47 protein-coding genes, 4 pseudogenes and 2 riboswitches (1 of these 53 only partly in view) are annotated in these 57270 nt (G+C 72.2%); of the genes and pseudogenes, 23 read left to right on the top strand and 28 right to left on the bottom strand.

Annotated features, from left to right (window positions below):
- Both ggt and ACK8N7_RS37630 read left to right on the top strand, forming a co-directional pair.
- Positions 1-25, top strand: the 3' end of a protein-coding gene (gene ggt, locus ACK8N7_RS37635) for a gamma-glutamyltransferase (protein ID WP_500446084.1). 1793 nt of this gene lie to the left of the window's left edge; 25 of the gene's 1818 nt are visible here — the last part of the coding sequence; the start codon falls outside the window, past its left edge; the stop codon is at positions 23-25.
- A gap of 159 nt (positions 26-184) precedes the next feature.
- Positions 185-925: a glycoside hydrolase family 75 protein gene (locus ACK8N7_RS37630; RefSeq protein ID WP_500446083.1), complete on the top strand. Its 741-nt coding sequence runs from the start codon at positions 185-187 to the stop codon at positions 923-925.
- A 17-nt stretch (positions 926-942) separates the two neighbouring features.
- Here ACK8N7_RS37630 and map read toward each other — a convergent pair whose 3' ends face one another.
- Positions 943-1716 (bottom strand): type I methionyl aminopeptidase, encoded by a 774-nt coding sequence (gene map / locus ACK8N7_RS37625; RefSeq protein ID WP_202706522.1) that lies wholly within the window; start codon positions 1714-1716, stop codon positions 943-945.
- Between the two features lie 67 nt (positions 1717-1783).
- Here map and ACK8N7_RS37620 point away from each other — a divergent pair, with 67 nt between their 5' ends.
- The 9 genes from ACK8N7_RS37620 (at position 1784) to ACK8N7_RS37580 (ending at position 11183) form a co-directional block, all read left to right on the top strand.
- Entirely contained in the window at positions 1784-2053 is a 270-nt protein-coding gene (locus tag ACK8N7_RS37620) for a helix-turn-helix domain-containing protein (RefSeq protein WP_364776278.1), read from the top strand.
- Between the two features lie 71 nt (positions 2054-2124).
- On the top strand, positions 2125-2505 hold the full coding sequence (locus ACK8N7_RS37615) for a PPOX class F420-dependent oxidoreductase (RefSeq protein ID WP_500446080.1): 381 nt from the start codon (positions 2125-2127) through the stop codon (positions 2503-2505).
- A gap of 154 nt (positions 2506-2659) precedes the next feature.
- The gene (locus ACK8N7_RS37610) at positions 2660-4054 is read left to right on the top strand and encodes a hypothetical protein (RefSeq protein WP_500446078.1); all 1395 of its coding nucleotides are present in this window, start codon (positions 2660-2662) and stop codon (positions 4052-4054) included.
- A 240-nt stretch (positions 4055-4294) separates the two neighbouring features.
- The gene (locus tag ACK8N7_RS37605; protein WP_403217694.1) at positions 4295-5137 is read left to right on the top strand and encodes a nitrilase-related carbon-nitrogen hydrolase; all 843 of its coding nucleotides are present in this window, start codon (positions 4295-4297) and stop codon (positions 5135-5137) included.
- Entirely contained in the window at positions 5134-6417 is a 1284-nt protein-coding gene (locus tag ACK8N7_RS37600) for an aspartate aminotransferase family protein (RefSeq protein WP_403217693.1), read from the top strand. Before ACK8N7_RS37605 ends, ACK8N7_RS37600 begins: the two co-directional genes overlap by 4 nt.
- A gap of 102 nt (positions 6418-6519) precedes the next feature.
- Entirely contained in the window at positions 6520-7920 is a 1401-nt protein-coding gene (hydA, locus tag ACK8N7_RS37595; protein WP_403217692.1) for a dihydropyrimidinase, read from the top strand.
- An 86-nt stretch (positions 7921-8006) separates the two neighbouring features.
- Positions 8007-9020, top strand: coding sequence for a TIGR03842 family LLM class F420-dependent oxidoreductase (locus ACK8N7_RS37590; protein WP_403217691.1), 1014 nt, complete (start codon positions 8007-8009; stop codon positions 9018-9020).
- 66 nt (positions 9021-9086) lie between these two features.
- Positions 9087-9518, top strand: coding sequence for an Imm10 family immunity protein (locus ACK8N7_RS37585; RefSeq protein WP_403217690.1), 432 nt, complete (start codon positions 9087-9089; stop codon positions 9516-9518).
- Positions 9519-9638: 120 nt separating this feature from the next.
- Complete coding sequence (locus ACK8N7_RS37580) at positions 9639-11183, top strand: NCS1 family nucleobase:cation symporter-1 (protein ID WP_500446075.1); 1545 nt, start codon at positions 9639-9641, stop codon at positions 11181-11183.
- A gap of 69 nt (positions 11184-11252) precedes the next feature.
- Here ACK8N7_RS37580 and ACK8N7_RS37575 read toward each other — a convergent pair whose 3' ends face one another.
- Positions 11253-12557 (bottom strand): ThuA domain-containing protein, encoded by a 1305-nt coding sequence (locus tag ACK8N7_RS37575; RefSeq protein ID WP_500446073.1) that lies wholly within the window; start codon positions 12555-12557, stop codon positions 11253-11255.
- 269 nt (positions 12558-12826) lie between these two features.
- On the opposite strand from ACK8N7_RS37575, the gene ACK8N7_RS37570 reads away from it, so the two are divergent.
- Entirely contained in the window at positions 12827-15055 is a 2229-nt protein-coding gene (locus ACK8N7_RS37570) for a pectate lyase-like domain-containing protein (RefSeq protein WP_500446071.1), read from the top strand.
- Between the two features lie 37 nt (positions 15056-15092).
- Here the strand turns inward: ACK8N7_RS37570 and ACK8N7_RS37565 are convergent, their stop codons facing one another.
- Entirely contained in the window at positions 15093-15854 is a 762-nt protein-coding gene (locus ACK8N7_RS37565; protein WP_500446069.1) for a LolA-like protein, read from the bottom strand.
- A 224-nt stretch (positions 15855-16078) separates the two neighbouring features.
- Between ACK8N7_RS37565 and ACK8N7_RS37560 the strand changes: the two genes are divergently transcribed.
- The 5 genes from ACK8N7_RS37560 (at position 16079) to ACK8N7_RS37540 (ending at position 23042) form a co-directional block, all read left to right on the top strand.
- Positions 16079-16492 carry a hypothetical protein gene (locus ACK8N7_RS37560; protein WP_500446067.1) on the top strand — a complete coding sequence of 138 codons (414 nt, stop codon included), beginning with the start codon at positions 16079-16081 and terminating at the stop codon, positions 16490-16492.
- Positions 16493-16713: 221 nt separating this feature from the next.
- Complete coding sequence (locus ACK8N7_RS37555) at positions 16714-18189, top strand: amidase (protein ID WP_500446065.1); 1476 nt, start codon at positions 16714-16716, stop codon at positions 18187-18189.
- A 129-nt stretch (positions 18190-18318) separates the two neighbouring features.
- On the top strand, positions 18319-20541 hold the full coding sequence (locus tag ACK8N7_RS37550; protein WP_403217683.1) for an NADP-dependent isocitrate dehydrogenase: 2223 nt from the start codon (positions 18319-18321) through the stop codon (positions 20539-20541).
- Positions 20542-20734: 193 nt separating this feature from the next.
- Positions 20735-22327 (top strand): molybdopterin-dependent oxidoreductase, encoded by a 1593-nt coding sequence (locus ACK8N7_RS37545; RefSeq protein WP_500446063.1) that lies wholly within the window; start codon positions 20735-20737, stop codon positions 22325-22327.
- Positions 22328-22394: 67 nt separating this feature from the next.
- Positions 22395-23042, top strand: a complete 648-nt coding sequence (locus tag ACK8N7_RS37540; protein ID WP_403217681.1) for a fasciclin domain-containing protein — start codon at positions 22395-22397, stop codon at positions 23040-23042.
- 91 nt (positions 23043-23133) lie between these two features.
- On the opposite strand, the gene ACK8N7_RS37535 is transcribed toward ACK8N7_RS37540, so the two are convergent.
- The 6 genes and pseudogenes from ACK8N7_RS37535 to ACK8N7_RS37510 all read right to left on the bottom strand — a co-directional run.
- Entirely contained in the window at positions 23134-24777 is a 1644-nt protein-coding gene (locus ACK8N7_RS37535; protein ID WP_500446061.1) for an FAD-dependent monooxygenase, read from the bottom strand.
- A gap of 80 nt (positions 24778-24857) precedes the next feature.
- On the bottom strand, positions 24858-25733 hold the full coding sequence (locus tag ACK8N7_RS37530) for an oxygenase MpaB family protein (protein WP_403217679.1): 876 nt from the start codon (positions 25731-25733) through the stop codon (positions 24858-24860).
- Between the two features lie 32 nt (positions 25734-25765).
- A complete protein-coding gene (gene lplAB, locus ACK8N7_RS37525) occupies positions 25766-26830 on the bottom strand; it encodes a lipoate-protein ligase LplAB (RefSeq protein ID WP_500446059.1) in 1065 nt (354 codons plus the stop codon).
- A gap of 94 nt (positions 26831-26924) precedes the next feature.
- Positions 26925-27143, bottom strand: a pseudogene (locus tag ACK8N7_RS37520) (citrate/2-methylcitrate synthase); the annotation flags it as partial.
- Positions 27144-27185: 42 nt separating this feature from the next.
- Positions 27186-28024: pseudogene (prpB, locus tag ACK8N7_RS37515) on the bottom strand (methylisocitrate lyase); the annotation flags it as partial.
- Positions 28016-28483 (bottom strand): annotated as a pseudogene (locus ACK8N7_RS37510) (MmgE/PrpD family protein); the annotation flags it as partial. The pseudogenes ACK8N7_RS37510 and prpB, both read right to left, overlap by 9 nt.
- A 12-nt stretch (positions 28484-28495) precedes the next feature.
- A riboswitch (cobalamin riboswitch) is annotated at positions 28496-28674 on the bottom strand.
- Between the two features lie 141 nt (positions 28675-28815).
- Here ACK8N7_RS37510 and cobF point away from each other — a divergent pair.
- Positions 28816-29643, top strand: a complete 828-nt coding sequence (gene cobF, locus ACK8N7_RS37505; RefSeq protein WP_500446057.1) for a precorrin-6A synthase (deacetylating) — start codon at positions 28816-28818, stop codon at positions 29641-29643.
- A 94-nt stretch (positions 29644-29737) separates the two neighbouring features.
- Here the strand turns inward: cobF and ACK8N7_RS37500 are convergent, their stop codons facing one another.
- Positions 29738-29935 carry a hypothetical protein gene (locus ACK8N7_RS37500; RefSeq protein ID WP_403217676.1) on the bottom strand — a complete coding sequence of 66 codons (198 nt, stop codon included), beginning with the start codon at positions 29933-29935 and terminating at the stop codon, positions 29738-29740.
- Between the two features lie 449 nt (positions 29936-30384).
- Positions 30385-30599, top strand: a riboswitch (cobalamin riboswitch).
- A 160-nt stretch (positions 30600-30759) separates the two neighbouring features.
- Here ACK8N7_RS37500 and metE point away from each other — a divergent pair.
- The 3 genes from metE (at position 30760) to ACK8N7_RS37485 (ending at position 36271) form a co-directional block, all read left to right on the top strand.
- Positions 30760-33084: a 5-methyltetrahydropteroyltriglutamate--homocysteine S-methyltransferase gene (gene metE, locus ACK8N7_RS37495; RefSeq protein WP_403217675.1), complete on the top strand. Its 2325-nt coding sequence runs from the start codon at positions 30760-30762 to the stop codon at positions 33082-33084.
- 255 nt (positions 33085-33339) lie between these two features.
- Entirely contained in the window at positions 33340-34851 is a 1512-nt protein-coding gene (locus ACK8N7_RS37490; protein WP_500446054.1) for a pyridoxal phosphate-dependent decarboxylase family protein, read from the top strand.
- A 37-nt stretch (positions 34852-34888) separates the two neighbouring features.
- On the top strand, positions 34889-36271 hold the full coding sequence (locus tag ACK8N7_RS37485; protein WP_403217673.1) for a lysine N(6)-hydroxylase/L-ornithine N(5)-oxygenase family protein: 1383 nt from the start codon (positions 34889-34891) through the stop codon (positions 36269-36271).
- A 60-nt stretch (positions 36272-36331) separates the two neighbouring features.
- On the opposite strand, the gene ACK8N7_RS37480 is transcribed toward ACK8N7_RS37485, so the two are convergent.
- Both ACK8N7_RS37480 and ACK8N7_RS37475 read right to left on the bottom strand, forming a co-directional pair.
- Positions 36332-37294 carry an electron transfer flavoprotein subunit alpha/FixB family protein gene (locus tag ACK8N7_RS37480; RefSeq protein ID WP_500444829.1) on the bottom strand — a complete coding sequence of 321 codons (963 nt, stop codon included), beginning with the start codon at positions 37292-37294 and terminating at the stop codon, positions 36332-36334.
- 60 nt (positions 37295-37354) lie between these two features.
- On the bottom strand, positions 37355-38140 hold the full coding sequence (locus tag ACK8N7_RS37475) for an electron transfer flavoprotein subunit beta/FixA family protein (RefSeq protein WP_403220013.1): 786 nt from the start codon (positions 38138-38140) through the stop codon (positions 37355-37357).
- A 188-nt stretch (positions 38141-38328) separates the two neighbouring features.
- Between ACK8N7_RS37475 and ACK8N7_RS37470 the strand changes: the two genes are divergently transcribed.
- Both ACK8N7_RS37470 and ACK8N7_RS37465 read left to right on the top strand, forming a co-directional pair.
- Positions 38329-39045, top strand: a complete 717-nt coding sequence (locus tag ACK8N7_RS37470) for a TetR family transcriptional regulator (protein ID WP_403210971.1) — start codon at positions 38329-38331, stop codon at positions 39043-39045.
- A 194-nt stretch (positions 39046-39239) separates the two neighbouring features.
- The gene (locus ACK8N7_RS37465) at positions 39240-39608 is read left to right on the top strand and encodes a Zn-ribbon domain-containing OB-fold protein (RefSeq protein ID WP_403210973.1); all 369 of its coding nucleotides are present in this window, start codon (positions 39240-39242) and stop codon (positions 39606-39608) included.
- Positions 39609-39724: 116 nt separating this feature from the next.
- Here ACK8N7_RS37465 and ACK8N7_RS37460 read toward each other — a convergent pair whose 3' ends face one another.
- The 16 genes and pseudogenes from ACK8N7_RS37460 to ACK8N7_RS37385 form a co-directional block, all read right to left on the bottom strand.
- Positions 39725-40420 carry a type 1 glutamine amidotransferase domain-containing protein gene (locus ACK8N7_RS37460; RefSeq protein WP_403210095.1) on the bottom strand — a complete coding sequence of 232 codons (696 nt, stop codon included), beginning with the start codon at positions 40418-40420 and terminating at the stop codon, positions 39725-39727.
- A gap of 184 nt (positions 40421-40604) precedes the next feature.
- Positions 40605-41648 (bottom strand): amidohydrolase family protein, encoded by a 1044-nt coding sequence (locus ACK8N7_RS37455; RefSeq protein WP_403210097.1) that lies wholly within the window; start codon positions 41646-41648, stop codon positions 40605-40607.
- A gap of 54 nt (positions 41649-41702) precedes the next feature.
- Positions 41703-42212: a GbsR/MarR family transcriptional regulator gene (locus ACK8N7_RS37450; protein ID WP_403210099.1), complete on the bottom strand. Its 510-nt coding sequence runs from the start codon at positions 42210-42212 to the stop codon at positions 41703-41705.
- A complete protein-coding gene (locus ACK8N7_RS37445; protein WP_500446051.1) occupies positions 42205-43077 on the bottom strand; it encodes an alpha/beta fold hydrolase in 873 nt (290 codons plus the stop codon). The genes ACK8N7_RS37450 and ACK8N7_RS37445 overlap by 8 nt, the downstream gene beginning before the upstream one ends.
- Before the next feature lie 196 nt (positions 43078-43273).
- Positions 43274-44167: an enoyl-CoA hydratase/isomerase family protein gene (locus ACK8N7_RS37440; protein ID WP_403210103.1), complete on the bottom strand. Its 894-nt coding sequence runs from the start codon at positions 44165-44167 to the stop codon at positions 43274-43276.
- Positions 44164-45831 (bottom strand): ATP-dependent acyl-CoA ligase, encoded by a 1668-nt coding sequence (locus ACK8N7_RS37435; RefSeq protein ID WP_500446049.1) that lies wholly within the window; start codon positions 45829-45831, stop codon positions 44164-44166. Before ACK8N7_RS37435 ends, ACK8N7_RS37440 begins: the two co-directional genes overlap by 4 nt.
- Positions 45828-47540, bottom strand: a complete 1713-nt coding sequence (locus ACK8N7_RS37430) for a CocE/NonD family hydrolase (protein WP_403210107.1) — start codon at positions 47538-47540, stop codon at positions 45828-45830. The genes ACK8N7_RS37435 and ACK8N7_RS37430 overlap by 4 nt, the downstream gene beginning before the upstream one ends.
- Positions 47540-48355, bottom strand: coding sequence for an SDR family oxidoreductase (locus ACK8N7_RS37425; RefSeq protein WP_403210109.1), 816 nt, complete (start codon positions 48353-48355; stop codon positions 47540-47542). The genes ACK8N7_RS37430 and ACK8N7_RS37425 overlap by 1 nt, the downstream gene beginning before the upstream one ends.
- The gene (locus ACK8N7_RS37420; protein WP_500446046.1) at positions 48352-49968 is read right to left on the bottom strand and encodes an SDR family NAD(P)-dependent oxidoreductase; all 1617 of its coding nucleotides are present in this window, start codon (positions 49966-49968) and stop codon (positions 48352-48354) included. The genes ACK8N7_RS37425 and ACK8N7_RS37420 overlap by 4 nt, the downstream gene beginning before the upstream one ends.
- Positions 49965-51245, bottom strand: a complete 1281-nt coding sequence (locus ACK8N7_RS37415) for a beta-ketoacyl synthase (protein ID WP_500446044.1) — start codon at positions 51243-51245, stop codon at positions 49965-49967. Before ACK8N7_RS37415 ends, ACK8N7_RS37420 begins: the two co-directional genes overlap by 4 nt.
- Complete coding sequence (locus ACK8N7_RS37410; RefSeq protein WP_403210115.1) at positions 51235-52569, bottom strand: beta-ketoacyl-[acyl-carrier-protein] synthase family protein; 1335 nt, start codon at positions 52567-52569, stop codon at positions 51235-51237. The genes ACK8N7_RS37415 and ACK8N7_RS37410 overlap by 11 nt, the downstream gene beginning before the upstream one ends.
- Positions 52566-53390 carry an SDR family NAD(P)-dependent oxidoreductase gene (locus ACK8N7_RS37405; RefSeq protein WP_403210117.1) on the bottom strand — a complete coding sequence of 275 codons (825 nt, stop codon included), beginning with the start codon at positions 53388-53390 and terminating at the stop codon, positions 52566-52568. The genes ACK8N7_RS37410 and ACK8N7_RS37405 overlap by 4 nt, the downstream gene beginning before the upstream one ends.
- Complete coding sequence (locus ACK8N7_RS37400) at positions 53387-54295, bottom strand: SDR family NAD(P)-dependent oxidoreductase (protein ID WP_403210119.1); 909 nt, start codon at positions 54293-54295, stop codon at positions 53387-53389. Before ACK8N7_RS37400 ends, ACK8N7_RS37405 begins: the two co-directional genes overlap by 4 nt.
- Positions 54288-55256: a ketoacyl-ACP synthase III gene (locus ACK8N7_RS37395; protein WP_403210121.1), complete on the bottom strand. Its 969-nt coding sequence runs from the start codon at positions 55254-55256 to the stop codon at positions 54288-54290. The genes ACK8N7_RS37400 and ACK8N7_RS37395 overlap by 8 nt, the downstream gene beginning before the upstream one ends.
- A 65-nt stretch (positions 55257-55321) precedes the next feature.
- The gene (locus tag ACK8N7_RS37390; protein WP_031123330.1) at positions 55322-56368 is read right to left on the bottom strand and encodes a ketoacyl-ACP synthase III; all 1047 of its coding nucleotides are present in this window, start codon (positions 56366-56368) and stop codon (positions 55322-55324) included.
- Positions 56365-57270, bottom strand: a pseudogene (locus tag ACK8N7_RS37385) (CoA-transferase); the annotation flags it as partial. The pseudogene ACK8N7_RS37385 and the gene ACK8N7_RS37390, both read right to left, overlap by 4 nt.

Genomic DNA, 57270 nt, shown 5'->3' with positions numbered 1-57270 from the left:
GGTGCAGCCGGGCGGCAGGCGCTGACCCGGCCTCATGAACCAGGGGCGGCGGGACCGGTCGTACGCGCACACGTCGCGCGCGACCGGGTCCGCCGCCGGGGGAGGGGAGCGCCGGCGATCCCGCGCCGGCCAGGGAGGGGCCCGGACGGGTTCCTCCGGTCGACTGGAAGGGCCGTCCCCCACGATGCGCACCCGAACGTTCGCTCTGACCGCCGCCACCGCCGCCGCCTTCGGCGCCGCTCTCCTGGGGCCGGCGGCGCTGCCGGCCACCGCCGACGTTCCCGTACCGGAGACACCGCCGGACACCCGGGTGCATCCGGCGCCCGGTGGCCTGGCGGGCGCCCCGGTGACCGCCGAGGAGCTGCTCGCGGAGGTCCGCTCCTGCCGGCAGGTCTCCCGGGGGAAGTACCGCACGGACGCGAACCGCTGGAAGGCCACCGTCCCCGTCTGCTCCACCTCGGGCGCCGTCTTCTGGAAGGCGGACATGGACATCGACTGCGACGGCCGGAAGACCAAGGCCTGCAACACGAGGACCGACCCCTACTTCCAGCCGCAGACCGCCTTCCAGACCTCCCGGGGCAAGCCCCTTGACTCCGCCGCGCTGCCGTACGTGGTGGTGCCGGCGCCGGGGCGGATCTGGGACTACCGGAAGTCCGGGCTGACCGGCGGCAGCGTGGTCGCCGTGATCCACCGGGGCCAGGTGCGGTACGCCGTCATCGGTGACACCGGGCCCGCCGGGATCATCGGCGAGGGGTCGTACGCGCTGGCGGAGGAGCTGTCCATCGACCCCCACCCCACGACGGGCGGAACCGTGTCCGGCGTCACGTACATCGCGTTCAAGGACTCCCGCATCTCACCGCTGGAGAGCCGGACCGAGGCCGTGAGCCGGGGCGAGGCGCTGGCGAGGGAGTTCGTCGGACGCTGAGGGCTCTGAGAGAGCTGTCAGAGGGCGGTGAGGACGCGCGGGCCGTCGTCGGTGATGGCCACGGTGTGCTCGGCGTGCGCGGCCCGGCTGCCGTCGGTGGTCCGCAGCGTCCAGCCGTCCTGGTCGTGGCGGAACTCGTCGAGGCCGCCGCCGAGCAGCATGGGCTCGATCGCGAGGACCATTCCGTGGCGCAGCGGCATGCCGCGTCCCGGGCGTCCCTCGTTCGGCACGGAGGGGTCCTCGTGCATCGAACGGCCGATGCCGTGGCCGCCGTACCCGTCGAGGATGCCGTAGCCCGCCTTGCGGCAGACCGTGCCGATGGCATGGGCGATGTCCCCGATCCGGTTGCCGACGACCGCCGCGCCGATGCCCGCCTCCAGGGCGGCGGTGGCCGCGCCGATCAGCTCGGTGTCGGCGGGGCGGGCCGTGCCGACGGTGAAGCTGACCGCCGCGTCGCCCGCCCAGCCGCCGAGGAGGGCGCCCGCGTCCACGCTGACCAGGTCGCCGTCGCGCAGCGGTTCGGCGGAGGGGATGCCGTGGACGACCGCGTCGTTGACGGAGACGCAGATGACGGCCGGGAACGGGGTGGGCGCGAAGTGCGGCTTGTAGTTCAGGAACGGTGAGGAGGCCCCGGCCTCGCGCAGCACCTCGCGCGCTGCCTCGTCCAGCTCACGGGGGGTCACGCCGACCGCCGCGACCTCCTGGGCGCGGGCCAGGATCCGCGCGACGACGCGTCCGGACTCACGCATGGCTTCGATGGATGTGTCTGTCTTGATGTGCACCATGCCCATTACTATACCGGTCGAAGCGGTATAGTAATGACGGTATAAGAATGGTGGGCCGTAGTAGAGTGGCCCCATGGTCCGCACCCCTCTCACCCCCGAAGAGCGCCTCCGCGGCGAACGGCTCGGCCGACTGCTCCGCGAGGCGCGCGGGGACCGCAGCATGGTCGCCGTCGCGGCGAGCGCCGGAATCTCCGCCGAGACCCTCCGCAAGATCGAGACCGGCCGCGCCCCCACCCCCGCCTTCTTCACGGTCGCCGCGCTCGCCGGGGCGCTCGGCCTCTCCATGGACGAGCTGCTCGGCCGCTGCGCCCCCGAACCCGCCGCCGTACCCCTGATCGCTTGACGACCCCGGCGGCCGATCGCCCGGCGGCTCCCGGCGGCGCGTTCCGGCCGGCGGTGCGTAGGCTCACGCCTGTGACTCTCCAGGACTTCGCCCGCAGCGAATACGTCAGCCTGACCACCTACCGGAAGAACGGCACCCCCGTCGCCACGCCCGTCTGGGCCGCGGCCGAGGGCGATGTGCTGTACGTGTGGACCCGCTCCGACTCGTGGAAGGTCAAGCGGCTCCGCAACAACACCCAGGTCGCCGTCACCGTCTGCGACGTGCGCGGCCGGATCGCCGAGGGTGCCCCCACCGCCGAGGGCACCGCACGGCTCCTCGACGCGGACGAGACCCGCCGGGTGCGCAAGCTCCTGGCCCGCAAGTACACCTGGAAGTTCTGGCTCGTCGACCGGCCCGCCACCATCGCCCGCTTCGGCAAGCGCCCGCACACCGGGATCGCCGTCACCTTCTGAGCCCGGCCGCCGTCTCGCGTACGGGGGCGCACGGCGCCGGGGCCGTGCGCCCGACGCAGCGCGGACGAAAGCTCCGCGTAGCCGTCCCGTAACACACCTGCGGTCGAATGCCTCCGGACTGGAAGGCTCCAGTCGACAGTCGGCGAGGGCGACGATGACGGTGCATCAGCATGCGGTGGAAGTAGGTACGTTCGCGCAGTACCTACGGGATCTGACAGCACGACTCGACCCCGGACAAGGGTGGTTCGGGGTCTTCACCCGGCGCGACCCGGTGGGGATGCGGTCCTGCCTGGACGGGGTGGAGATACCGCCCTGGGACGTTGTGGAATCGCTCCTCGCCGACCTGGCCGCCCTCCACGGCGCGCACTTCGCCGAGCAGGTCTCGGTCCGGGCCGCCGCGCTGTACTCCGCCTCCGCCTCCGCCCACGACCGGCGGCCCGGCGGACGCCAGGAGCTGGTCCACCGGCTGGAGTTGATGATCCGCGAACAGGGCCGGGCGGCGGAGCGGCTGCGCACGACGGGGGCGGCGGGCGGGGACACGGCCGACCCGGAAGCGCTGGCCTGGGCCCACGACGACCATCAGCGCGCCTCGGCCCGCTGTACGGAGCTGCGCAAGCGGCTCGCGGCGGTGACGGTTCCGCACCCGAGGCAGGGGGCGGAACCGGACCGCGGCGCCGATCCGGGTGGCCCCGGGATCTGGCGCATCGAGGCTCCGGCGGGGAGGGCCTTGGGGGACCCACCGCGGGCCGCGGCGGCGCGGCCCGCACCGGATCCCGCGCCCCCCGGGCGATTCCGGTCCCGTGGACCGGATTCCGCGCCCCGGCGCAAGAAGCCGCGCGGCGCCCGGTTCGCCGGTCTTGAGGTGGACGAGGAGGAGGGGACCGGGTACGCCCCGTCGCCCGTTCCCGCCCTGCCCGCGCCCCCGCCCTCGGGCGGCTCCGCCCCGCGCGGCGCCCGCTTCGGCGGCGGGCCGGCGGAGGTGGAGGAGGAGGCCCCCGCCCCGGCCGCCCTGCCGGACCGGGAGGCGGGACCGGCCGTGGCCGCCGCCGTCGAGCGGCTGCTCCGGCTCCGTGCCGAGGGGCGCAGCGGCGAGGCCCATGTTGTGCTCTGCGAGGTGGCGGCCTGGCCCGCGCCCCGGCTGCCGGTGCTCGCGGTCGCCCTCTACCGGGCCGGTCTCGCCGCCGACTGGACGACCCTGCTCTGGGAGGCGTCCTCGCTGCCGCCCGCCGGGTTCGCCGCGGCGGCGGGCGCGCTGGCCGCGGCGGGCCGGGACGACGACTGCGGGCTGCTGCTCCGCCAGGGGGTGGCCAGGCCCGCCGCCGAGGTGGCCGAGGCGGTCCTCGCGCTGGACGACGCGGGCCGCGAGGGCGAGGCGCGGGCGCTGCTCGGCGCCTTCGTGCGCGTACGTACGCCGCAGGAGGCGGCCCGGATCGCGGACGGCGGGGACCGCATCCTCCCGCAGCTTCTGGCGGCGGCCCGGGAGGTGTCGGTGGAACGGGAGTGGGACCTGGTCCACGCACTGCGGGTGGCTGGCGTGCCGGGGGTCTGAGCGGGCCGTGGTCCCGGGGCGCACGGCCGCTCGGTGGTCCCGTACGGCCGCGTGTGCGTGGAGTGGTGCGTACCGTGACCGTTGTGGACCGCTCGGGTGCGAAACATGATCGACTCCGCCGGTTCACGGCGATGGTCTTGCCCCGCCGGACGGAGGGGCTTACGTTCTCCATCCATGCACCGATCTACGTGCGTAGAAAACACGTAGAGGCTCTCTGACGCCGCGTCGAAGGAGCAGCTCATGTCCCACGTCGTACGCGCCGCACTCGTCCAGGCGACCTGGACCGGCGACACCGAATCCATGATCGCCAAGCATGAGGCCCATGCCCGCGAGGCCGCCCGGCAGGGTGCGAAGATCATCGGGTTCCAGGAGGTGTTCAACGCCCCCTACTTCTGCCAGGTCCAGGAGCCCGAGCACTACCGCTGGGCCGAACCGGTCCCGGACGGGCCGACCGTCCGCCGGATGCAGGACCTCGCCCGCGAGACCGGCATGGTCGTCGTGGTCCCGGTCTTCGAGATCGAGCAGTCCGGCTTCTACTACAACACCGCCGCCGTGATCGACGCCGACGGCTCGTACCTCGGCAAGTACCGCAAGCACCACATCCCCCAGGTCAAGGGGTTCTGGGAGAAGTACTACTTCAAGCCCGGGAACGCCGGCTGGCCGGTCTTCGACACCGCCGTCGGCAAGGTCGGCGTCTACATCTGCTACGACCGGCACTTCCCCGAGGGGTGGCGCCAACTCGGACTCAACGGAGCCCAGTTGGTCTACAACCCGTCCGCCACCTCGCGTGGACTCTCGGGCCATCTCTGGCAGTTGGAACAGCCCGCGTCCGCCGTCGCCAACGAGTACTTCGTGGCCGCGATCAACCGGGTCGGCCAGGAGGAGTACGGCGACAACGACTTCTACGGCACCAGCTACTTCGTCGACCCGCGCGGCCAGTTCGTGGGGGAGGTCGCCAGCGACAAGGAGGAGGAACTCCTCGTCCGCGACCTGGACTTCGGCCTGATCGATGAGGTCCGCCAGCAGTGGGCCTTCTACCGGGACCGCAGGCCCGACGCCTACGACGGGCTGGTGGAGCCGTGAGCGGGCTGTACGAGCGCCACCTCACCGTCAGCCCCGAGTGGCTGGCGCTCTACTACCGCCACCCCATCGAACTCACCCACGGCGAGGGCCGGTACGTCTGGGACGCCGACGGCAACCGCTACCTCGACTTCTTCGGCGGCATCCTCACCACGATGACCGCCCACGCCCTGCCCGAGGTCACCAAGGCGATCGCCGAGCAGGCCGGCCGGATCATCCACTCCTCCACGCTCTACCTCAACCGCCCCATGGTGGAGCTGGCCGAGCGGATCGCCACCCTCTCCGGCATCCCCGACGCCCGGGTCTTCTTCACCACTTCGGGCACCGAGGCGAACGACACCGCGCTGCTGCTCGCCACCGCGTACCGCAGGTCCAACCAGATCCTCGCGATGCGCAACAGCTACCACGGCCGCTCCTTCTCGGCCGTCTCCATCACCGGCAACCACGCCTGGTCGCCCACGACCCTCTCTCCGCTGCAGACGCTGTACGTCCACGGGGGCGTCCGCACCCGGGGGCCGTACGCGGAGCTGAGCGACGCGCAGTTCATCCGGGCGTGCGTCGCCGATCTGGAGGACCTCCTCGGGCACACCCGGGAGGCCGCGGCACTCATCGCGGAACCCATCCAGGGCGTCGGCGGCTTCACCTCGCCGCCCGACGGGCTGTTCGCCGCGTTCCGCGAAGTCCTGGACCGCCACGGCATCCTGTGGATCTCCGACGAGGTGCAGACCGGCTGGGGACGTACCGGCGAACACTTCTGGGGCTGGCAGGCGCACGCCGAGCACGGGCCACCGGACATCCTCACCTTCGCCAAGGGCATCGGCAACGGCATGTCCATCGGCGGAGTCGTCGCCCGCGCGGAGGTGATGAACTGCCTGGACGCCAACTCCATCTCCACGTTCGGCGGTTCACCCGTCACCATGGCCGCCGGCCTCGCCAACCTCTCGTACCACCTGGAGCACGACCTCCAGGGCAACGCGCGACGCGTCGGCGGGCTCCTCATCGAACGGCTGCGGGGGATCGCCGCCGGATCCGCCGCCGTACGCGAAGTGCGCGGCCGGGGCCTGATGATCGGCATCGAACTGGTGAAGCCCGGCACGGACGAGGCGAACCCGGAGGCGGCCGCGGCCGTCCTGGAAGCGGCACGCGCGGGCGGACTGCTCATCGGCAAGGGCGGCGGCCACAACACCAGCGTGCTGCGGATCGCCCCGCCCCTCACCTTGACCGTCGCCGAGGCCGAGGAGGGTGCGTCGGTCCTCGCCGACGCACTGCGCGCCGCCGACTGACCGGGCCCGCAGGCGCTCCCCCGTACGTATACAACGCCGCGCGGGGCGACCCCACCCGACGCCCGACGGGCCGGTGGGGCGCCCCGCAGTGAGGAGGTATTCATGAGCCGCACCGTCATCCACGGTGGTCTGGTCATCACCGCGTCCGACGAGATCCACGCCGACGTCCTCGTCGAGGGCGGGCGCATCGCCGCACTCGCCGCCCACGGCACCGACGCCGCGGAGAGCTGGAGCGCCGGCCGGAGGATCGACGCCACCGGCAAGTACGTGATCCCGGGCGGCGTCGACGCGCACACCCACATGGAGATGCCGTTCGGCGGCACGTACGCCGCCGACACCTTCGAGACCGGCACCCGGGCCGCCGCCTGGGGCGGGACCACCACCATCGTGGACTTCGCGATCCAGAGCGTGGGCAGGTCCCTGCGCGAAGGCCTCGACTCCTGGTACGCCAAGGCCGACGGCAACTGCGCCATCGACTACGCCTTCCACATGATCCTCGCGGACGTGAACCCCTCCTCGCTCAAGGAGATGGACCGCCTCGTCGCCGAGGGCGTCACCTCCTTCAAGCTGTTCATGGCCTACCCGGGCGTCTTCTACTCCGACGACGGCCAGATCCTGCGGGCCATGCAGCAGGCCTCCGGCAACGGCGGGCTGATCATGATGCACGCCGAGAACGGCATCGCCATCGACGTCCTGGTCGAACAGGCGCTCGCCGAGGGACGCACCGACCCCCGCTACCACGGAGACGTCCGCAAGGTTGCCCTGGAGGCCGAGGCCACCCACCGCGCGATCCAGCTCGCCCGGGTCGCGGGATCGCCTCTCTACGTCGTCCACGTCTCCGCCGACGAGGCCGTCGCCGAGATCGCCGCCGCCCGCCACAAGGGCCTCCCGGTCTTCGGCGAGACCTGTCCGCAGTACCTGTTCCTCTCCACCGACAACCTCGCCGAGCCGGACTTCGAGGGCGCCAAATACGTCTGCTCCACCCCGCTGCGCCCCAAGGAGCACCAGGAGTCCCTGTGGCGGGGCCTGCGGAACAACGAGCTCCAGGTCGTCTCCACCGACCACTGCCCCTTCTGCTTCTCCGGCCAGAAGGAGATGGGCCGCGGCGACTTCTCCAAGATCCCCAACGGCATGCCGGGCGTCGAGCACCGCATGGACCTGCTGCACCAGGCCGTCGTGGACGGGCACATCACCCGCCGCCGCTGGATCGAGATCGCCTGCGCCTCCCCGGCCCGGATGTTCGGCCTCTACCCGAAGAAGGGCACCATCGCCCCGGGCGCCGACGCCGACATCGTTGTTTACGACCCGCACGCCGAGCAGATCCTCTCCGCCGAGACGCACCACATGAACGTCGACTACTCGGCGTACGAGGGCAAGCGGATCACCGGCCAGGTCGATACCGTCCTCTCCCGCGGTGAACTCGTCATCGAGGAAAGGAAGTTCACCGGCCGCGCCGGACACGGCATGTACACCCCGCGCGCCACCTCCCAGTACCTGGACTGACCACTTCCCCGTACCTGGACCGACCACCTGTCGGTACGCGGACCAGCCACCCCTCAGCATCAGCACCTGGACCAGGAGATCCCGCCATGGACTTCGGACTCGTCCTCCAGACCGACCCGCCCGCCTCCGCCGTCGTCGGCCTGATGCGCCGCGCCGAGCGCAACGGCTTCCGCTACGGCTGGACCTTCGACTCGGCGGTGCTCTGGCAGGAGCCGTTCGTCATCTACAGCCGCATCCTGGAGCACACGGAGAGGATGACCGTGGGCCCGATGGTCACCAACCCCGGCACCCGCACCTGGGAGGTGACCGCCTCCACCTTCGCCACCCTCAACGACATGTACGGCAACCGCACGGTGTGCGGGATCGGGCGCGGCGACTCCGCGATGCGGGTCGCGGGCCGCCGGCCCAACACGCTGGCCCGGCTGGGGGAGGCCATCGACGTCATCCGTGACCTCGCCGAGGGCCGGGAGGCAACCGTCGACGGCAACCCGATCCGCATCCCGTGGGTGAAGGACGGCAGGCTTCCCGTATGGATGGCGGCGTACGGACCGAAGGCGCTCGCTCTGGCCGGGCAGAAGGCTGACGGCTTCATCCTCCAACTTGCCGACCCGTTCCTCACGGAGTGGATGGTCAAGGCGGTCCGGCAGGCCGCCACGGACGCCGGCCGTGACCCCGACGCGCTCACGATCTGCGTCGCCGCCCCCGCGTACGTCACCGCCGACGACTCGCCCGAGGCCCTCGCGCACGCCCGGGACCAGTGCCGCTGGTTCGGCGGCATGGTCGGCAACCACGTTGCCGACCTGGTCGCCAAGTACGGGGAGCACTCGTCGATGGTCCCTGAGGAGCTGACCGCGTACATCAAGAACCGGCAGGGCTACGACTACTCCCACCACGGCCGCTCCGGAAACCCGGACACCGTCTTCGTCCCCGACGAGATCGTCGACCGCTTCTGTCTGCTGGGCCCGGCGGAGGCACACGTCGAAAAGCTCCGCCACCTGAAGGACCTCGGCGTCGACCAGTTCGCCGTCTACAACATGCACGACGCCAGGGAGGCCACGATCGATGCCTACGGCTCGGATATCATCCCGATGCTCAGCTGAGCGTCGCCGGAGATGAGTGTGTGTTCGCTTCGGGGTGGCCTTCAACTATAAATGGGGTAGTGGGCAATGAAGTTCCGGCGGGTGAAGCCGCAGGCGTCCGACTGGGTTATCAGGCACGTGGAGTCCGGGGAGAGTATCCCCGGACTGGTTTTCACGATCTTCGTTGCCGAGAGTGACGCGAGCGAAGACGTTCGATATTTTGACTTGCAGTGCGGATTGAGTGAACCGACTGCGCAGGACGTCGATCTGGAACTGGACAGTTACTGCATCGTGAACGATGCGGGAGGGGTTCAGTATGGAGGTCTCGACGAGGTCACCCTGCTTCCTGACGGATTGGTTCTGAGTTTTCAGGACGATGCTGTGGAGGAGCTGGAACTTTCCTCCAGGGTAGTCACATTGGGAATCGACCCGGCTATCGATTTCGATGAAGTTCGGGCAGGGCTGAGGAAAGTCCTCTCGTACGGGAATCCTCGTAAAGTGCCACAGATGAATCTGTAGGAAGCCGCCACCGACCGATTGACGCCCTGCCACCCACGGTTGCATCCCGCTCCGCCGCCCGCCCTGTTCCGCCCGCACCGCCCCGCACGGCACCGCTCCCGAGCGAAGGGCTCAGCCGCCATGACCGCCACCGTCCCACCCACCCCACCGCCCCCGCCCCCCGACGCGATACCCGGAGGGGTCGCCGCGTCCGGCCGTGTCGAACTCGCCCACGGGTACGTTCCCGACGACCCCCGCTTCGCCAACGACGACCTGCTGCCCGTCCCGGTGGAGCGGCGCACCTGGACGACGTACAACTTCGCGGCCCTGTGGATCGGGATGGCCCACAACATCCCGTCCTGGCTGCTCGCCTCCGGTCTGGTGGCGCTCGGCATGGACTGGAAACAGGCCGTGTTCACCATCGCGCTCGCCAATCTCATCGTGCTCGCCCCGATGCTGCTCACCGGGCACGCCGGACCCAAGTACGGCATCCCCTTCCCGGTCCTGGCCCGCGCCTCCTTCGGGCTGCGCGGTGCCAACCTTCCCGCCCTGATCCGGGCCGCCGTCGCCTGCGCCTGGTTCGGCATCCAGACCTGGATCGGCGGCGTCGGGATCTTCACCCTGCTCGGCAAGGTCTTCGGCGGCTGGGCGAACGCCGGGGAGATCGGCGGGCAGCCGTGGACGCTCTGGCTCTGCTTCACGCTCTTCTGGGCCCTCGAACTGGCCATCATCTACCGGGGGATGGACGCCCTGCGCCGGTTCGAGAACTGGGCGGCGCCCTTCGTCCTGGTCGGGGCCGTGGCGCTGCTCGTCTGGGTCGCGGTCAAGGCGGGCGGCTTCGGCCCGCTGCTGGACCAGCCGTCCGTGCTCGGCTGGGGCGCCGACTTCTGGCCGGTCTTCTTCCCGTCCCTGATGGGAATGATCGCCTTCTGGGCGACGCTCTCCCTCAACATCCCCGACTTCACCCGCTTCGGTGCGGGCCAACGCGCCCAGATCTGGGGCCAGTCGCTCGGGCTGCCGACCACGATGACGTTCTTCGCCCTGCTGTCGGTCTTCGTCACCTCCGGCTCGCAGGCGGTGTACGGGGTGGCCATCTGGGACCCGGTCCAGCTCGTCGCCCGTACCGACAACGTCTTCGGGCTCCTCTTCGGCCTGGTCACCGTGCTGATCGCCACGATCTCCGTGAACATCGCGGCGAACGTCGTCTCACCGGCGTACGACCTGGCGAACCTGGCGCCGAAGTTCATCAGCTTCAAGGGCGGGGCGCTGATCACGGGTGTGGTCGGAGTCGTCATCATGCCGTGGAAGCTGACCGAGACACCCGAGCTGTACATCTTCACCTGGCTGGGGCTAGTCGGCGGGCTGCTCGGTACGGTGGCGGGCATCCTGATCGCCGACTACTGGATCGTCCGCCGCACGGTCCTGGACCTCGCCGACCTCTACCGGCCCGGCGGCCGCTACTGGTACCGGGGCGGCTGGAACTGGCGGGCGGTGGCGGCCTTCGCGGTGGGCGGCGTCCTGGCGGTGGGAGGCTCCCACTCGGCTCCCGGCAAGGGGCCTTTCCCGGCCGACGGGCTGATCCCGTTCCTCAAGCCGCTCGCCGACTACGGCTGGGCGGTCGGGCTCGCCTCCTCGCTGCTGCTGTACGTGGCGCTGACCGGCCGGGAGCGTCGAGCGGGGGAGTGACGCGACGTCAGGCCGGGTCGTTGGACAGCCCCTTGGGTGCACCACCGGCCCGGCCTGCGGCTCGTCCCGCTAGCCGGCGAGGGCGAAGGACTGTGCCGTGGAGCCGTCGCACGTGCGCTGCACGAGCGCGGTGGACTGCTCACCGCCGCCCGCGGGCAGGCTCAGGCACTTCCCGCTGTGCCGGGCCGTGAAGTGGTAGCGCCCCGACGCCTCGCGGACCGGCTTCCACTGCTGGTTGGTGCCCCCGGAGTACGTCCAGAGCTGGAGCGGGGCGTTGTCCGCCGTCGAGACCCCCGTCACGTCCACCGCCTTCGCCGGATCGTTGCGGGCGGCGACGCGGGTGAAGCCGCCGTCCGTCGGCTGGAACTGGAACTGCTGGGCCGTGGTGCCGTTGCACGCGTACTGCTGGACAACCGTCCCGTTTGCCGTGGCGGCCGCCCGGGTGTCGGCGCAGCGGCCGTTGGCGGCGCTCGTCAGGCTGTACCAGGCGGTCGGCGAGATCGGGTCGTCGGGGCCGGGGGTGCCGGTCGAGCCGGTGCCGAGCCAGGTGAGGCCGTCGAGCAGGAAGGTGTTCTGGGTGGCGGAGGCGAAGGTGGACGACAGCGGGGTGTTCGTGGCGTAGTTCATCGCGTTGTGGCCGAAGTTGGCGTACAGCATGCGGTAGTTCTTGTTCGTCCACACGATGGGGTAATCACCGCTGTACCAGCTCTGGTTGGGGTCGGTGCCCAGCGGGAAGCTCACCGGGTCCACCGAGGCCAGCACTTCGATGTCCGGGTTGGTCCGCAGGTTGCGGCTCCAGCTGTACCACTCGCTCACCGACGAGGTGAACGTCCCCGGAAGGCGGCCCGTCGACGGGTGGGTGCGGTGGTCCGTGTGCAGGGTGGCGGTGGTGGGGCCCCAGGTGTTGGTGGCGAAGTTCCCACTGCCCAGGAACTGGTTGTAGTACCAGGGCCAGTTCTGGGCGCTGGTCGTGAACGCGGCCACATGGAAGCCCATCCAGGCCCCGCCGCCCCGCATGTACGCCTCGAAGCCCGCGCGTTGTGCGGCTGCCTGCGGGGCGTCGTCCAGGAAGAGGACCACCTGGTACTGGGTCAGGGCCGTGCTGTCGGCCAGCAGATTCCAGTTGGTCGTCGAGGTGTACGTGAAGCCGTGCTCGGCGCCCGCCCTCGGGAACCACTCGTTGGCTTCCTTCACGAAGCTGATGTGGGCCGCGTCCCAGGTGCCGTTGTAGAACGCGATGACCTTGAACGGCGCCGCCGCGGAAGGCGCTTGCGGTGCCGCTCCGGCCGGTGAGGCGAGCAGGGTGAGGAGCAGGGCCAGCAGCGCGAGCAGGGACAGGCCGGCACGCGGGCGGCCGTGGGGGGCCTTGGGCATGGGTGTGATCCTTTGTTCGTCCATGTGGCGAACGTTCTTCCATGTGATTAAGAAGTGAACGGAACAGGGTGTCAAGACCTTGGTCCGGACCAGTTGCCGCGCGCCGGTGACTTGCCGGAAAGGGTCTGGGTCAAGGGAGTTGGTGCCCTTGATCCACGGCGGGGCCGAATTCACCTTCCGTACGCGCAGTCTTGACGTGTCCACGGAACCGGCCTAACTTCACGGCCTGAAGTAAGCCCCACCCCCCGCCGCAGGAGACACATATGCGAATGCCCGGCCCCATCACGCCCCGCGGCCCGCGCCGCGGCGGACACAGACCCCGGCGCCTCGGAACCCCGCTGCTGGCCCTCGGCGGACTGGTGGCCTCCCTGCTCACCGCCGTCGCCGCGGCCCCCACCGCACAGGCGGCGGAACTGCCCAGCGGCTGGGTGACGGTGACGGCCGGTCATAGCTCCAAGTGCGTGGACGCGGCGGCCGCGGGCACCGCCGACGGCACAGCGGTGCAGCAGTACACGTGCAACGGCAGCACCGCCCAGCAGTGGCAGTTCCGCTCCGTCGGCGACGGGTACGTCCGGGTCGACAACCGCAACGACGCGGCGAAGAGCTGGGACGTGACGAATGTGTCCACCGCGGACGCCGCGCCCGTACAGCTCTGGTCGTACTCCGGCGGTGCCAACCAGCAGTGGCTGCCCGTCGAGGAGCCCGGTGGGGCCTTCCACTTCGTGAACCGCAACAGCGGCAAGTGCCTCGACATCCCGGCCGCTTCCACCGCCGACAGCGCCCGCGTCCAGCAGTACACCTGCAACGGATCGGCCGCGCAGTCCTTCCGGGTGGGCGCCACCGACGTACCGAACCCGCCCGGCACCCCCGACCTCGGCCCCAACGTCTCCGTCTTCGACCCCTCCACGCCGAGGGCGACCATCCAGAACAAGCTCAACCAGGTCTTCGCCCAGCAGGAGACCAACCAGTTCGGCTCCCAGCGCCAGGCCCTGCTCTTCAAGCCCGGCCGCTACGACGTCGACGCCAACGTCGGCTTCTACACCCAGGTCGCCGGGCTCGGCCTGTCGCCCGACGACGTCACCATCAACGGCGGCGTCCACGTGGAGGCCGACTGGTTCCAGGGCAACGCCACCCACAACTTCTGGCGCTCCGCCGAGAACCTCTCGGTCAACCCGCCCTCCGGCACCGACCGTTGGGCCGTTTCGCAGGCCGCCCCGTACCGCCGTATGCACGTCCGCGGCAACCTCCAGCTCGACGACGGAGGCTGGTCCAGCGGTGGCTTCATGGCCGACTCGAAGGTCGACGGGCAGGTCCGCTCCGGCACCCAGCAGCAGTGGCTCTCCCGCAACAGCCAGTGGAACAGCTGGACCGGATCCAACTGGAACATGGTCTTCGTCGGCGACGTCAACGCCCCCGCCAACAGCTTCCCCAACCCGCCCTACACCACGGTCGCCCAGACACCCGTGAGCCGTGAGAAGCCCTTCCTGTACGTGGACGGGGCCGGCGCCTACCAGGTCTTCGTACCGGCCCTGCGGACCAACACCCGGGGCACCAGCTGGGGTTCGGGAACACCCGCCGGGCAGTCGCTGCCCATCAGTCAGTTCTTCATCGTGAAGCCCGGCGCCACCGCGTCCCAGATCAACGCGGCGCTCGCGGAGGGTAAGAACCTGCTCTTCACCCCGGGGGTCTACCGCCTCAACCAGACCATCAACGTCACCCGCGCCGACACCGTCGTCCTGGGCCTGGGGCTCGCTACCGTCATCCCCGAGAACGGCATCACCGCGATCGATGTCGCCGACGTCGACGGCGTCAAGATCGCCGGGATCCTGATCGACGCGGGCACCGTCAACTCCCCGACCCTGATGCAGGTCGGGCAGGCCGGGGCCACCGCCCGGCACACCGCCAATCCGACCTCGCTGCACGACGTCTTCTTCCGCATCGGCGGCGCGGCCGTCGGCAAGGCCACCCAGAGCCTGGTCGTCAACAGCTCCGACGTCATCGGCGACCACCTGTGGCTCTGGCGCGGCGACCACGGCAGCGGCATCGGCTGGAACACCAACACCGCTGCCACGGGCCTGATCGTCAACGGCACCGACGTGACGATGTACGGGCTCTTCGTCGAGCACTACCAGCAGCACCAGGTCATCTGGAACGGCAACGGCGGGCGCACGTACTTCTTCCAGAACGAGATGCCCTACGACCCGCCCAACCAGGCGGCATGGATGAACGGTTCGACCCGCGGCTACGACGCCTACAAGGTCTCTCCGTCGGTCACCCGCCACGAGGCGTGGGGCCTGGGCAGCTACTGCTTCTTCAACGCCAACCCGTCCGTGGTCGCCGAGCGCGCCTTCGAGGCGCCGAACACACCGGGCGTGCGCTTCCACAACATGGTGACCGTCTCGCTCGGCGGAACGGGGACGATCAACCGCGTCATCAACAACTCGGGAGGACCGTCAAACTCCAGCACCAACGTGGCCAATCTGGTGGCCTACCCCTAGGTTCCCCCACCCTGCTGGGCCGCGCCCACACCGGTGCTCAGACCGGTTTGACGCTGCGGCCCAGCAGTGCCGTCACATCCACCGTCTCGTCCGCCGACGGAGTCCGCGCGGGCACCGGCCGGTCGAAGCCGGAGAAGTCCACGGTCCCCTCCTCGCCCGCCCCCTGCACGGCGATCCGCACGGGGTATGGCTCGCCCTCGGTGGCCACGTACACCGTCAGCCGCTCGTCGCCCTGCGTCCGGGTCACCGGAATGACGGGCGCGCCGTTCACCTCGGTCTCCCGGCCCTTCGTCAGCCTCCCCCGATCGGCGGCGTCGGCGTTGTCCGTGATCAGCTCGCGGAAGGTGTCGAGGTCGCAGACCTCGGTCACCGTCAGCAGCCGCGGGTCGTCGGCCTCCGCCTTCATGTAGCGGCCGTCGAGGATCGCGTCGAACGTGGAGCCGCCGACCGGGACATGGGTCTCCCAGAACGCCTTGTCCGGCTTCAGCCAGACATCGCCGGCGCGCTTCACGATCTCCACGGAGCCGTCCTCGCCCATGTCGACGCCGCCCGCGCAGTTGCCCTCCCGGTCGAGCGTCAGGTCGACGCTCATCGGGTCGCCGCTTCCGTCGAGGCTGCCGCGCGCGCTCAGGTGCAGGGAGGAGACCCCGAGCAGGGCGTCACGCGAGCGGTCCGCGATCTGCTCGGCGCCGAGCGAGGCGATGTCGTCGTCAGCCTGCGCGACCGCGCCACCCGTCACGGTGAGGGCGACAGCCGCCGTACCCGCCGCCGCCCGTGCGGCCCAACGGTGTCCGCTCACGTCGCCTCCTCGAAAAGGCCCCGGTCAGGGGCGTGCGAACCAGGGTGACCGGCACCTTCGAGCGTACGCCGGGAGAGGGGGCACCGCCCGGTGCGTGTACGGAGCGTGAGGGATGGGGGTGTTTTCTGATACGGAGCGTGGGCAGGGGTGCGGTGATCCCGCCCGGGATCACGTACGCGCACACCACGGAATGCGCGTACGCACGTACACCGCGAAGGAGAACCATGAACCTGTTCACGGGGACGAGGAGCACGGGCGGCACGGCCACGGCGAGGCGGTCCACGGCCGCGGGGAAGCGGTCCCGGTCCGTCCTGCGGGCGCTCGCCGTCGTGTCGACGGCCGTCGCGCTGGCTATCCCGGTCACCTCGGCGACCGCGAAGCCGGCCGCCGCCCCGACCGCCATTCCGCCCGGCCTCTCCTGCGACACCGGCAAGCACGCCATCGACGAGTACACGGGCTTCGCCCTCTGTCGCAACAACGGGAGCCAGACACAGACCTTCTGGGTCCACCTGGTCTGCGGCTGGGCCCCTGACATCGACGGCAACCACGTCACCCTGAGGCCCGGCGAGTCGGGCCAGTCCACCGCCCACTGCGGGAAGCTCGGTACCGGCATCGGTGAGATCCGCGTCCGCCCGTGACGCCGGGGCCGTAGGCCCGTAACGCCGTTACGGCCGGATCGCCGTATCGGCCGTCACGGCCGTGACGCCGAGGCGGCCCGGAACGCCTCGGCAGCCGGAACGGCCGGAGTGGCCCCACCGGTTGAGCGCGCCGCCTCCTCTCGTTACCCTCCAGTAAGTACGCGTGGGCTGCGGCCGGGACGACCGGCCGGCCCCGCGGCCACGAGGGAGGCGGCACGCCCATGTCCTCAGCGGAGCCCACCGAGCAGACCGGCCCGGCCCTGCGGCCGCACGCGGACCGGGACCGGGCGCCCGCCCCGGCGCCGATGCCCGGACTCGCGGAGAGCGCACGCCTGCTCGCCGACTCCACCACCACCTCCACCGCACTCGTCGCCGACGCCCTCGCCCGGATCGAGGCCGCGCAGCCCTCCCTCAACGCCTTCCGCCACCTGCGGGCCGAAGCCGCCCTCGCGGAAGCCGCCGAGGCCGACCGCAGGCTCGCGGCGGGGGAGCGGCTGCCGCTGCTCGGTGTGCCGGTCGCCGTCAAGGACGACACCGATGTGGCGGGCCTGCCCACCCACTTCGGCTGCGACGGCGAACGGCCCCCGGCCACCGCCGACAGCGAGGCGGTCCGCCGGCTGCGCGCCGCCGGAGCCGTCATCGTCGGCAAGACCAACTCCTGCGAACTGGGCCAGTGGCCGTTCACCGAGGGCCCCGCCTTCGGCGCCACCCGCAACCCCTGGAACACCGCGCACACCCCCGGCGGCTCCTCCGGCGGTTCGGCGGCGGCCGTCGCCGCGGGCCTGGTCCCCGCCGCCCTCGGCTCGGACGGCGCCGGGTCCGTCCGCATCCCCGCCGCCTGGACCCACCTCGTCGGCATCAAGCCCCAGCGCGGCCGCGTCTCGGTCCACCCGCACCACGACGCCTTCCAGGGCCTCACCGTCAACGGCCCCCTCGCCCGTACGGTCGCCGACGCCGCGCTCCTGCTGGACGCGGCCGCGGGTGCGCACCCCGAGGACTTCCACCGCCCGCCCGCCGTCCGCGCGTCCGACGCCGCCCGCCGGGACCCGGGCCGCCTCCGGATCGCCCTCGCCTGGCGGCCCCCGCTCACCCTCACCGGCGCCGGCCCCGACCCCGAGGTGCGCCGGGCCGTCGCCGCGCTCGCCGAGACCCTGGCCCGGCTCGGCCACCACGTCGAGGAGGCCCGCCCCAGGTACGGGCTGATCGGCCTGGCCTTCGTCCCCCGCGCGACCGCCGGCATCGCCGAATTCGCCGCCCGCCACCCCGAACCGGCCCTCCTCGACCCCCGCACCCGCAGCGCCCTGCGGACCGGGACGCGGCTCGGCGGCCGGGTGGTGCGGGCCGCCCGCGCCCGCGAGGTGCGCCAGCACCGCCGGATCGGGGCACTCTTCGACGCCTCCGGGTACGACGTGCTCCTCACCCCGACGACCGCCGCACCCCCGCCCCGTATCGGCACCTTCGACCAGCTCGGCGCCTGGCGCACCGACGTCACGATGGCGGCCGCCTGCCCCTACGCCTGGCCGTGGAACGTCCTCGGCTGGCCCGGCGTGAACGTCCCGGCCGGCTTCACCCGCTCCGGCCTCCCCGTCGGCGCCCAGCTGCTCGGCCCCTCCCGCAGCGAGGAGCGGCTGATCGCCCTGGCCGCCCAGCTGGAGGACGACCTCCGCTGGTACGGACACCGCCCGCCTCCCCCGTAACCCGGAGTGGTCGCAGGGTCACCGGACCCCGTACGGACCGTGAAGCCGTACGGGGGCCTTGTGGAGCCACGGGCGGCGACGAGATATCTTGATGTCAAGCAATGTTGCAGACGTGGAGCGGAGCACCCGGTGACTGACTCGACCATCATCTATACGCACACCGACGAGGCCCCTGCCCTGGCGACCTATTCGCTCCTGCCCGTCGTCGAGGCCTACGCCTCGACCGCAGGAGTCACGGTGGAGCGCCGTGACATCTCCCTCGCGGGGCGGATCATCGCCAGCTTCCCGGAGCACCTCAAGGCCGAGCAGCGTATCGATGACGCACTCGCCGAGCTCGGCGCGCTGGCCAGGACCCCCGGCGCGAACATCATCAAGCTGCCCAACGTCTCGGCGTCGATCCCGCAGCTCAAGGCCGCGATCGCCGAGCTCCAGGAGCAGGGCTACGCGCTTCCGGACTACCCGGACGACCCGCAGACCGATGAGGCCGAGGACATCCGCGCCCGGTACGACAAGATCAAGGGCAGCGCCGTGAACCCGGTGCTGCGCGAGGGCAACTCCGACCGCCGCGCCCCCGCCTCCGTCAAGAACTACGCCAAGGCCCACCCGCACCGCATGGGCGCCTGGACGGCCGAGTCGAAGACGAACGTCGCCACCATGGGCGTCGACGACTTCCGCTCCACCGAGAAGTCCGCGGTCATCGCCGAGGACGGCTCGCTCCGTATCGAGCTGCACGGCGACGACGGCACCACCACCGTGCTGCGCGAGTCCGTACCCGTCCTGAAGGGCGAGGTCGTGGACGCGGCCGTCATGCGCGTCGCCGCGCTGCGCGAGTTCTTCACCGCGCAGGTCGCCCGTGCCAAGGCCGAGGGCGTGCTGTTCTCCGTGCACCTCAAGGCCACCATGATGAAGGTCTCCGACCCGATCATCTTCGGCCACGCGGTCCGCGCCTTCTTCCCGAACACCTTCGCCAAGTACGGCGACCAGCTCGTCGCCGCCGGTCTCACCCCGAACGACGGCCTGGGCGGCATCCTCAAGGGCCTGAACTCGCTGCCCGAGGCGGGCGCCGAGATCCAGGCGTCCTTCGAGGCCGAGCTCGCCGAGGGCCCGGCCCTCGCGATGGTCGACTCCGACAAGGGCATCACCAACCTGCACGTCCCCAGCGACGTCATCGTCGACGCCTCCATGCCGGCCATGATCCGCACCTCCGGCCACATGTGGGGCCCGGACGGCAACGAGGCCGACACCATCGCCGTCCTCCCGGACAGCAGCTACGCCGGTGTCTACCAGGTCGTCATCGACGACTGCCGCGCCAACGGCGCCTTCGACCCGTCGACCATGGGCTCGGTGCCCAACGTCGGTCTGATGGCGCAGAAGGCCGAGGAGTACGGCAGCCACGACAAGACCTTCGAGATCCCCGCCACCGGCACCGTGCGCGTCGTCGACACGGACGGCACCGTCGTGCTGGAGCAGGCCGTCGGCGCCGGTGACATCTTCCGGATGTGCCAGACCAAGGACGCGCCGATCCAGGACTGGGTCAAGCTCGCCGTCACCCGCGCCCGCGCCACCGGCAACCCGGCCGTGTTCTGGCTGGACGAGGGCCGCGCCCACGACGCCAACCTGATCGCCAAGGTCACCACGTACCTCGCCGACCACGACACGGACGGCCTGGACATCTCCATCCGGACCCCGGAGGAGGCCACCGCCTTCTCCCTGGAGCGCATCCGCCGCGGCGAGGACACCATCTCCGTCACCGGCAACGTGCTGCGTGACTACCTCACCGACCTCTTCCCGATCCTGGAGCTCGGCACCAGCGCGAAGATGCTCTCCGTCGTCCCGCTGATGAACGGCGGCGGCCTCTTCGAGACCGGCGCGGGCGGCTCGGCCCCCAAGCACGTCCAGCAGCTCGTCAAGGAGAACTACCTGCGCTGGGACAGCCTGGGCGAGTTCCTGGCTCTCGCGGTCAGCTTCGAGCACCTGGCCACCACCACGGACAACGCGCGGGCCCAGGTCCTCGCCGACACCCTGGACCGGGCGACCGGCACGTTCCTCAACGAGGACAAGTCCCCGAGCCGCCGCCTCGGTGGCATCGACAACCGCGGCAGCCACTTCTACCTGGCCCTCTACTGGGCCCAGGAGCTGGCGCAGCAGACCGACGACGCCAAGCTCGCCGAGGCGTTCGCGGCGCTCGCCAAGACGCTGGCCGAGCAGGAGGAGACCATCGTCGCCGAGCTGATCGCGGTGCAGGGCTCCCCGGCCGAGATCGGCGGCTACTACCAGCCCGACCCGGCCAAGGCCGAGGCGATCATGCGCCCGTCCGCCACGTTCAACAAGGCGATCGCGAGCCTCGCCTGACCTGATGTCGGGCGAACCCGTCCGCCCACCGTTCCGCCCCGACCGGCCCTGTGCCCGCCGGGGCGGTTCGCGTCTCCGGGTGTCCCGCGCGCCTCTCCGGCCCCTGTAACCCACGTACGCCTCCGGTGCACAGCGAACCCATCAGTTTCACGTGATCGGGCGAACGACCAATCCGCCTGGCCCACGGCTCCGAATGACGACCGTGAGGATCACCCGGACAGCCCTGACCCGCGGAACGCTCGCAGCCCTGAGCGGGCTGCTGGCGGGATTCGCCGCACTGACCGTCGCCGAACTCGTGTCGGCGGCCGTCAGGCCCGAAGCGAGTCCCGTGACAGCGGTCGGCGGGGCGGCCATCGACCGGACGCCTGCCGCGGTCAAGGACTTCGCGATCCGGAACTTCGGCGAGAACGACAAACTCGTCCTGCAGCTCGGCATCGTCGTGACGCTCGCCCTCTTCGCCCTCGCCGTCGGCGTACTGGCGCTGCGTTACCGGCGTACCGGTTCCGCCGCCGTCCTGGCCTTCGGTGTGGTCGGCGCCGCCTCCGCCGTCAGCCGCCCGGACTCCACCGGCGTGGCCGACGGACTTCCGTCGCTGGTGGGAGCGGTGGCCGGGGCGATCCTGCTGTACGTCCTCATCGGCAGGCTCGCCCGGCCGCGCCGCATCCCGGGGGAGGAGCAGGAGGAGAACGAGGGCGGCTGGGACCGCCGGGGCTTCCTGATCGCCGCCACCGCCGCGGCCGCCGCCTCCACCGTCGCGGGAGCGGTCGGCCGGACACTCAACGGCCGCAGCGCTCAGGACGCCGTCGCCTCCCGTGAGGGCGCCCGGCTGCCCGCCCCGGCCTCGCCCGCCGAGCCGATCCCGGCCGGAGCGCAGCTGCGGGTGCCCGGCCTCCCCCCGTTCACCACCCCCAACAACAAGTTCTACCGGGTGGACACGGCCCTGGTGGTCCCCAAGGTCGACGCGAACACCTGGCGGCTGCGCATCCACGGCAAGGGCGTACGGCGAGACCTGGAGCTCACCTACCAGGACCTGCTGGACCGGCCCCTGATCGAGCGCGAGATCACCCTGTGCTGCGTCTCCAACGAGGTCGGCGGCCCCTACATCGGCCACGCCAGGTGGATCGGCGTACGCCTGTCCGACCTGCTCAAGGAGGCGGGCGTCAAGCCGCCGTCCCGGGGCGGCAAGGCCGACCAGATCATCGCCCGCTCGGTGGACGGCATGACGCTCGGCACCCCCGTCGAGGACGTCATGGACGGCCGCGACGCGATGCTCGCCGTGGGCATGAACGGCGAACCGCTGCCCTTCGTCCACGGGTTCCCCGTCCGTATGCTCGTCCCCGGCCTGTACGGGTACGTCTCGGCCTGCAAGTGGATCGAGGACATCGAGCTCACCACCTTCGACGACTACGACGCGTACTGGGTGAAGCGCAAGTGGGCCCGCAAGGCCCCGATCAAGACCCAGTCCCGGATCGACACCCCCAAGCCCTTCGGCCGCCCCGAGGCCGGCACGGTCATGGTCGCCGGAGTGGCCTGGGCCCAGCACCGGGGCATCGAGAAGGTCGAGATCCGCGTCGACGACGGCCCGTGGCGCCCGGCCCAACTGGCCGAGCAGGACACCGTCGACACCTGGCGCCAGTGGTCCTACCCCTGGAAGGCCACCCCCGGCGGCCACACCCTCACCGTCCGCGCCACCGACGGCACGGGCGAGGTCCAGACCGAGAAGCGGACCAAGACCGTCCCGGACGGTGCCAGTGGCTGGCACTCCGTCGTGGTCTCCGTCGACTGACCCCAACAGACCTCCCTTCAGCAGTACTTCATCCCGTTTCCCCTTAAGAATGATTCAGGAGAATTCCATGAACGCCCTTCGCCACCGCCGTGCAGCCGTCGCCGTCGTCGCCGCCGTCCTGCTGCCCCTGTCGCTGACCGCCTGCGCCGAGGACAGCTCGGACAAGGCGTCCGACAGCTCGTCCGCCGCGGGGTCGACCCCCGAGGAGTCGAAGCCGGCCGCCGGTGACGACACGTCGACCGACAAGCCGTTCGGCCCGGCCTGTGCCGGCGTCCCGACGGAGGGCGCGGGCAGCTTCGACGGCATGGCGAAGGACCCGGTCGCCACCGCCGCCTCCAACAACCCCGCGCTCTCCACGCTCGTCACCGCCGTGCAGAAGGCCGGCCTCGTCGACACCCTCAACAACGCCGAGAACATCACGGTGTTCGCGCCCACCAACGACGCCTTCGCCAAGATCCCGAAGGCCGACCTGGACGCGGTTCTCAACGACAAGGCCATGCTCACCAAGATCCTCACCTACCACGTCGTGGGCGAGAAGCTCACCCCGCAGCAGCTGGAGAGCGGCACGTTCGACACGCTGCAGAAGAGCACTCTGACCACGGCCGGCTCCGGCGAGTCGTACAAGGTCAACGACAGCGCCAACGTGGTCTGCGGCAACGTTCCGACCGCCAACGCCACCGTCTACATCATCGACACGGTGCTGATGCCGAAGTAGTCGGGCGGCAGTCTCCTGCCGTGACAGACCGCCCCGCTGCGGGAGGGCCCCTATCAACCCCCAGGGCCCTCCCGCGGCGGGGCTTTCGCCGTCACGGGCCGAAGACCCTCCCCAGCGCCTCCTTCAACTCCCCGACCGTCGGCGGGCGTAGGCAGGCGCTGAGGTAGCCGTCCGGGCGCACCACGAACGCGGCACCCTCCTCGATGCCGTACCGCCGTGCGAACTCGCCCTGGCTGTCGTGGTGATGGGGGACCCCGGGGGTCACCTCGCAGGGGGCGTCGGCGGGCAGGATCCGGCACGTCTCCATGCGCCCCTGGGACAACTCCTGTGCAGCAGCCGCGAGATCGGCGGGTGTGTCACCGGCCGGGTGGTTCCCGTACACCAGCAGGACGTGGGCGCGCCCGCGCAGCAGGTCGAAGAGACGCACCGGGTAGGCGGCGATGTCCCCGGTGAGGCCGCCGCAGTCCGGGGCCCGGTCGCCGGGCCGGAGCGTCGCCCCGTCCGGCCGGGGCAGCGGCGTCACGAGCGGGCTCTCCCGGTAGCCGATCAGCAGCTGGGCCTCGCGGAGCATCAGCGTCTCAGGGTCCGTCGGGTCGGCCTGGACGCCCTCGGCGGCATGGCGGACGGTCCGGCCCACCACCTCCTCGCCCACCGGGTGCCGCTCCGCGTCGTAACTCGCCACCAGGCCCGGGTGGGCGGCGCCCCCGACGGCCAGGGCGAGCTTCCACGCCAGATTGCAGGCGTCCTGGACACCCGTGTTCATGCCCTGGGCGCCGGTCGGCGGATGGATGTGCGCCGCGTCCCCGGCGACGAACACCCGGCCCTCCCCGTACCGGTCCACCAGCCGGTGGCTGATCCGGAACACCGAGGACCAGCGCAGCGTGGACGCGGTGACCGGCTCCGGCGCCAGCCGGTCCAGGACCTTCTGGATGTCGGCGAGCGCGGGAGCCGTGCCGCCCTCCAACCCGTGGGCCACCCCGTCGCCGTCCGCCGTTCCGGAGGCCTGCCGGGCGGCGGACAGCTCGGGCGGCACCAGCATCGACATCCGGTAGCGGCCGTTCCCCGGCAGCGGGATGCAGACCAGCAGGTCGTCGATGGCACCGTCCTCGCCGCGGTGCATGGACCGCACCCCGTACCCGGGCGGCAGTCCCCAGCCCACCTCCACATCGGCGAGCATGTACTCCTCCGGGAACGCGCCGCCCTCGAAGGTGAGCCCGAGCCCCTTGCGGACCACGCTGTGGGCCCCGTCGCACCCCACCAGGAACCGGGACCGGACCTCCTCCTCGGCCCCGGAAGCGGTGGTGAGCCTGCTGGTCACCCCGGCGGGGTCCTGGGCGAACGCCACCAGCTCGGTCGAGCGCTCGATCCCGGTACCGAACCGCCCGAGGAACTCCTCCAGGACGCGTTCGGTCTCGTACTGCGGCAGCGCGGCGAAGCCGTACGGCACCTCGGGCGGGAGGACGAGCTCGATCCGGCCCTGCTCGGCCCCGTTCACGTACGTCAGCTGCCCGCGCATCGCGACCGCCGCGTCCAGCACCTCCCGCACCAGGCCCATCCGGTCGAAGAGCTCCAGGGTGCGCGGCTGGATCCCCACCGCCTTGGCGTACGGCAGCCGGGCCGGGAGGCGGTCCACGATCCGGCAGGAGACCCCCGACCGCCGCAGCTCGGCGGCGAGCGTCAGCCCGACCGGGCCGGCGCCCGCGACGAGTACATCGGTCACTTCGTTGCGTGCCACCGGGGCCTCCCGCCGTGGCCCCCCTGCTTACGGTCCCCTCCATCGTCCTGCCATCGGCGGTCTCCGGCACCCGGGGACCCTCACGCCCCAGCGGGCGCGGGCGGTGGGGTCATCGCCCACCGGATGGTCCTGGTCAGGGCCTTCCCGGCGGGCCGTACGCAGACCTCCTCGACCCCCGGCACCCGGGGAAGCCGCAGCGGCTCCCGGGCCCACGGCGGCAGGGCGGCCACCGCGTTGGCGGCGAGTACGGCGTACGGGGGACGGGCCGGCCAGGGCAGCGGCGGGTGCAGCAGAATGAAGCGGGCCGCGTCCAGGGCCTCCTGGGTGGCGCGCAGCTCCGGGCGGTAGGCGGCGATGCGCGTCGCCAGCTCCGCGCGGTCGTGCGGCGGGTCGGGGATGCCGAGGGCACGGGCCACCGTCGCCATGTCGTGGATGTATCCGTCGCACCCGGCGCCGTCCAGCGGCCGCGCCCCGTACCGCTGGTGGGCGCGGAGGAAGCTGTCCACCTCGGCGATGTGCACCCAGCACAGCAGGTGCGGGTCGGCCGCGTGGTACGGCTCACCGGACGGCGCGATTCCGCGCACCCCCTCGTGCACGGCCCGTACGCGGTCGACCGCCTCCTGGGCGTGCTCGGTCGTACCGAACGTGGTCACCGCCAGGAACGTGCTGGTCCGCTGGAGCCGCCCCCACGGATCGCCCTTGAACCCCGAGTGGCCGGCGACGGCGGCCATCGCGAGGGGGTGCAGCGACTGGAGGAGCAGGGCGCGCAGCCCGCCGATGAACATGGACGCGTCCCCGTGCACCCGGCGCACCGGCCGGTCCGGGCCGAACCAGCGGGGGCCGGGGGTGCCGTGGATCCGGGCCCGGTTCTCCGGCCCGGAGGGACCCGCGACCCGGGAGAACAGGGACCGGCCCAGCCGTTCCCGTGCACCGGATCCTGGCTGCTCTCTGTCCATGCCTCCCAGTATGCGGGCCCGTGGAGAAGTCCCTACGGCACCCGGGCCGTCCACTCCGGCGTGGCGAACTTCGTCCGTACGAGCTCCTCGGCGCGCGCCAGCTCGGCGTCGGTGACGCTGCCCGCGGTGAGGCCGTGGCGCTTGCGGAACGACTCGATCATGCGCTCGATCACGGCCTGGCGCGGCAGACCGGTCTGCCGGCGCAACGGGTCGACACGCTTCTTCGCCGACCGGGTGCCCTTGTCGGACATCTTCTCCTTGCCGATCCGCAGCACCTCCAGCATCTTGTCGGCATCGATGTCGTACGCCATGGTCACGTGGTGCAGCACGGCCCCGGGACCGCCGTCCGGCCCCACCACCCGCTTCTGCGCCGCCCCCGCGATCTTGCCGACCTCGGTGGCGATGTCGTTGAGCGGCTGGTACCAGGCCTTGATGCCCATGTCCGCGAGGGCTTCGAGGACCCAGTCGTCCAGATAGGCGTAACTGTCGGCGAAGGAGAGGCCCGAGACGAGGGACTGCGGGACGGCCAGCGAGTAGGTGATGGTGGAGCTCGGCTCGGCGAACATCGCGCCGCCGCCGGAGATCCGGCGTACGACGCTCACCCCGTGCCGCTCCACGCCCGCCGGATCGACCTCGTTGCGCAGCGACTGGAAGCTGCCGATGATCACTGCGGGGGAGTCCCACTCCCAGACCCGCAGCGTCGGCGGACGCAGCCCCGCCGCCACCTCGGCGGTGATGACCTCGTCCAGCGCCATGTGCAGCGCGGGCGACTGCGGGGCCTCGTGGATCAGCTGCCAGTCGTAGTCGCTCCACTCCGTGGCCTGCGCCAGCGCCCGGCGTACGGCGATGGCGACACCCTCCGCACTCAGCCCGAGCATCACCGTGGAGTCGGGCAGCGCCGCCTCGATCCGGGCCGCGAGTCCCGCCGTGTCCGTGTTGGCCGGAGCACCCTCCAGGGCCGCGTCGATCGCCAGGATCGCCTCGTCGGGTTCGAGGAAGAAGTCCCCGGCGACGCGGACGTTCCGCAGCGCCCCGCCCTCGACGTCCAGGTCCACCACGACCAGCTTGCCGCCGGGAACCTTGTACTCACCGTGCACAGCGCCGCCTCCAGCTCCAGTTCCGCGGTCCGGCTCGGTGATGAGCCGGACACAACCGGCTATAACGCACGCGGGGGCGTCGATCATCCCCCGTTCATGTACCGGTGTGCGCCGGGACGGTCCGCTGCTCGGGCCCGTTGTAGACGCCGAGCGGGCGGATCAGCGCGTTGTGTTCGAGCTGTTCGCTGATGTGGGCGCTCCACCCGGTGACCCGGCTCATCACGAAGACCGGGGTGAAGGCCGCGATGTCGAACCCCATCAGGTGGTACGCGAGCCCGGCGGGGTAGTCCAGGGTGGGGTGGTGGCCCGGCCGGGGCGGGTGCCGGCGGCCGGGCGGCACAGGTTCGCGGGCGGCTCAGGCCCCGGGCGGCAGCGTGAAGTCGAAGACCGCTGAGTCGAAGGCGCCGTACTCCTCGTAACCGAGCACCTCGTACAGTCGCGAACGCGTCTGCATCCGGGGCAGCAGGGCCTGTTGGGTGCCTTCGGCGGCCAGGGTCCGCAGCCCGTCCTCGACCGCGCCCATCGCGAGGCGGAAGAGGGTGACGGGGTAGAGCGCGATGTTGTAGCCGAGGCTCTCCAGCGTCGCCGTGTCCAGCAGCGGTCCCTTGCCGAACTCCGTCATGTTCGCCAGCAGCGGTACGTCGACGGCGGCCCGGAACGCCTCGAACTCACCCTCGTCCGCGAGCGCTTCGGGGAAGACGGCGTCCGCGCCCGCGTCCACGTACGCCTTCGCGCGGTCGATCGCCGCTTCGAGGCCCTCGGGGCCCCGGCGTCGGTGCGGGCCATCAGCAGGAAGTCCGGATCGCGGCGGGCGTCGGCGGCGGCCCGCACCTTGCGGACCATCTCCGCGCGCCCCACGAGCGTCTTGCCGTCCAGGTGGCCGCACCGCTTGGGGTTGACCTGGTCCTCCAGGTGCAGCCCGGCGAGCCCCGCGTCCTCCATCAACTGGACCGTGCGCGCCGCGTTCATCGGCTCGCCGAAGCCCGTGTCCGCGTCGGTCAGGGCGGGCAGATCCGTGACCCGGGCGATCTGCTGGGCCCGCGCTGCGATCTCGGTCGACGAGGTCAACCCGATTTCGGGTAGCGCCAGTTCGGCGGCGAGTACCGCCCCCGACAGATACAACGCCTCGAACCCGGCCTCCTGGATCAGCCGCGCCGAGTACGGGTTGATCGCGCCCGGCATCCGCAACAGCCGGTCCTGGTCCCCGGCCGCGACGATGCCCTCCGCCAGCGTCCGGAACTTCGCCACGTACCCCGAACGGTCGAAGGGCCGGGCCCCCGCCGGATGCGCGTCGGCCACCGCCAGCTCGTCCTCGATCACCGTGCCGTCCACCAGGGTCACCACCGCCCGGCCGCCGAAGGCCCGCCGCTCCGGGTCCGGGTCGTGGTAGCGCCGGGTCCACTCCGGGTCCTCCACCGTGGAGATCCGCTGCCACAGCTCGACCGTCCCGGGCCGCTGCGCCCGCTCGGGGGCGTACGACCACTCGTGGTGCCAGACACCGTCCTCCAGCGCCACCGCGAAGATGCACGGCACCGAGTGGTCGAGCGTCTCGCGGCTCGCCGCCGGATCGTACTTCTGCGGGTCCCCGGAACCGGAGCCGATCACCTGGTGGGTGTGGTGGCTGGTGTGCAGCACGATCGAGCGGATCTGCTCCATCCTCGTGGAAACACGGAACATCCCGCGGCCGGTATCCTGACTCCCGGATCAGCGCGCGCCCTCATGCCTTCCCGACGGCTTCTGCACCGTCAGTGGCGTGTCCTGCGAGGACGGACTCCCCGGTCACAGTGGCGGGACCGCGCCGGATTCGCACCGGCTTCCCTGACACCACGGGCCTTGAGGGCGACCGGCTGCACACCGCTCACCCCGCTGCTCACGAACATATGGTTGGACGTCCTGGTAAGTCCACCCCGCCTCGCCCCCCGGCACGATCGCCCGCCTCGCCCCCGGCATGTCCGCCCGCCCCGCTCCTGGCATGATCGGCCGACATGAGCGACGCACCACGGCACATCCTCGTCATCGGCATGGGAGCCGGCGACCCCGACCATCTGACGCTCGCCGCGGTGAAGGCGATGCGCCGGGCCCAGGTCTTCTTCGTGCTCGGCAAGGGCCGGGAGAAGGAGTCCCTGACCCGGCTGCGGCGGGACATCCTGGAGGAGCACCTCACCGGCCCCTACCGGGTCGTCGAGGCCGAGGACCCCTGGCGGGACCGGACCCAGGACGACCGCGGTCGCTACACCTCGGCGGTGCACGACTGGCGCCACCGCCGCGCCGACACCTGCGAACGCCTGATCACCGAGGAGCTGGCACCGGGGGAGTGCGGGGCCTTCCTTGTGTGGGGCGACCCGTCCCTGTACGACAGCACCCTGGCGATCCTGGAGGACATCCGTGCCCGGGGCACGGTGGAATTCGGCCATGAGGTGATCCCCGGGATCAGCAGCGTCTCCGCGCTCGCCGCCCGCCACCGCATCACCCTGAACCAGGTCGGCCGCCCCATCCACATCACCCCCGGCAGGCGGCTCGCCGAGGGGTTCCCGGACGACGACGGCGACATCGTGGTGATGCTCGACGGCCACGAGAGCTTCACCCATCTGACCGGCAGGGACCTGTGGATCTACTGGGGCGCCTACATCGGCACCCCCGACGAACTCCTGGTCTCCGGCCCCCTGGACGAGGTCGCCGAGCGGATCAGCCAGGTGCGCGCCGAGGCCCGCGAACGGCACGGCTGGATCATGGACACCTATCTGCTGCGCCACCGGCCGGACGGCCCGGAGGGCGCGGACGCCGCGCACCGCGCAGGCGGTACGGCCGGCTGAGGCCCCGGCCCGCGAGCAGGGGCTCCGGACAGGGGCGGCGGATCGCGTCGTGGCGCGGGCGGCCGCCGCACCTCGTCGCCGGGCCGGCCGGAGGTCAGCTCCGGGACTCGTGCGCCCGGATCACTCCGAGCCCGTGGCCGAGGCTCGGGCACTCGGCGGTCAGGTCGTCCCCCCGCACCAGATAGTCGTGCACGCGCCCGTCGGCGGGCCGCTCGACGGCCCGGTACAGGGTGCCGTTCACCGTGATAGTCCAGTCGTCGCCGTCCTGGGCCCACCCGACTGTCTTCTTCATATTCGCGCTTCCCTCACTCGTCGCCACCGCGGGTCGGCGGCCGTGTATTGGCAAGAAGAACGGCCTGTGACGCTCTGTGGTTCCGGCTCGCCTACGCCATTCGGTTACATCTGGGTCACCATGCCCGCACGACCTGACCGGAAGTCAGCGAACCGGCGACGAAAGGCGGAACAGGGCGGGGAGGGCCGACACGTGCTGCCTGCCCGGGGCCGGATCTTGCCAGGCTGCCGATCCGGTCCCGGGCAGTGAGTGCGGGAGCGCCCGCTCCGCGCCCCCGCACCCACCATTCGGCGCCGCCCGCCGGGCCGGATTGGTGCGCGGACCGATCCGACGCCCTCAGTCACCCGTTCGGAGGACGTTCCACGGCAGTACGGAACTTGCCCGGAGGCCGTGTCTCACATCGCCGTCCGAAGTGTGAACAACGGTGTGCGCCGGGCGGTCGTCCCCTTAGGCTGACCGGTGCAGCTGGTTCGCCCTGTCCGCCAGGCAGGGTGTCGTAAGAGGGAACCCGGTGGGAATCCGGGACTGCCCCGCAGCGGTGAGTGGGAACGACCGCCGTCATACGCACTGGGCCCGGCCGGGTCTGGGAAGCGACGGCCAGTAGGTGTCTGCCCCGGCAGGCGTGCCCGCGAGTCCGAAGACCTGCCCGTTGCCCGCACGCGACCGTTCGCGTGCGGAGTTCCCGGTGACCTCGTGGGCGGGTCGGCGTACCTTCGGGTGGACGGACACGGTCGATGTGTCGCGTATCCGCCCGATTCGTCATCCCTTCGCGTCCGCGTCCCGTCCCGGGATCAGCTGGAGACATGCTCGCGAAGGAGAGTCACGTGACAGCGAAGCCCGCAGCCGCGGCAGCACGGGCCACCGTGTACGGCTACCCCCGCCAGGGTCAGAACCGTGAACTGAAGAAGGCCATCGAGGGCTACTGGAAGGGCCGCGTCGACGCGGACACCCTCCGGCAGACCGCCGCCGAACTGCGCAGCGGAACCTGGCAGCAGCTCGCCGAGGCCGGAGTCCACGAAGTGCCGACCGGTGATTTCTCGTACTACGACCACGTCCTGGACACCAGTGTGATGGTCGGCGCTGTCCCCGAGCGGCACCGCGAGGCCGTCCGCACCGACGCCCTCGACGGCTACTTCGCCATGGCCCGCGGTACGCAGGACGTGGCGCCGCTCGAAATGACGAAGTGGTTCGACACCAACTACCACTACCTGGTGCCCGAGTTGGGCCCGGACACGGTGTTCACCGCCGACTCCGCCAAGCAGGTCGCCGAACTCAAGGAAGCCCTCGCGCTGGGCCACACCCCGCGTCCGGTCCTCGTCGGCCCCGTCACCTACCTCCTGCTCGCCAAGGCGGCCCCCGGTGTGGCCGCCGACTTCGAGCCGCTGACCCTGCTGGAACGGCTCCTCCCGGTGTACGCCGAGGTCCTCGCCGACCTCCGGGCCGCGGGCGCCGAATGGGTACAGCTGGACGAGCCCGCCCTCGTCCAGGACCGGACCCCGGCCGAGCTGAACGCCGCCGCCCGCGCCTACCGCGAGCTCGGCGGCCTCACCGACCGGTCCAAGCTGCTGGTCGCCTCCTACTTCGGGCGGCTCGGCGAGGCGCTGCCGGTGCTGGCCAAGTCCCCGGTCGAGGGACTCGCGCTGGACTTCACCGAGTCGGGCGCCGGGAACCTCGCCGACCTCGCGGCGGCGGGCGGACTGCCCGGCAAGCGGCTGGTCGCGGGCGTCGTCAACGGCCGCAACATCTGGATCAACGACTACGAGAAGTCCCTCGCCACCCTCGGCACCCTCCTCGGCCTCGCCGACGACGTCGACGTCTCCGCCTCCAGCTCCCTCCTGCACGTCCCGCTGGACGCCGGAGCCGAGCACGACATCGACCCGCAGATCGCCCGCTGGCTCGCCTTCGCCAAGCAGAAGACCCAGGAGATCGTCGTCCTGGCGCGCGGCTTGTCCGGCGGCACCGACGCCATCACCGCCGAACTCGCCGCCAACCGGGCCGACCTGGCCTCCCGCGCCGACGCCGTCATCACCCGCGACCCGGCAGTCCGGGCCCGTACGGCGGCCATCACCGACGCCGACGGCCGCCGCTCCCAGCCGTACACCGAGCGCTCCGCCGCCCAGCGCGCCCACCTCGGTCTGCCGCTGCTGCCGACCACCACGATCGGCTCGTTCCCGCAGACCACCGAACTGCGCACCGCCCGTGCGGACCTGCGGGCCGGCCGCATCGACGAGGCCGGGTACGAGGAGCGCATCAAGGACGAGATCCGCGAGGTGCTCTCCTTCCAGGAGAAGGCCGGGATCGACGTCCTGGTGCACGGCGAGCCCGAACGCAACGACATGGTGCAGTACTTCGCGGAGCAGCTCACCGGCTACCTCGCCACCCAGCACGGCTGGGTGCAGTCCTACGGCACCCGCTACGTCCGGCCGCCGGTCCTGGCCGGGGACATCTCGCGCCCCGAGCCGATGACGGTGCGCTGGACGACGTACGCGCAGTCGCTGACCGAGCGCCCCGTCAAGGGCATGCTCACCGGCCCGGTCACCATGCTCGCCTGGTCCTTCGTCCGCGACGACCAGCCGCTCGGCGAGACCGCCCGCCAGGTGGCCCTGGCCCTGCGCGACGAGGTCACCGACCTCGAGGCGAACGGCACTTCGGTGATCCAGGTCGACGAGCCCGCGCTCCGCGAAACATTGCCGCTGCGGGCCGCCGAGCACGCCGCGTACCTGGAGTGGGCGACGGAGTCCTTCCGGCTCGCCACCGCCGGGGTGCGGCCGGACACCCAGATCCACACCCACATGTGCTACGCGGAGTTCGGCGACATCGTCCAGGCCATCGACGACCTCGACGCCGACGTCATCAGCCTGGAGGCCGCCCGCTCGCACATGCAGGTCGCCCGCGAACTGGCCGCCCACGGCTACCCCCGTGAGGCCGGACCCGGCGTCTACGACATCCACTCCCCGCGCATCCCGAGCGTCGAGGAGGCGGCGGCCCTGCTGCGCAAGGGGCTTGAGGCCATCCCGGCGGCACGACTGTGGGTGAACCCCGACTGCGGCCTGAAGACCCGGGGGTGGCCCGAGACCCGGACCTCCCTGGAGAACCTGGTCGCCGCCGCGCGGGAGATCCGCGCGGAGCTGCCAACCGAAGCGGCGTGATCCGGCCCGGTGCGGGAGCGGCGACCGCCGCTCCCGCACCGGGACATCCGTTCTGCGGGCCGGTTCTCCCGACCCGGTTCTGGGGCAGGCCGGTTCGGAGGCCCGGCCGGCCGGAGTGCGTTCTTCCCCAGCGGTGGAGTTAGGTTAGCCTAACCAGCGAATCCCGGTTGTGGATCATGCACTTCGATCGAAGGGCTTCGCCATGGAGCGTGCTCAGGGCCTGCTGTCCGCCGAAATCCCCCTGGGGCGTGCGGTGTGAGCGCCGGTACGGGAGCCTCTCTCGCGGGCGGTGTGCACGGCCCGGGCCACCTGCGCGCCCTGACCGCGGTCGTCCTGGACACCCTGGAGTCCGCCGCCCGGACCCGGGGCGGACCGATCCCCGCCGGAGGACCGGACGCCGTGGCCCGGCGGACCGGCGCCCTGTGCGCCCCGGTACTCCCCGAGGAGGGCATCGGCGCCGAGGCCGCGCTCGGGGACCTGGTGCGCGCGGTCGCCGAGGGGGCCGCCGACCCGGCCGACCCCGCGTGCGTCGCCCACCTGCACTGCCCGCCGCTCGCCGTGGCGGTCGCGGCGGAGCTGGCTGCGGCGGCCCTCAACCCCTCCATGGACTCCTGGGACCAGGCGCCCGCCGCCGGGGTGATCGAGGAGCTGACCACAGCCGCACTGGCCCGGCTCGTCCACCCGGAGGCCCCCGCGCCCGACGCCCTCATCACCAGCGGCGGCACCGAGTCCAACCTGGTCGCCCTGCTCCTCGCCCGGGAACGAGCGGCCGCGGGAGCGGACCGGCCCCTGCGGGTGGTGACCGGCGCCAACGCCCACCACAGCGTCCACCGGGCCGCCTGGACGCTCGGCCTCCCCGCCCCGGCCGTCGTCGCCTGCCACGGCGGCCGGATCGACCCCGCCGCCCTCGACCGGACCCTGGCCGGACTCGGCGGCGGACCGACCCTGGTCGTCGCCACCGCAGGGACCACCGACGAGGGGCGCATCGACCCGCTCCCCGAGATCGCCCGGATCGCGGACCGGTACGGCGCCGAGCTCCACGTCGACGCCGCGTACGGCGGGCCGCTGCTGTTCAGTGAGCGCCTGGCGCCCCGGCTCGCGGGGCTCGACCGCGCCGTCTCCGTAACCTTCGACCTGCACAAGCTCGGCTGGCAGCCGGTCGCCGCCGGGGTGCTGGCCGTCGCGGACACCGCCCTGCTCGCCCCGCTGTTCCTGCGCACCGACTACCTCAACGCCGACGACGACACCGAGGCCGGGCTCCCCGACCTGCTCGGCCGCTCGATCCGTACGACCCGGCGCCCCGACGCACTGAAGATCGCGGTCACCTTCCGGGCGCTGGGACGCCGTGGACTGAGCGAACTGGTCGAGCACTGCGTACGTACGGCGGAGGAGTTCGGCCGGGCCGTCGACGCCCGGCCCGCACTGCGCCGCCGGTGCGGCGGGATCGGGATCAGTACCGTGCTGTTCCGGCCGGTGGTGGCCGACGCGCTGGAACCGGCTGCCGGGGACGCCGTCGTCGCCGAGATCCGCCGCACGCTGCTCATGGACGGCCGGACCGTCCTCGGCCGAGCGGTGGCCGAGGACGGCGACGGGAGGCGCCGGCTCTGGCTCAAGGCCACTCTGCTGCACCCGAACGCGGCGACGGCCGAACTGGCCCCGCTGCTGGACCTGGTGACGGAGGCGGCGGAGCGGGCGGCCGCCGAAGGCGGCGATGGAGGCGGCCGGGGCGATACCGACGCCCCGGCGGCGGAAAGGCTGTCGCCATGACGTTGCCGACGCGCACGAACCCCGTGGGAGGAACCCGATGAAGCCCGGACCGCGAACCCCGCCCCTCGATCTGCTGGGGGTGGGCGCAGGGCCCTTCAACCTCTCGCTCGCCGCACTCGCCGACGGCGTGCCCGGCCTGCGCAGCGCCTTCCACGAACAGCGCACCGCCTTCCACTGGCACCCCGGGCTGCTCATCGAGGGAGCGACCCTCCAAGTTCCCTTCCTGGCCGACCTGGTGAGCCTGGTCGAGCCCACAAGCCCCTGGTGCTACCTCAACTACCTCAAGACCCGCCGCAGGCTCTTCCCGTTCTACTTCGCCGAGCGCTTCCACATCCACCGCTCCGAATTCGACAACTACCTGCGCTGGGTGAGCACCGAACTGCCCTCCACCCACTTCGGCCACCGCGTCGACGCCATCGCCTGGGACGCGGGGGAGGGCGCGTTCGCCGTCGACTCCACCCGGCTCGGCCCGGACGGCGAGACCCTCGGGAGCGGGCTCACCCACGCCCGTAACCTCGCCCTCGGCGTCGGCACCGCGCCCTACGTCCCCGAACCGCTGCGGGACCTGGCGGCGGACCCCGTACCCCTCGTCCTGCACTCCGCCGACTACCTCGCCCAGCGGGACCGGCTGCTCGCCGCCCGGCACGTCACCGTCGTCGGCTCGGGGCAGTCGGGCGCCGAAGTCCTCCTGGATCTGCTGCGGTTGCGGCCCGAGGGTGCCGAAGGGCTCACCTGGCTCGCCCGTACCCCGGCCTTCGCGCCCATGGAGTACAGCAAGATCGGCCTGGAACAGTTCACGCCGGACTACACGCGCTACTTCCACGGCCTCCCGCAGGCCACCCGGGACCGGCTGCTGCCCAGCCAGTGGCAGCTCTACAAGGGGGTCAGCGGGGACACCCTCGGGGACATCCACGACGAGCTGTACCGGCGCAGCCTCGGCGGTGACTGGCCCGATGTCACCCTCACCCCCGGCATCGAGGTCACCCGTGCCGCCACCACGGACGGCGGCCGCATCGAACTGACCGTCGAGCACGGCCAGCAGGAGTCCCGGGGCAGGCTCACCACCGACGCGGTCGTCCTCGCCACCGGGTACCGGGAGCGCCCCGTCGACACGCTGCTCGCCTCCCTGGACCCGTACATCGTCCGCGACGACGCCGGGCGCCCGCAGGTCGACGAGGCCCAACGGCTCGTCCTCGCACCGGGGATCGGCGGCTCGGTCTTCGTACAGAACGCGGAACGGCACACCCATGGGGTCGGCGCCCCCGACCTGGGCCTGGCCGCCTGGCGCTCCGCCGTCATCATCAACGCGCTGACGGGCAAGGAGACCTATCCCTTGCCGGACCGTACGGCCTTCACCACCTTCGGCATCCCGCAGGACCGGGGCGGGGTGCCGGGCCGCATAGCCGAAGAGCGGCGGTAGTACGGCTCTGGGCCGCGCGGTGTGGTCACCGTGCGGCCCAGGACGGGTGTTGCTGGGGGTTCAGCCCTTGCGGGTGTTGATGTCTTCGGTGAGCTGGGGGACGACGGTGAAGAGGTCGCCGACGACGCCGTAGTCGACGAGGTCGAAGATCGGGGCCTCGGCGTCCTTGTTGATCGCGACGATCGTCTTCGAGGTCTGCATACCGGCCCGGTGCTGGATCGCACCCGAGATACCCGAGGCGATGTACAGCTGCGGCGAGACGGACTTACCGGTCTGGCCGACCTGGGAGGTGTGGGGGTACCAGCCCGCGTCCACCGCCGCACGCGAGGCGCCCACCGCGGCACCCAGACTGTCCGCGAGGGCCTCGATCAGCGGGAAGTTCTCCGCACCGTTGACGCCACGGCCACCGGAGACGACGATCGCGGCCTCGGTCAGCTCCGGACGCCCCGTCGACTCACGCGGCGTCCGCCCGGTCACCTTCGTGCCCGTCGCGGTCGCGCTGAACGACACCGACAGCGCCTCGACCGCACCGGCGGCCGCTACGGGCTCCACGGGGGCCGAGTTCGGCTTCACCGTGATGACCGGGACACCCTTGGAGACCCGGGACTTGGTCGTGTACGAGGCGGCGAACGCGGCCTGCGTCGCGACCGGACCCTGCTCACCGGCCTCCAGATCGGTGGCATCGGTGATGATGCCCGAACCGACCCGCAGCGCGAGACGCGCGGCGATCTCCTTGCCCTCGGCCGAGGACACCACCAGCACCGCCACCGGCGACACCACCTCGAACGCGGCCTGCAGCGCATCGACCTTCGGAACCACCAGATACCCCGCGAACTCCGGGGCATCGGCGGTCAGGACCTTCACCGCACCGTGCTCACCCAGCACCCCCGCGGTCGCCTCCGCACCCGCGCCCAGCGCGAGCGCGACAGGGTCACCGATCCGGCGGGCCAGCGTCAGCAGCTCCAGCGTGGGCTTGCGGACCGCACCGTCCACGTGATCGACAAGAACAAGAACTTCAGCCATGACAACGCACTCCAGACGAGAAAGGACGAGAGAGAAGGATGGGGAGGGAAGAGGAGCGGGCTAGATGAACTTCTGGCCCGCGAGGAACTCGGCGAGCTGCTTGCCGCCCTCGCCCTCGTCCTTCACGATCGTGCCCGCCGTACGCGCCGGACGCTCCGTCGCCGAGTCGACCGCCGTCCACGCACCCGCCAGACCCACCTCGTCCGCGTCCAGACCCAGATCGTCCAGGTCCAGGGACTCCACCGGCTTCTTCTTCGCCGCCATGATCCCCTTGAACGACGGGTAACGCGCCTCACCCGACTGGTCGGTCACCGACACCACCGCCGGAAGGGAGGCCTCCAGCTGCTCGGACGCCGTGTCACCGTCACGACGACCGCTCACCACACCGTCGTTCACCGCGACCTCCGACAGCAGCGTCACCTGCGGCACACCCAGACGCTCCGCGAGGAGGGCCGGCAGGACGCCCATGACACCGTCGGTGGAGGCCATCCCGCAGATCACCAGGTCATAACCGGTCTTCTCGACCGCCTTCGCCAGCACCAGCGACGTACCGATCACATCCGTACCGTGCAGATCGTCGTCCTCGACGTGAACAGCCTTGTCCGCACCCATCGACAACGCCTTGCGCAACGCGTCCTTGGCATCCTCCGGACCCACCGTCACCACGGTGATCTCCGCATCGTCCGCCCCGTCCGCGATCTGCAACGCCTGCTCGACCGCGTACTCGTCCAGCTCCGACAGCAGACCGTCGACATCCTCACGGTCCAACGTCAGGTCATCGGCGAAATGCCGGTCACCGGTCGCGTCGGGCACGTACTTCACACAGACAACGATCCTCAAGCTCACGCCGGCTCTCCTGCCTACCTGGGTGTGGTCCCCAGCCGATCGGGCCCGGTCCCACCTGGGAGTAGTTTCGTTAGGGTGACCTTATGGTACTCAGTACCCTCTGTAAAGGTACCCGGTGCCAAAAGTGCCCTTCCGGTGCTACGTTTCGCCGCATGAGCGAGGCACGCGGACCCGAGAAGAAGGCACCCATGCGGGAGGTGCTCGCGCAGGCGGCCTTCCAGCTCTTCCTTGAGCGGGGCTTCGAGCGGACGACGGTCGACGACATCGTGGCGCGGGCCGGGGTGGGGCGGCGTTCCTTCTTCCGGTACTTCCCCTCGAAGGAGGACGTGGTCTTCCCGGACCATGAGCGCTGTCTCGCCGAGATGACGGAGTTCCTGGCCGCCGTGGACGACAGTGATCCGGTGGGCGCGGTGTGCGACGCGGCCCGGATCGTGCTGCGGATGTACGCGGCCGACCCCGAGTTCTCCGTACAGCGCTACCGGCTCACCCGTGAGGTGCCCGGACTGCGGACGTACGAACTGTCGGTGGTGCGCCGCTACGAGCAGACGCTCGCCGGTCATCTCCGGGGCCGGTTCGGCGCGGATGGTGACGGGGAGTTGCGGGCCGAGGTGATCGCCGCCTCCGTGGTCGCCGCCCACAACAACGGGCTGCGGCTGTGGCTGCGTTCGGGGGGTGCGGGGGATCCCGAGGCGGCTGTGGACCATGCGCTCGATCTGGTGCGGGGCGTGTGGGAGCGGCCCGCCGGGCCCTCGCCCGCGCTGGAGAAACCGGCCCCCCCGGCGGTCGGGCCGTCCGGCATCACCACCGGGTCCGGCGACAGCGAAGTCATCGTCATGGTCGCGTCCAGAGGGACGCCGATGTGGCGGGTCGTGCAGCAGATCGAGGCAGCCGTCGGCGAGAGCTGAGCGGTGCCGTGGGTAAGTGCTGAGTTGCGTCGCGCGTGGGTGCCGAGCGGGTGCCCACGGCAAGAACCCGGTAATAATCGGCACTCAGTGCCTTTACTCTCCGGCACTCAGTGCCATATGGTGCGGACGCGCCGTCAGCCAGGTGCGGCGCGTCCGAGTCGAGCGCAGGGGGTCGATCCGTGTCTCAGGCAGGAATGGGCACCGTCCAGAAGACGCACGAGGAGTGCGGCCTCTCCTACAACCGCTGCCGCTGGTGCGGCACCGCCTCCTTCCGGCGGCTGCTGTGCCCGGTGTGCGCGTCGAGCGAACTGGAGCCGGAACGCACCACCGGCCACGGGGTGGTCGTACGGACCGCCGTGGTTCACCGCTACACCGACGCGGCGCGCAACGAGTCCCTGGTCCGCTTCCCCGAGGGGTTCGTCTTCCGCTGCCAGGTCGTCGGCGCCGCACCGCAGATGGTGACCGTCGGCGCCCGTGTGAAGCCCCTCTCGGGGGAGGAACCCGAGTCGGGTGCGGTGGTTCTGGAACTCTGCGAGCCGCCCGCACGCAACGACTGGGCCTGACGCACCGGGAACGCCCGCGCCCCGGCCACGTACGGCCTACGAGCGCGGGCGGTCCGGTGCCGGTCGGGCGGCGGCCGTGGGGCAGGCGGCCGGGCGGTCCGGGGCCGGCCGGGCCGTCAGCCGATCCGCTTGAGCAGCTCCTCGGCCAGCGGGGCGGAGGACGCCGGGTTCTGACCGGTCACCAGGTTCCGGTCGACGATCACGAACGGCGCCCAGGGCTCGCCCTCCTGGAAGTCCGCGCCGAGCTCCACGAGCCGGTCCTGGAGCAGCCACTTGGCCTTCTCCGCGAAGCCCGCCTGGGTCTCCTCGGCGTTGGTGAAACCGGTCAGCCGGTATCCGGCGAACGCGTTGGCGCCGTCGGGTCCGGTGGCGGCGAGCAGCGCCGCCGGGGCGTGGCAGACGACGCCGAGCGGCTTGCCCGACGCCAGGGCCTCGGTGAGCAGCCGCCCGGAGACGGGGTCCACCGCGAGGTCCTCCATCGGGCCGTGTCCGCCGGGGTAGAAGACGGCGTCGTACGCGTCCAGATCCACGTTCTCCAGCGCGACCGGCCGCCGCAGCTCCTCGAACGCCTCCAGCCCGGCCGCCACCTTGTCCGCGCCCTCCTGGCCGCCGTTGACATCGGGTGCCAGGCTGCCGCGGTCCACGGTGGGGACGACGCCGCCCGGGGTGGCGACGACCACCTCGTGACCGGCTCCGGTGAACGCCTGGTACGGGGCCACGGCCTCCTCGGCCCAGAAGCCCGTGGGGTGGGCGGTGCCGTCCGCCAGGGTCCAGTGGTCCGCGCCGGTCACCACGAAAAGGATCTTTGCCATGTCGTACATCTCCGTCGGTCGGGGTGGGCTGACCTGGCCGACCGTATGCCCGGTCCGGCCAGGATCCGCGTCCGGCCGACGTGTGCCGGAAAGTGGGTTCCGACGGGTCGGCGGTGATCGGCCGGACGGCGGATCGTCTGCCCGCCGCAGCCCGTCCGAATCATCCGGAGGCTTCCGGGGCGGCTCAGCCCGCGCGCGTTCCCGCCGCGCGGGCGACCAGCGCCTCCGCGTTGCCCGAGAGCCAGGCGGTGACCACTTCGGCGGGCAGCGCCAGTGCGGCCAGCTCGTCGGCCAGCGGGCCGGTCGGGCCCGGATTGACCCAGGTCGAGGTGCCGAACAGGACCCGGTCGCGGGCCATGCCCCGGGCGTGGTGGAGCAACGGCTCCCAGCCCGAGCCGGGCTTCGGCATGTGCCGGGGCCGGTGCGAGGAGAACTCCAGGAAGACCCCCGGGTGCCGGGCGGCGGTGAGCAGCATCTCCTGCACATCGGGCCAGCCCGCGTGCCCGGCGACCAGCAGCAGCTCGCGGTGGCGGCCCGCCAGCGCCTCGACCGTACGCCAGCTGCCCAGTCCGCCGGGGTGGCTGCGGGCGAAGTGGTGGCCGGTGTGCAGCCAGACCGGCAACCGCGCCCCGGCCGCCGCGTCCCAGACCGGGGAGAACCGCGGATCGGCCGGGTCGGTCCCGTCCAGGAAGGGGATCACGCACAGCCCGGTCGCCCCGGCGGCCGCCGACCGCTCCAGCTCGCGCAGGGCGGCGGCCGGGTCGCGCAGGGAGAGTCCGGCCCAGACCTGGACGCGGTCGGTGACGCCCCGGACCGTCTCCAGCAGCCACTCGTTGACGGTACGGCCGTCCGGCAGCCGCTCCGGAGACCCCATGGCGAACTCGCGCGTCACGCCCTGCCGTTCGCGGTCGGCGAGGTGGGCGGCCAGATCGAAGGGGGGCCGGCCGGGCGGCAGGAGCACGTCGACCGCGTCCTGCCAGCGCACGGCCAGGGCATCGCGGTACGCGGTGTGCGAGGCGCCGAAGTACCGGCAGAACGAGGCGGAGAAGACGTCCAGGTACTCGGGGGCCCTTTCGCCCAGCCGGTGCAGGTACACCCGCCACCCGGCGTCGTCGTAGACCAGCGAGCAGGCGTCCACGACCGGCGGCCGGACCCGGACACCGGCGTCCGCCTCGGCGGTGGCCGTCGCTGTTCCGTTGCTGGCGGCGGGGCCGGACGACAGGTTCACGGTCACTCCATCGAGAGGGGGTGGCGGCGCGGTGCGAAGGCGTACGCGAGTGGTTCAGGAGGCGGCGCGCCGGGCCTCCCAGTCGGCCACCAGCGCCTCGGTCTGCTCCACGAATCCGCTGAACAGGGTGGCGAGCGAGGCCAGCCGGTCCCGGGCCTCGCCGCGCGCCACCGGAATGCCCGAGCTCAGCGTCTCGGTGAACTTGCGCATATGGGCGTTGTTCACCAGCAGCAGGTGCTGGAGGTCGCCGACCGCCTCGTAATCGATGCGCCGGCTGCCGGGCCTGGTGGAGCGCCGCACCAGAGTCCAGGACTCCAACTGGCGTGCCGCCACACTCAGTCCGCTCTTGGCCTGCCCGAGCTCGCGGGTCATGGTGTCGAGATCCACCGGCTTGTTGCGCAGCAGGAGGTAGCCGAAGAGGCGTCCGGTGGCCTGGGGGAGCCCCCAGCGCTCCATCAGCGAACCCATTTCGCTGATGAAGGAGGCTTCCGCGTCGCTGAACCCGCCGGGGCCGGGGGTCGGGGAGGGCTCGGCGTCGGGGGTGGTGTCGTCGTGGTCAGTCATGGTCTCGCTGGGTTCTCAGGCCTTCGGGAAGGCGGAGGAAGGCGACGGTCAGTCGGTTGACCTCGTCGGGACGGTCCAGGTTGGCGACGTGTCCGGCGCCGGGGATCACATGGAACTCGCTGTTCGGATCGCGTTCGCTCCACCGTTCCATCGCCGAGCGGATGTTACCCGTGCTGTCGTGTTCACCGCAGATCAGGAGCTCGGGCTTCTCGACACGGTAGTCGGGGGAGGGGTCGACCGCACGGCTCATCCCGTCCCAGGTGGTGAGGAAGGAGCGCCGCCCGTTCGCCGCGAAGGCCTCGCGCAGATACTCCTGGGCCCCGGGGTCCTCGGCGGACGCCCGGGCCATCCACCGGGTCAGCCGGCGGTAGGGCAGCAGCCGCATGAGGGTGCGGGAGAAGGCCAGGCGCCGCCGCTCGCGCCGGGTGACGGGGAGGGTGCTGGACATGGAGCCGATCACCACGAGCGCGGCGACCTCCTCGGGCCGCTGACGCAGGTACTCCTGGGCGATGTTTCCGCCCATCGACTGCCCCAGCAGGACCACGGGCCTGCGCACGTCGGCCGCGTCCAGCACCGACCCCAGGTCCCGCGCCGCGTAGCCGGTCCGGAATCTGCCGGTGCCGGAGGCGGACGCGCCGTGATAGCGCACGTCCCAGCGCAGGGTGCGGTAGCCCGCGCCGACCAGGGCCGGGATCTGTGGGTCGAACATGCGGTGGTCGGCCCCGGCGCCGTGGGTGAGGGCGACCGCCGGACGGTCGGCCCCTCCGGCGGTCCAGTAGTGCAGCCGGGCGCCGGAGACGTCGACGCTGTGCGCCGTCTCCTCGCCCCCGGTGCGGGCGGCGGCCTGCCGGCCGGGGCCGGTCATCACGGTGACTCCTCGCCCCGGCCGCCGGTGGGCAGGGTGGGGAGCGGGGGCGGCCAGGCCGCCGGACGGTGGTGCCGCAGCGCTTCGTTCATCAGAATCAGAATACTCTCATCGTGACGGCCGCAGAGGGAGGCGGCCACCGCCGCCGAGCCGCGGCAGCGGTGGCCGGAAGCCTTCAGCCAGGGGAAGCCCCCCGTCAGCAGCCGGTGAAGCGTGGCGGCCGCTTCTCCGCGAACGCGGCCATCCCTTCCCGGGCGTCGGCCACCGTGGCGTGCGTCTTCAGGTGGTACGCGTCCTGGAGCCGCAGCCCGTACTCGGCCGGCTGCCCCCAGCTCCGTTCCCGCAACTCCTTGAACAACCCCACCGAAGCGGTCGGCAGCGCGGCGAACCGGCCGGTCAGCTCGGCCAGTTCGCGGCCGAAGTCCTCCGGTGCGCAGAGCCGGTCGAACAGCCCCAGGCGCACCGCCTCGTCCCCCGAGACCATCCGCCCGGTGAGGTAGATCTCCGTCGCCCGCGCCGGACCGGTCAGCCGGGACATCAGGACCACGTTCCCCACATGCCCGACCCCGGCCAGGCAGCTGCCGATCGAGGCACGGGTGTCCGCCAGCCGGAAGTCGGCGGCGCAGGCGATCTCCGCCCCCGCCCCCGCCGCCGCCCCGGTCAGCCCCACCACCACCGGCTTCGGCAGGTGCAGGATCGCCTCGCAGACCCGCAGGTAGTGCGCGTCCGAGGTGATCGGGTCGAAGGGGGTGTCCACCCGGTCGCCCAGCCGCCACCGCCGTACGCTCTCCACGTCGTCGCCCGCGCAGAACGCACCGCCGCTCCCGGTGATCACGACCGTGCGCACCCGGGGGTCGTCGCCCGCGCACATCAGGCCGAGCAGCAGATGGCGGGAGAGCGTCAGGTCGAGGCTGTTGCGGCGGTGCGGCCGGTCCAGCGTCAGCGTGGCGACCCCGCCCGCCAGCGAGGCGCGCAGCGGTACGTCCTCCCTGCCGTCCACCCGGTCCGCGAAGTCCGCGAACGACTCGGTTGCCGCCCCCGCCCACTCGGGCACCGTCTCCTGGCCGGTCGGGAATGCTTCCTGGCTCATACGATCTTCTCCCTGCGTATCCGGATGCCCGCCGCCTCGCGGTCCCACGTCCCCGCCACCACGCCCTCGGCGCGCAGCGTGTGCTTGGTCGGCTTGCCGGTGGGGGTCTTCGGGAGCTCGGGGAGCACCCGGATGTAGCGCGGCAGCATGAAGTGGGCCAGCCGCTCCCGCAGGAACCCCAGCAGCGCCGCCGGGTCGACCGGGTCCGCCGGGTCGCGGTCCGCCACCACCAGCAGCACCTCGTCCTCGCCCTCGTCGCCGGGCACGGCCACCGCCGCCGCCTCCAGCACGCCGGGGTGGGCGACGGCCTGGGCCTCCACCTCGAAGGAGGAGATGTTCTCGCCGCGCCTGCGGATGGCGTCCTTCTTGCGGTCCACGAAGACCAGGCCGCCGTCGGGGGCGCGCCGGAAGGTGTCCCCGGTGTGGAACCAGCCGTTGCGCCAGACGGCGGCCGTCTCGGCGGGCCGGCCGAGGTAGCCGCTGAGGAACGACCACGGGCGGTCCGCGCGCAGCACCAGCTCGCCCGCCTCGCCGTCCGGCACCTCGCGGTCGTGGTCGTCGACGACCCGGGCGGTGATGCCCGGCCGGGGTTCTCCGCAGTGCATCGGGACGCCCGGGTGGTGGTCCGGTGCGGAGAGCACCGGGCACGACACCTCGGTCATGTTGAACAGCGCGCGGACCGACACCCCGAACCGCTTGGAGAACTCCGTCGCCCCCTCGGTGAACGGGATGACGTAGGCCGCCCGCAGCGGATGCCCGGTGTCCTGCGGCAGCGGCGGCTGCTTGAGCAGATAGGTCGCCATGACGCCGAGCAGCGTGCACAGGGTCGTCCCCGTACGCCGGATCAGAGGCCAGAACTCGCTGGTGGTGAAGGCGGGCACGACGGTCACCGAACCGCCGTGCACCAGCATCCCGTAAGCACCGATCGTGCCGCCCGCGTGGAACAGCGGCAGCTGCAGCAGATAGCGGTCCTCCGGTCCGGCCACGCCGTGGAAGGCGGCGGTGCAGCTGCTGTACAGGTGCGCGTAGGAGGAGACGACCCCCTTGGACGGGCCCGTCGTCCCCGAGGTGTAGATGACGGTCTGCGGGTCCCATGGCTGCGGCGCGGGCACCGGTTCCGTGAACTCCGCCCGGGGCGAACGCAGTTCGGTCTCCACCCGGAAGTGCGCGGAGAGCCGCGCGGCGAGCGCCTCCACGTCCTGCGCTACGTCCTCGGGGCCCGGCAGCAGGACCACCGTGCGTACTGCCCCCACCGCGCCGTCCGACTCCTCCAGCCGGGCCGCCAGCGACGGCCTGCAGACCAGTACCTCGGCCCCGCTGCCGGCGATCACCTGGCGCAGGATCGCGCCCCGGTAGGCGGTGTTGAGGGGGACGAGGACTCCACCCGCCGCGTTGACCCCGTACCAGGTGCGCAGTGCTTCCGGCCCGTTGGGCAGCCAGCTCAGCACCAGCTCGCCCGGGGTGACACCGAGCGCCTGGAGCGCCGCGGCGGTCTCCTCGGTCTCCTGGAGTGTGCGTGCGTACGTCCAGACGTCACCGTCCGGCATCAGCGCGTACGGCGCCTTCGGCGTGGCGGCGGCGCGCCGTCTGAGCAGGGGACCCAGCACGCACTGTTCGGCCGTCGGCACGGCGGCGGACGCGGGGTCGAGCACATCGTCGCTCACCGGGCCTCCCCGGCGGTCGGCGCGGGCAGGGTCCGGAGCTGGAGCACGCTCTCGTACGGGCCGCCGTACCACACCGATTGCCGGGCGGTGCTGCAGTGTTCGGCCTCACCGATCGGTCCCGGAACGTTGGGGTGCCGGTCCAGATGGGGGAAGTTGCTGCTGGTGACGTGGACCCGCAGCCGGTGGCCGGGGGCGAAGCGCCACGCCGTGTCCCCGAGCAGCAGATCGGCGTCGTACGGCTCGTCCGGCGGGGCGCCCCCGTCCGCCTCCAGCCGGAGGCTGGCCTCGGCCACCAGCAGGGAACGCCCGTCCGGATGTACGTCGGTGAGCTTGGCGACCACGGCGGTGGCGGGTGCGTCCGAGCCGAAGCGCAGCCGCAGCCGCTGCCGGCCGACCACGTCCAGTGGCCCGGTGAGCGGCTCGGAGGTGTAGACGAGCACGTCCGGCCTGCTCTCCAGGTGCGCCTGGTTGAGCGGTCCCGCCGCCAGCCGGCCGAGCTGGAGGACCCGCCCGCCGTGCGAGGGCACCGGGTCCTCCGGGTCGTAGGTGAACGTGTCGTGGCCCGGGGCCACGCCGGACGGTTCGGGCAGCAGCCGTCCGCCGTCTCCGCCGCCGGCCGGTCCCGCCAGGTGCCAGGGCGAGTCGACGGCCTCCGGCGGTGGCCAGCTCGCGGCCCGGTGCCAGGTGTCGTCACCGAAGAGGAAGTACCGTACGTCCCCGCCGGGATCCTGGTCCGCAGTACGTTCCCCGGCCGCCCTCAGGTGGCGGTCGAAGAAGTCCAGGTGCAGATCGGCCAGCCGTGCGCCCTGCGCCGAACCGTACGGGCCCGTGTTCACCTCGCCCTGCACCTGGGGCAGTTGGCCTGAGTGCACCCAGGGCCCGACGACCAGCTCGTGCCGCCCGGCCACCGGATCCCGGGCGCGCATGGCCCGGTGCAGCTCGATCGTGCCGAAGGAGAACACGTCGTACCAGCCGCCCACCGAGAAGGTGGGCACACCCACCTCGCCCAGGCGGTATTCGGCCACCGTCGCCACATGCCCGGCGAAGATGTCCCGCAGCCTGCCGGGGAACCCCTCGAAGTCGAGGATGGTCGACAACGGCCAGCGCCGCAGCGGCACTTCGGGCGTGGTGAGCAGCTGCACCACCTCCGCCACGACCGCCCCGTCCACCGGATCGCCCGCCGCCGCCCGGCGCTGCACCCACTCCAGCGCGGTCAGGCCGAGCCAGCTCGTGAGGTGGTCCAGCCGCAGTGAGCCGCCGAGCTGCTCGGTGTCGTAGGGGGCCGAGGTGGACATCGTGGGCGCGATGGCCCGCAGGTGCGGCGGCTTCTCCATGGCGGCCAGCCACTGGACGATGGCCTGGTACGAGGTGCCCGCCATGGCCACGTTCCCGTCGCACCAGGGCTGCTGCGCGGTCCACTCCACGGTGTCGTACCCGTCCGGCCCCTCCTGGGACCAGTCGAGCGGCGCCCACTCGCCCTCCGAGCCGAACCGGCCCCGGGTGTCCTGCACCACGGCCGCGTAACCACGGTCCACGCACTGCGCTGGGGTCAGCGTGGCCAGGCCCAGCGGGGACTTGCCGTACGGGGTGCGGAAGAGCACGGCGGGCGAGGCCGGGCCGTCGGCCGGGCGCCACACATCGGCCCGCAGCACCGTCCCGTCACGCATCTCCACCGGCACGTCGTGCTCGATGAGGGTGGTCCTGCCCATCAGGGGGTCTCCTTCGCGGCCGGTCCGGTGCCCTCGGCACGGGAACGGGTCAGATGGCGGGTCATGGCGTCACCGGCGGCGGCCCGGCTCGCCGAGGGCTCGACGCGGACCAGCGGGCCGACGCTCATCCGGGCCGGGCGGTCCAGCAGCCAGGCGACGGTGTCCGCGATGTCCTCCGCGTCCAGCACCTCCTCCTCGGGCACGCCGAGGTCCGAGGGGCGGGCCGCGAGCCGGGTGGAGACCCAGCCCGGGGCGACGGTGACCGCGCGGATGCCGAGGTCGCGGTTCTCCTCGTGGACCAGCTCGGTGAGCCGGTGCACGGCGTGCTTGCTGACGCCGTAGCCGCCGCTGCCCGGCACCACCTCGGAGCCCACGCCCGAACCGATGTTCACCACCCAGCCGTAGCGGCGCTCCCGCATTCCGGGCAGCACCTCACGCGCCAGCAGGAACGGCACGGTCAGATTGACCCGCAACTGCCGCTCCCAGTGCCGCTCCTCGGTCTCATGGACAGCGGCGAGCCGGATCGCGCCCGCGCTGCACACCAGCAACCCGACCGGCCCCAGTTCGGCGGCGGTGGCGGCGACCGCCTCGGCGGGGGCACCCGGCTCCGCCAGGTCCAGGGGCAGCGGCAGCGCCGTGCCCCCGGCGGCGCGGATCGACTCCGCGACCTCCTTCAGCTCGGCCTCCCGCCGCCCGACCAGCGCCACGGCGCTGCCGCGCGCGGCGAGCCGACGGGCGACAGCGGCGCCGATCCCGGAGGAGGCCCCGGCGACGAGGGCAACCGGGTGGCCGCCCGTCTCTCCGGTGGCGTTCACCGGCCCTCCTCCACGGGCTCGGGAAACTCCAGGGACTCGGGGAACCCCGGCCGCAGCGGAGCCACGTCCCCGAGCCCGAAGCCGCCGTCGGCCCGCAGCACCGCGCCGGTCACCCGGGAGGCCGAACCGCTCAGCAGATATCCGAGGACCGCCGCCACCTCGCGCGGCTCACCGACCCGCCCGGCCGGTATCCGGCTGATCCAGCCACGCCGGTGATCCGGCCCCGCCGCATCGCCCATCGGCGTCTCGATGATGCCGGGGGCCACGCAGTTGGCGCGGATGCCGTGCCGCGCCACCGACACCGCGAGACAGCGGATGTACTGCGCCATCGCCGCCTTGCTCGCCCCGTAGTACTCCAGCCCCGCCACCGGGCTGAGCGTGGAGCTGACCGAGGAGACCCCGACCACCGCGCCGGGGACCTTCTCGTCCCGCCAACGGGCCGTCAGGTACTCGGTGACGGCGACGAAGCTGTGCAGGTTCACCGCGAAGGTCCGGGCGGCGGACGCCGGGTCGCCGCCGACCGCGCTGAAGCCCAGGTGCCCCGCCGCGTACAGCAGGGTGGTGACCCCGTCGGCCGCCTTCCAGGCGCGTTCGCCCAGGGTCGCGGCGTCCTCCGCGTCGGAGAGGTCGCACCGCAGCGTCCAGGCCCGCCGGCCGAGCGCGGCGATCTCGGCGCCGACCTCCTCCAGCGCCTGCGTGCGCCGGGCGGCCAGGACCACGTCGGCCCCGCGCCCGGCGAGGTGCAGGGCGGCGGCCCGGCCGATGCCGCTGCTGGCGCCCGCCACCAGGACCTTCTGTCCCAGCAGGTCCTGACCGGTGACCGGCTCCGGCGGCGGCTGCTCCTGCGGGGCGCTGCGGCGGGGTGCGGGGGCGGCGGCCGGGGTACCGGCGGGCAGGGACGGGATCTGGCCGAGACCCGCGCCCCCGTCCACCGGGATCGTCTCGCCGACGAGGTACGAGCACCCCTCCGACACCAGGAACGCGACGGTGGCCGCCACATCGGCGGCCGTGGTGGGGCGGCGCTGCACGAGATAGCGCAGCAGCCCGGCCTCGGCGGCCGGGGAGAGGCGGTGGCCCAGGTCGGGGGAGTAGCCGGTGACCAGGGTGTTGCCGGTGACGCCGCGCCCGGCCATCTCGGTGACCAGGTGCTGCCACCAGGCCCGGTCGGCGGCCAGCCGGGCGTGCCGGTCGGGGTCGGTCCCGGCGTGCGTCCCGCCCGTCGCGTCGGTCACCAGGACGAGGCGCCCCCGGCCCGCCGCCGCCATCGCCAGCGCGGCGGCCCGCACGCGCCGGCGGTCCAGGCCGGCCGAACGCCCGGCGCCGTACGCCTCCTCGCCGAGGAGCAGTGCGCAGTAGGCGGCGGGAGCGCCGGTCGGGGCGCCAGAGGAGTCAGAGGCGTCCGGGGTGTCCGAGGTGACCGGGGTGACCGAGGTGACCGAGGTGTCCGGGGCCTCGGGTGCGAGGCCGAGCGCGCCGAGCGCTGCGGAGAGAGCAGCGTCCCCACCCCCCGCCCCCGACGAGTCGAGGACCACCCGGGTGCTGATCGGCGCCCGCAGCGGGTCCCCTCCCGCGGCCGTCCCGGGCCGCGTCGCCGTGCTGTGAACGTGGGTCATGGCAAGTCGCCGCCTTCGTATTCGATGACCATGCTCGTGGCGTCGCCGCCCGCCCCGGAGGCGAGCACCAGCGCGCTGTCGCCGCCGGTCGCCAGGCCGCCCGCGAGCACCGGATCGCCCGGCAGACCCGCGTACGGGACCAGGGTGTTGGCGCTGGGCGCGATGTGGCCGTGGTGCAGCATGAGCAGGCTGCCGAGGAGTTTGACCAGGCCACCGGTCCCGGCGACATGCCCGAAGACCGCCTCCTGGTTGGTCAGCCGCACCTCGCCCCGGTACCCGGCCGCCTCCCGTACCCCGGCGAGCGCCTCGCACAGGTGGTCCTCGACGAACCGGTTGCCGTCCGCGTAGTCGTTGAGGAACGCCAGATCGCCGAGGCCGCGCCCGGCCGACGCCAGCGTGGCCAGCACGTCGCCCACCACATTGGCGGGCGGTCCGGTGGCGACGGTGGAGGGGCCGTTGGAGCGCGAGGTGCGCAGATGCGCCCGGTGCAGCAGCCCCGGGCGGTCCCCGGTCGCCGCCGGGTCCTCCAGGACGACGGCGAGCGCGCCCTCCCCGGTGGCGTTGCCGGTCTGGATCTCGTCGTGCGGCCGGACGTCGGCGGGGTTGCCCGAGAGCGAGGAGGCACGGTAGCCGCTGCGCCCGGTGTGGCTCGTGCCCGCCACGAAGACCGGATCCACGGTGGTGTCCACGCCGACGACGATCGCCCGGTCGATATCCCCGCACCGGAACATCTGCTGGACGAGGTGGAGCGTCCGCAGCGCCACATTGCAGGAACCCGCCACGCTCAGTGTCTGGCAGGGCAGTTGGAGGCCGGAGGCCACGGTCCCCACCACGCTGGGCGGGGTGCCGTTGAGCCAGTACTCCATGCCGAGGGCGGCAACTCCCTTGTCCCGGGCCAGGCCGTAGTAGCGCTCGGTCTCCGGGAAGGCGAACTGGAGCGAGCAGGCGACCAGCGCGGTGCGCTCCGGGTCCAGGTCGGCGGCGGTCAGCCCCGCGTGCTCCAGGGCCCGGTGCACCGCCCCGGTGGCCATCAGCCCGGCCCGCGAGGAGCGGCGGATCTGCCGCTCCGACAGCGGCAGATCCGCCTGGGGATCCCAGTCGTTGACGGTTCCGGCTATCCGGAGGGGGAGTTCGGGATGCGCGTACGGGGAGAGGCAGCTCGTCCCGTCGCGCACCACGCGCCAGAAGGTGTCCAGGTCGGTGCAGGCGCGGCCGTCCGGTCCCGGCAGGACGAATCCGGCCCCGGAGAGCCGGAGCACCGGAATCTCAGCAGGCATCGCCACCCCCGAGCAGCAGCGCGCTGTTTACCCCGCCCACCTGGTAGTTGAAGCTCAGCGCCCGGTCGAAGCCCAGCGGACGCGTCTTCGTGCCCGGCACCGGGTCGAACGTGCAGACGGGCGAGGGGGTTTCGCAGTTGGCCGTGGGGCAGACCTCGCCCTCGCGCATCATCATCAGCGTCAGCGCCGTGCCCAGATTGCCGAGCGGCGCCCCGCTGTGGCCGAAGCAGGCCTCCTGCGAACTGACCAGCAGCTGCTCGGACTTCTCGCCCCACAGGGCGCGTACGGCGTTGGACTCGATCCGGGTGAACAGGGCGTCGCCCTCGCCGCCCCCGTTGACGTACGGGATCTGCTCCAGTGACGTGTGGCCGCCCAGGGCGCGGCGCGCCGCCTCGGCCAGCCCCGTACCGCCGGTGTCGATGGCGACCGCGCTGTTCAGCCCGCCGCGTGTGGTGGCCTGGCCGAGGATGGCCCCATGGGCGCGGGCACCGCGCGCGGTGGCGTGCTCGCGGCTCTCCAGGATCAGGGTCACCGAGCCGTCGCCGTAGTTCATGCAGTCGCCCGCCGCGTCGTACGGGCGCATCGGCCGGTCGTGCCGGGGTGCGGCCGGCGGGTCGGCGTTGTGCCGCACGGTCACGCCCTCGCGCTCGACCACCTCCCGCAACCGGTGTCCGTGCAGCACCCGTTCGGTGTCGAAGCGGTCCACCCCGGTGACGACCACCAGGTCGCTCCGGCCGGAGGCGATCATCATCTGAGCGATGCCGAGCAGCACCGAGGAGGAGGCGCAGCCGCAGCTCACCGTGTAGTTGGCCCCGGTGGAGCCGAGCAGCGCGGCCTGGACCGGGCCGACGTCGCTGGAGGTGCCCGCCACCAGCAGCCGTACGAAGAGGGACTTGGCGTCCGCCGGGCTGACCGTCGCCGGATCGGCGTCGTGCCAGGCGCGGTAGCTGTCGTAGTTGCTGTCCACCCCGGCCCGGGCGGTCAGCACGTCCGCCCCCCTCAACTCGGCTTCCCTGTGGTCGAGTCCGGCGTCCTTGCAGGCCTCGGCCAGCGAGATCAGACCGTAGAGGTGGACGTCGGCGTAGCTGCGCAGATAGCGCGCCGGCATCTCCGGCAGCAGCTCACCGAACGCCTCCCGGGCGCCGCGTACGGTGCCGTGGTGGAATCCGTCGCGCTCGACATGGCTGGTCCCCGTGGAGGCGGCGGCCCAGACGTCCTTCGCCTTCCGCACCGGCTCGTCGCCCGCGCCGGGCAGGCAGAAGCCCATCCCGGTGACCAGGGCGTCCCGGGGGCCGGGGGACCACGTCCCGTACCCGTCGCTCACAGAGCCCCCGCGTCCACGTTGACGGCCTGCCCGGTCATCCCGCCGGAGAGGTCGGAGAGCAGGAACAGCACCTGGGCCGCGATCTCCTCGGGGCGTACCAGGCGGCGCAGGATGGTGCTGTTGACCGCCCGCTTGAGGTACCGCTCCCAGGTGAGGTCCGGCGGGCCGTGGTGCTTGGCGATGGCGGACATGAAGGCGTCGCCGTACCGTCCACCGTCCGTGGCGGCCGGGCTGTCGGTGAGCCCGGGGCAGACCGCGTTGACCCGCACCCCGAATGCGCCCAGCTCGGAGGCGAGCGCCTGGGTCATGCCGTTGAGCCCGAACTTCGAAGCGCAGTAAGAGGTGTTGGCGGGCAGCCCGCGCTTCCCCGCGATGGAAGAGACCATCACTATGTTGCCCTCGCGGCGCTCCATCATCCCCGGCACCACCGCACGGGCGACCCGGAAGGCCCCCAGCAGATTGATGTCGAGGGTGGCCATCCACTGGTCCTCGTCCTGGTCGCAGAGGAACGCCTGGTTGCGGGCCTCGCCGGCGCAGTGCACCAGCCGGTCGATCGGGCCGAGCTGCTCCTCGGCCTCGCGGACGGCGGCGCGCACGCTGTCGGCGTCGGTGAGGTCGCCGGGGACCGCCACCGCCCGCCCGCCGTCCGCCTCGATCCGCTCGGCCAGCAGCCGGAGCTCCTTCTCGCTGCGGGCCATGAGCGCCACACGGGAGCCGTGGGCGGCGAGCATCGACGCCAGTACGGCGCCGATCCCGCTGCTGGCACCGGTCAGAAAGGTGGTCCTGCCCTGGAGCAGGGTGGGTGCGAAGCCGCTGGTCATGCTGTGTTCTCCGCTTTCTCGGGGAGGTCCGCGCTCGCGGCTGTCCTGCTCGCCCCGGAGGCCTGGCCGGCCGGGGGCAGGACGCGGGCGGGCAGTCCGCCCGCGTCGACCTCCAGCACGGTGCCGGTCACCGAGGGGTTGTCCGCGGCGAAGGCGACGGCCTCCGCCACGTCCTGTTCGTCGCACCAGCGGCGCAGCGGTACATGGCGCCGGAGGTCGGCCATGTACGCCGCGTGCCGCTCGCTCGCCGCCGAACGGCGGCGCAGCGCCTCGCCGTCGATGACTCCGGGCGCCACCGCGCTGACCCGGATGCCGTACTCGCCCAGCTCGACCGCCCAGGTCCGGGTCAGCGCCTCCACCCCGGACTTGGCCGCGCAGTACGCCGACTGCCCGTACGAGCCGTGGCGGACGGTTGAGGAGATGTTGACGATGGCGCCGGGCGTACCGGCGGCCAGCATCGCCTGCGCCGCGTGGCGGCCGACCAGGAAGGTGCCGGTGAGCAGGGACGTCACCACCCGCTCGAAGTCCTCCAGCGGATGCGGGGAGAGCAATGGCGGGCCGTCCGGCTCTTCCTTGACGCTCACCAGGCGGCGGGAGAAGTTGTTCCCGGCGTTGTTGACGCAGAGCCCGAGCGGCGGGGCGTCCTCGGCCAGCCGCTCGAAGAGGGCGGCCACCGACCGCTCGTCGGTGACATCCGCCCGTACGGCGTGCAGCACGAGCCCGTCGTCGGCCGCGGCCTTGACGGCCGCGTCCAGGCTCTCCGCGTCGCGGCCGCAGATCACGGTGTGCCAGCCGACGGAGGCCAGATGCCGGGCGATGGCCGCGCCGAGGCCCCGGCTGCCGCCGGTGACCAGGGCGGTGCCGCGAACACCCGTACCGGGCAGAGAGAATGACTGATCAGACACGGAAGAGCAGCCCCCCGTAGTACCAGCCCGAGCCCACCGTGGGCGTGTAGCAGAGGTCCCCGGGCTTCAGCCGGCCCTCGCGTGACATCTCGGAGAGCACGATCGGCACCGAGGCGCTGCCGGTGTTCGCCCGCGTCTCGTAGTTGGTGACGAAGCGCTCCTCCGGGATGCCCAGACGTTCCCGTACGGCGGTGTGCAGCTGGCCCGTCCCGGGGTGCGGCACCACCCAGTCGATCTCGTCCATCTTGGTGCCCGAGCGGGCCAGCATCCGGGTCGCCAGGTCGGCGTGGGAGTCGGCCGCGATGGAGACCAGCTCACGGCTGCTCTTGATCCACCCGTTGGGCGGGTAGACGGTGACCGTCTCCCGGCCGGAGCCGTCGCTGATCAGCAGCGAGTCCCAGAGTCCCGCGCCCGGTTCGGCACCGCGCGACAGCACGGCCGCACCGGCCGCGTCGCCCACGATCAGCTCGCCCTTGCTGCCCGGGCGGACCCGGCGGGAGAACCGCTCGCTGGAGACGACCAGCGCGTGGCGCCAGCCGGCGTGCGCCCCGAAGAGCGCCGCCGCCGTCTGGACCCCGTGCACGAACCCCGTACAGGCACCGCACACGTCGAAGGCGAGCGCCCGGTCCGCGCCCAGCAGATGCGCGGTGTGCGGACCCCACTCGGGGACGAACTGGCGGTCCGTCCAGTTGCTGAAGACCAGCAGGTCCACCTCGTCGGCGCCGATGCCCGCCTGCTCCATCGCCGCACGGGCGGCGCGCACCCCCATGTACGCGGGTGTCTCCTCCTCGTCCGCCACATGACGGCTGCGGACGTCGAGCCGGCCGATGACGGCCTCGTCCACGGCGTTGCCCGCCGGGTCGTCGGCGCTCTCGTTCTCGACCAGGAGGCGTGGGTAGTAGTGCCCGAATCCGGACAGGCGCAGACCGCTCTCGCGCCACAGGGACGTCTCGTCGTGCATCTCTCGTCTTCCCGTACTGTGCGGTGGGGCCGGGGGCCGCCCGGCCGGAGTGGGATCGCCCGGGCTCACGGAATCCGCAGGAGCATCGCGCCCCAGCTGAAGCCGCGGCCGATGCCGATGGTCGCGACGAGATCGCCGGAGCGGATCTTCCCCGAGCGCAGGTTCTCCGAGAGGCAGCTGGGGATGGAGACGCTGGAGGTGTTGCCGCGCTCCTGGATGTTGGTGAGGAGCTTCTCGCGCGGGATCTCCAGCGTCCGGCACACCTGGTTGATCATGTTCAGGTTGCCCTGGTGCGGCACGAACCAGTCGATGTCGTCCACCGTCAGGTCATTGCGCTCCAGGATCTCCCGGCCGACATGGGAGAGCAGCTTCGGGCCGACCGCACCGACCTCCCGGCCGCGCATCAGCATCTTGTCGTTCTCGTCGATGTCGAAGGCGTCGAAGTACGAGCCGTCCGCGTGCAGCGCCACGTCCAGCAGTCCGCGCTCCTGCGTGTCCGCCGACCAGACCGCCGCGGCGGCCCCCGCCCCGAACAGCGCCGAGTAGCGGTAGTCGAAGTTCAGGATCGGGCGCGGGTTCTCCGCGCAGACGACCAGCGCGTTGCGCATCCCGAGCGCCGGGAGCATCGCGGCGGCCGTGGCGGTGCCGTACATGAAACCGGCGCAGGCCACCGAGGTGACATCGAAGCAGGTGGCGTGGCGCAGCCCGACCTGCTTCTGCAGCGGCAGCGAGATGTCCATGTAGTTGTTGGTGGCGCTGGAGGGGTTGGTACGCGGCCGGGTGGTGGAGGTCGTGCCGATGACGAGATCGATGTCGTCGGGGCCCAGACCGGCGGCGGTCAGGGCGTCGTCCACGGCCTTGGCCGCCATCTCCACCGCGCGCTCCTTCTCGTCGGCCGGCCAGTGGCGGCTGACGATCCCGGTGTTCTCGCGGATCCAGGCGTCGTCGATGCCCAGCGCCTCGATCTGCTCGAAGTGGGCGTTGGTGATCGGCTCGCCGGGGAAGTAGTGGCCGATCCCGGCGAGTCGCACGGGGGCGATCGCGGTGGGCGGCAGGGGGCGGAGATGAGCCGTCGCCGGGTCGGGGACGGTGCCCGTGGTGGTGGTCGTCATCGGTAGAAGCCTTCCGGGTCCATGGTGCGCAGGAGCGTGAGTTCTTCGGTGGTGACGGCCTTCTCGTCGGTCAGGAAGCCGCTGACGCCCACGGCCCAGCCGGTGAGTTCGCGTACGGCTGCCTCCGGCCCTTCGGGGAGGTCCTGCGCGCTGCGGCCCCGGCCCGGTACCGGCGGCAGCCAGCTCGTCAGCTCGAAGGCGGTGCCGCTGCCCGGCCGGGTGAAGCGCCCGAACTGGCTGACCACGTCACGGACCCGCAGGCCCGGACTGGTGAGGTGGGTCAGCCGCGGTACGTAGCGGCGGGGCGAGGCGACCGCGACGACCACGCAGTCCACGGAGGAGGCGATGTCGTTGGCCCCGCCGGATCCGGTGATCCAGCGGCCGTCGGGCAGCAGCGTCGTGTTGATGTTGGCGTCCGGGTCGATCTCCGCGGCCGAAAGCACGCCCAGGCAGCGCGGGTTGGCGGCGACCGCGCCGCCCAGCGTCTCGGCGACCCCCGCGAGCATCTGGGAGCGCTCGGCGTGCCGCTGGCTGAAGAGGAAGACGTCGCCCGCCTCGGGGTCCATCGACTGCAGGCCCAGTTCGGCGGCCACCTGCACCTGCACGCCGTCGCGCGCCAGCAGCCGGGCCGCCAGCCACGCGGACATGTGCGAGGTGCCGATCCCGGCGAGCAGCGTGTCGTAGCCGCGCTCCCGGACCAGCGCGGCCACCGCGCGGGCGCCGAGCACGATGAGCTGCTCCTGCTCGGTGGGCGCGCCGGACCCGTCCGCCGGGGTGCGCACCTCCTCGGGGGTGCCCGGGGGAGCGGGGAACACCAGCGAGGTGCGGCGCCCCGCACCCAGCCGCTCCACGTAGTCGGCGTGGCTCTCCACCCCGCCGACCCACTCCTCGTACCAGGCGGC

Source organism: Streptomyces griseobrunneus (genome assembly GCF_046713465.1).
In the GTDB taxonomy this organism is placed as follows: domain Bacteria; phylum Actinomycetota; class Actinomycetes; order Streptomycetales; family Streptomycetaceae; genus Streptomyces; species Streptomyces microflavus.
This window is presented reverse-complemented; position numbering and strand designations above follow the sequence as displayed.

Excerpts from the sequence above, each read along its gene's own strand:
- ACK8N7_RS37630 (WP_500446083.1), top strand. The coding sequence starts at position 185 with ATGCGCACCCGAACGTTCGCTCTGACCGCCGCCACCGCCGCCGCCTTC.
- map (WP_202706522.1), bottom strand. The coding sequence starts at position 1,716 with ATGGGCATGGTGCACATCAAGACAGACACATCCATCGAAGCCATGCGT.
- ACK8N7_RS37620 (WP_364776278.1), top strand. The coding sequence starts at position 1,784 with ATGGTCCGCACCCCTCTCACCCCCGAAGAGCGCCTCCGCGGCGAACGG.
- ACK8N7_RS37610 (WP_500446078.1), top strand. The coding sequence starts at position 2,660 with ATGACGGTGCATCAGCATGCGGTGGAAGTAGGTACGTTCGCGCAGTAC.
- ACK8N7_RS37605 (WP_403217694.1), top strand. The coding sequence starts at position 4,295 with ATGTCCCACGTCGTACGCGCCGCACTCGTCCAGGCGACCTGGACCGGC.
- hydA (WP_403217692.1), top strand. The coding sequence starts at position 6,520 with ATGAGCCGCACCGTCATCCACGGTGGTCTGGTCATCACCGCGTCCGAC.
- ACK8N7_RS37590 (WP_403217691.1), top strand. The coding sequence starts at position 8,007 with ATGGACTTCGGACTCGTCCTCCAGACCGACCCGCCCGCCTCCGCCGTC.
- ACK8N7_RS37585 (WP_403217690.1), top strand. The coding sequence starts at position 9,087 with ATGAAGTTCCGGCGGGTGAAGCCGCAGGCGTCCGACTGGGTTATCAGG.
- ACK8N7_RS37580 (WP_500446075.1), top strand. The coding sequence starts at position 9,639 with ATGACCGCCACCGTCCCACCCACCCCACCGCCCCCGCCCCCCGACGCG.
- ACK8N7_RS37575 (WP_500446073.1), bottom strand. The coding sequence starts at position 12,557 with ATGCCCAAGGCCCCCCACGGCCGCCCGCGTGCCGGCCTGTCCCTGCTC.
- ACK8N7_RS37570 (WP_500446071.1), top strand. The coding sequence starts at position 12,827 with ATGCCCGGCCCCATCACGCCCCGCGGCCCGCGCCGCGGCGGACACAGA.
- ACK8N7_RS37560 (WP_500446067.1), top strand. The coding sequence starts at position 16,079 with ATGAACCTGTTCACGGGGACGAGGAGCACGGGCGGCACGGCCACGGCG.
- ACK8N7_RS37555 (WP_500446065.1), top strand. The coding sequence starts at position 16,714 with ATGTCCTCAGCGGAGCCCACCGAGCAGACCGGCCCGGCCCTGCGGCCG.
- ACK8N7_RS37545 (WP_500446063.1), top strand. The coding sequence starts at position 20,735 with ATGACGACCGTGAGGATCACCCGGACAGCCCTGACCCGCGGAACGCTC.
- ACK8N7_RS37540 (WP_403217681.1), top strand. The coding sequence starts at position 22,395 with ATGAACGCCCTTCGCCACCGCCGTGCAGCCGTCGCCGTCGTCGCCGCC.
- ACK8N7_RS37530 (WP_403217679.1), bottom strand. The coding sequence starts at position 25,733 with ATGGACAGAGAGCAGCCAGGATCCGGTGCACGGGAACGGCTGGGCCGG.
- cobF (WP_500446057.1), top strand. The coding sequence starts at position 28,816 with ATGAGCGACGCACCACGGCACATCCTCGTCATCGGCATGGGAGCCGGC.
- ACK8N7_RS37500 (WP_403217676.1), bottom strand. The coding sequence starts at position 29,935 with ATGAAGAAGACAGTCGGGTGGGCCCAGGACGGCGACGACTGGACTATC.
- ACK8N7_RS37485 (WP_403217673.1), top strand. The coding sequence starts at position 34,889 with ATGAAGCCCGGACCGCGAACCCCGCCCCTCGATCTGCTGGGGGTGGGC.
- ACK8N7_RS37480 (WP_500444829.1), bottom strand. The coding sequence starts at position 37,294 with ATGGCTGAAGTTCTTGTTCTTGTCGATCACGTGGACGGTGCGGTCCGC.
- ACK8N7_RS37470 (WP_403210971.1), top strand. The coding sequence starts at position 38,329 with ATGCGGGAGGTGCTCGCGCAGGCGGCCTTCCAGCTCTTCCTTGAGCGG.
- ACK8N7_RS37465 (WP_403210973.1), top strand. The coding sequence starts at position 39,240 with ATGGGCACCGTCCAGAAGACGCACGAGGAGTGCGGCCTCTCCTACAAC.
- ACK8N7_RS37460 (WP_403210095.1), bottom strand. The coding sequence starts at position 40,420 with ATGGCAAAGATCCTTTTCGTGGTGACCGGCGCGGACCACTGGACCCTG.
- ACK8N7_RS37450 (WP_403210099.1), bottom strand. The coding sequence starts at position 42,212 with ATGACTGACCACGACGACACCACCCCCGACGCCGAGCCCTCCCCGACC.
- ACK8N7_RS37445 (WP_500446051.1), bottom strand. The coding sequence starts at position 43,077 with ATGACCGGCCCCGGCCGGCAGGCCGCCGCCCGCACCGGGGGCGAGGAG.
- ACK8N7_RS37440 (WP_403210103.1), bottom strand. The coding sequence starts at position 44,167 with ATGAGCCAGGAAGCATTCCCGACCGGCCAGGAGACGGTGCCCGAGTGG.
- ACK8N7_RS37430 (WP_403210107.1), bottom strand. The coding sequence starts at position 47,540 with ATGGGCAGGACCACCCTCATCGAGCACGACGTGCCGGTGGAGATGCGT.
- ACK8N7_RS37420 (WP_500446046.1), bottom strand. The coding sequence starts at position 49,968 with ATGACCCACGTTCACAGCACGGCGACGCGGCCCGGGACGGCCGCGGGA.
- ACK8N7_RS37415 (WP_500446044.1), bottom strand. The coding sequence starts at position 51,245 with ATGCCTGCTGAGATTCCGGTGCTCCGGCTCTCCGGGGCCGGATTCGTC.
- ACK8N7_RS37405 (WP_403210117.1), bottom strand. The coding sequence starts at position 53,390 with ATGACCAGCGGCTTCGCACCCACCCTGCTCCAGGGCAGGACCACCTTT.
- ACK8N7_RS37395 (WP_403210121.1), bottom strand. The coding sequence starts at position 55,256 with ATGCACGACGAGACGTCCCTGTGGCGCGAGAGCGGTCTGCGCCTGTCC.
- ACK8N7_RS37390 (WP_031123330.1), bottom strand. The coding sequence starts at position 56,368 with ATGACGACCACCACCACGGGCACCGTCCCCGACCCGGCGACGGCTCAT.